General features: G+C 29.5%; 44 protein-coding genes, 2 pseudogenes and 1 riboswitch (1 of these 47 running past the window's edge). All 46 genes and pseudogenes read left to right on the forward strand.

Annotation, left to right across the window (positions count from 1 at the left end):
- Positions 1–226 precede the first annotated feature (226 nt).
- The gene (locus tag CLPUN_RS12260) at positions 227–1,564 is read left to right on the forward strand and encodes an FIST signal transduction protein (protein WP_077847569.1); all 1,338 of its coding nucleotides are present in this window, start codon (positions 227–229) and stop codon (positions 1,562–1,564) included.
- Between the two features lie 79 nt (positions 1,565–1,643).
- Entirely contained in the window at positions 1,644–3,578 is a 1,935-nt protein-coding gene (locus CLPUN_RS12265) for an ATP-binding protein (protein WP_077847570.1), read from the forward strand.
- Positions 3,579–4,347: 769 nt separating this feature from the next.
- Positions 4,348–5,052 carry an MIP/aquaporin family protein gene (locus tag CLPUN_RS12270; RefSeq protein WP_077847571.1) on the forward strand — a complete coding sequence of 235 codons (705 nt, stop codon included), beginning with the start codon at positions 4,348–4,350 and terminating at the stop codon, positions 5,050–5,052.
- A 190-nt stretch (positions 5,053–5,242) separates the two neighbouring features.
- Positions 5,243–5,800, forward strand: coding sequence for a glycerol-3-phosphate responsive antiterminator (locus CLPUN_RS12275; protein WP_077847613.1), 558 nt, complete (start codon positions 5,243–5,245; stop codon positions 5,798–5,800).
- Positions 5,801–6,113: 313 nt separating this feature from the next.
- Positions 6,114–7,613, forward strand: coding sequence for a glycerol kinase GlpK (gene glpK, locus CLPUN_RS12280; protein WP_077847572.1), 1,500 nt, complete (start codon positions 6,114–6,116; stop codon positions 7,611–7,613).
- A 368-nt stretch (positions 7,614–7,981) separates the two neighbouring features.
- Positions 7,982–9,409: an NAD(P)/FAD-dependent oxidoreductase gene (locus tag CLPUN_RS12285; RefSeq protein WP_077847573.1), complete on the forward strand. Its 1,428-nt coding sequence runs from the start codon at positions 7,982–7,984 to the stop codon at positions 9,407–9,409.
- 16 nt (positions 9,410–9,425) lie between these two features.
- Entirely contained in the window at positions 9,426–10,679 is a 1,254-nt protein-coding gene (locus CLPUN_RS12290) for an NAD(P)/FAD-dependent oxidoreductase (RefSeq protein ID WP_077847574.1), read from the forward strand.
- Position 10,680: 1 nt separating this feature from the next.
- On the forward strand, positions 10,681–11,034 hold the full coding sequence (locus CLPUN_RS12295; protein WP_077847575.1) for a DUF1667 domain-containing protein: 354 nt from the start codon (positions 10,681–10,683) through the stop codon (positions 11,032–11,034).
- 344 nt (positions 11,035–11,378) lie between these two features.
- Positions 11,379–11,558, forward strand: a complete 180-nt coding sequence (locus tag CLPUN_RS28340) for a hypothetical protein (protein WP_077847576.1) — start codon at positions 11,379–11,381, stop codon at positions 11,556–11,558.
- A gap of 223 nt (positions 11,559–11,781) precedes the next feature.
- Complete coding sequence (locus tag CLPUN_RS12305; protein ID WP_077847577.1) at positions 11,782–12,741, forward strand: tRNA dihydrouridine synthase; 960 nt, start codon at positions 11,782–11,784, stop codon at positions 12,739–12,741.
- Complete coding sequence (locus CLPUN_RS12310) at positions 12,672–16,772, forward strand: leucine-rich repeat domain-containing protein (RefSeq protein WP_242954121.1); 4,101 nt, start codon at positions 12,672–12,674, stop codon at positions 16,770–16,772. The genes CLPUN_RS12305 and CLPUN_RS12310 overlap by 70 nt, the downstream gene beginning before the upstream one ends.
- Before the next feature lie 63 nt (positions 16,773–16,835).
- Positions 16,836–17,912 carry an aldo/keto reductase gene (locus CLPUN_RS12315; protein WP_077847578.1) on the forward strand — a complete coding sequence of 359 codons (1,077 nt, stop codon included), beginning with the start codon at positions 16,836–16,838 and terminating at the stop codon, positions 17,910–17,912.
- Between the two features lie 499 nt (positions 17,913–18,411).
- Positions 18,412–18,825: a VOC family protein gene (locus CLPUN_RS12320; protein ID WP_479723536.1), complete on the forward strand. Its 414-nt coding sequence runs from the start codon at positions 18,412–18,414 to the stop codon at positions 18,823–18,825.
- Between the two features lie 319 nt (positions 18,826–19,144).
- Positions 19,145–19,222, forward strand: a complete 78-nt coding sequence (locus CLPUN_RS29630; protein WP_423237297.1) for a hypothetical protein — start codon at positions 19,145–19,147, stop codon at positions 19,220–19,222.
- 146 nt (positions 19,223–19,368) lie between these two features.
- Entirely contained in the window at positions 19,369–20,229 is an 861-nt protein-coding gene (locus CLPUN_RS12330; RefSeq protein WP_077847580.1) for an NADAR family protein, read from the forward strand.
- Between the two features lie 318 nt (positions 20,230–20,547).
- Positions 20,548–22,914 carry an ATP-binding cassette domain-containing protein gene (locus CLPUN_RS12335; RefSeq protein WP_077847581.1) on the forward strand — a complete coding sequence of 789 codons (2,367 nt, stop codon included), beginning with the start codon at positions 20,548–20,550 and terminating at the stop codon, positions 22,912–22,914.
- Positions 22,911–23,870: a serine hydrolase domain-containing protein gene (locus CLPUN_RS12340; RefSeq protein WP_077847582.1), complete on the forward strand. Its 960-nt coding sequence runs from the start codon at positions 22,911–22,913 to the stop codon at positions 23,868–23,870. Before CLPUN_RS12335 ends, CLPUN_RS12340 begins: the two co-directional genes overlap by 4 nt.
- Before the next feature lie 241 nt (positions 23,871–24,111).
- Entirely contained in the window at positions 24,112–25,266 is a 1,155-nt protein-coding gene (locus CLPUN_RS12345; protein ID WP_077847583.1) for a PucR family transcriptional regulator, read from the forward strand.
- A gap of 476 nt (positions 25,267–25,742) precedes the next feature.
- Positions 25,743–27,254 carry a methyl-accepting chemotaxis protein gene (locus CLPUN_RS12350; RefSeq protein ID WP_158078760.1) on the forward strand — a complete coding sequence of 504 codons (1,512 nt, stop codon included), beginning with the start codon at positions 25,743–25,745 and terminating at the stop codon, positions 27,252–27,254.
- A gap of 427 nt (positions 27,255–27,681) precedes the next feature.
- Positions 27,682–29,007: an aminotransferase class III-fold pyridoxal phosphate-dependent enzyme gene (locus CLPUN_RS12355; protein ID WP_077847585.1), complete on the forward strand. Its 1,326-nt coding sequence runs from the start codon at positions 27,682–27,684 to the stop codon at positions 29,005–29,007.
- Between the two features lie 14 nt (positions 29,008–29,021).
- Positions 29,022–30,173 carry an iron-containing alcohol dehydrogenase gene (locus tag CLPUN_RS12360; protein WP_077847586.1) on the forward strand — a complete coding sequence of 384 codons (1,152 nt, stop codon included), beginning with the start codon at positions 29,022–29,024 and terminating at the stop codon, positions 30,171–30,173.
- Between the two features lie 261 nt (positions 30,174–30,434).
- Positions 30,435–31,268, forward strand: coding sequence for an ABC transporter ATP-binding protein (locus CLPUN_RS12365; RefSeq protein WP_198944326.1), 834 nt, complete (start codon positions 30,435–30,437; stop codon positions 31,266–31,268).
- A gap of 2 nt (positions 31,269–31,270) precedes the next feature.
- Positions 31,271–32,047 (forward strand): ABC transporter permease, encoded by a 777-nt coding sequence (locus CLPUN_RS12370; RefSeq protein ID WP_077847587.1) that lies wholly within the window; start codon positions 31,271–31,273, stop codon positions 32,045–32,047.
- A gap of 18 nt (positions 32,048–32,065) precedes the next feature.
- Entirely contained in the window at positions 32,066–32,833 is a 768-nt protein-coding gene (locus CLPUN_RS12375; RefSeq protein ID WP_077847588.1) for an ABC transporter permease, read from the forward strand.
- 32 nt (positions 32,834–32,865) lie between these two features.
- A complete protein-coding gene (locus CLPUN_RS12380) occupies positions 32,866–33,933 on the forward strand; it encodes an ABC transporter substrate-binding protein (protein ID WP_077847589.1) in 1,068 nt (355 codons plus the stop codon).
- Between the two features lie 359 nt (positions 33,934–34,292).
- On the forward strand, positions 34,293–35,660 hold the full coding sequence (hydA, locus tag CLPUN_RS12385) for a dihydropyrimidinase (protein ID WP_077847590.1): 1,368 nt from the start codon (positions 34,293–34,295) through the stop codon (positions 35,658–35,660).
- Between the two features lie 22 nt (positions 35,661–35,682).
- Positions 35,683–37,185 carry an NAD-dependent dihydropyrimidine dehydrogenase subunit PreA gene (gene preA, locus CLPUN_RS12390; RefSeq protein WP_077847591.1) on the forward strand — a complete coding sequence of 501 codons (1,503 nt, stop codon included), beginning with the start codon at positions 35,683–35,685 and terminating at the stop codon, positions 37,183–37,185.
- A 68-nt stretch (positions 37,186–37,253) separates the two neighbouring features.
- Complete coding sequence (locus CLPUN_RS12395) at positions 37,254–38,477, forward strand: Zn-dependent hydrolase (RefSeq protein WP_077847592.1); 1,224 nt, start codon at positions 37,254–37,256, stop codon at positions 38,475–38,477.
- Positions 38,478–39,190: 713 nt separating this feature from the next.
- The gene (locus tag CLPUN_RS12400) at positions 39,191–41,248 is read left to right on the forward strand and encodes a glycoside hydrolase family 9 protein (RefSeq protein ID WP_077847593.1); all 2,058 of its coding nucleotides are present in this window, start codon (positions 39,191–39,193) and stop codon (positions 41,246–41,248) included.
- Between the two features lie 133 nt (positions 41,249–41,381).
- On the forward strand, positions 41,382–42,995 hold the full coding sequence (locus CLPUN_RS12405; protein WP_077847594.1) for a cell shape-determining protein: 1,614 nt from the start codon (positions 41,382–41,384) through the stop codon (positions 42,993–42,995).
- Between the two features lie 152 nt (positions 42,996–43,147).
- Entirely contained in the window at positions 43,148–43,303 is a 156-nt protein-coding gene (locus tag CLPUN_RS12410) for a zinc-ribbon domain-containing protein (protein WP_015392682.1), read from the forward strand.
- Between the two features lie 102 nt (positions 43,304–43,405).
- On the forward strand, positions 43,406–43,954 hold the full coding sequence (locus tag CLPUN_RS12415; RefSeq protein ID WP_077847595.1) for a phosphatase PAP2 family protein: 549 nt from the start codon (positions 43,406–43,408) through the stop codon (positions 43,952–43,954).
- Positions 43,955–44,010: 56 nt separating this feature from the next.
- Positions 44,011–44,631, forward strand: coding sequence for a DUF5052 family protein (locus tag CLPUN_RS12420; protein ID WP_077847596.1), 621 nt, complete (start codon positions 44,011–44,013; stop codon positions 44,629–44,631).
- A gap of 112 nt (positions 44,632–44,743) precedes the next feature.
- On the forward strand, positions 44,744–45,100 hold the full coding sequence (locus tag CLPUN_RS12425) for a hypothetical protein (protein ID WP_077847597.1): 357 nt from the start codon (positions 44,744–44,746) through the stop codon (positions 45,098–45,100).
- A 133-nt stretch (positions 45,101–45,233) separates the two neighbouring features.
- Entirely contained in the window at positions 45,234–45,770 is a 537-nt protein-coding gene (locus CLPUN_RS12430; protein ID WP_077847598.1) for a DUF6304 family protein, read from the forward strand.
- Positions 45,771–46,217: 447 nt separating this feature from the next.
- Positions 46,218–46,679: an Lrp/AsnC family transcriptional regulator gene (locus CLPUN_RS12435; protein ID WP_077847599.1), complete on the forward strand. Its 462-nt coding sequence runs from the start codon at positions 46,218–46,220 to the stop codon at positions 46,677–46,679.
- 203 nt (positions 46,680–46,882) lie between these two features.
- Positions 46,883–47,113 carry a hypothetical protein gene (locus CLPUN_RS12440; protein WP_077847600.1) on the forward strand — a complete coding sequence of 77 codons (231 nt, stop codon included), beginning with the start codon at positions 46,883–46,885 and terminating at the stop codon, positions 47,111–47,113.
- 236 nt (positions 47,114–47,349) lie between these two features.
- The gene (locus CLPUN_RS12445; RefSeq protein WP_077847601.1) at positions 47,350–47,643 is read left to right on the forward strand and encodes a hypothetical protein; all 294 of its coding nucleotides are present in this window, start codon (positions 47,350–47,352) and stop codon (positions 47,641–47,643) included.
- A 98-nt stretch (positions 47,644–47,741) separates the two neighbouring features.
- Positions 47,742–48,629 (forward strand): polysaccharide deacetylase family protein, encoded by an 888-nt coding sequence (locus CLPUN_RS12450; protein WP_242954122.1) that lies wholly within the window; start codon positions 47,742–47,744, stop codon positions 48,627–48,629.
- Between the two features lie 301 nt (positions 48,630–48,930).
- Positions 48,931–49,200, forward strand: a complete 270-nt coding sequence (locus tag CLPUN_RS12455; protein WP_077847603.1) for an ACT domain-containing protein — start codon at positions 48,931–48,933, stop codon at positions 49,198–49,200.
- A 13-nt stretch (positions 49,201–49,213) separates the two neighbouring features.
- The gene (locus tag CLPUN_RS12460; RefSeq protein ID WP_077847604.1) at positions 49,214–50,569 is read left to right on the forward strand and encodes a PFL family protein; all 1,356 of its coding nucleotides are present in this window, start codon (positions 49,214–49,216) and stop codon (positions 50,567–50,569) included.
- 927 nt (positions 50,570–51,496) lie between these two features.
- A pseudogene (locus tag CLPUN_RS12465) lies at positions 51,497–51,772 on the forward strand (YgiQ family radical SAM protein); the annotation flags it as partial.
- Between the two features lie 596 nt (positions 51,773–52,368).
- Positions 52,369–52,491 (forward strand): hypothetical protein, encoded by a 123-nt coding sequence (locus CLPUN_RS29185; RefSeq protein ID WP_278281645.1) that lies wholly within the window; start codon positions 52,369–52,371, stop codon positions 52,489–52,491.
- Positions 52,492–52,812: 321 nt separating this feature from the next.
- Positions 52,813–54,672: a group II intron reverse transcriptase/maturase gene (ltrA, locus tag CLPUN_RS12470; RefSeq protein WP_077847605.1), complete on the forward strand. Its 1,860-nt coding sequence runs from the start codon at positions 52,813–52,815 to the stop codon at positions 54,670–54,672.
- 88 nt (positions 54,673–54,760) lie between these two features.
- Positions 54,761–56,452 (forward strand): annotated as a pseudogene (locus tag CLPUN_RS12475) (YgiQ family radical SAM protein); the annotation flags it as partial.
- Positions 56,453–56,574: 122 nt separating this feature from the next.
- Positions 56,575–56,656, forward strand: a riboswitch (cyclic di-GMP riboswitch).
- 215 nt (positions 56,657–56,871) lie between these two features.
- A protein-coding gene (locus tag CLPUN_RS12480; RefSeq protein ID WP_242954123.1) for a glycosyltransferase crosses the window boundary here: on the forward strand, positions 56,872–57,671 show its 5' portion. It continues 1,501 nt past the right edge of the window; the window shows 800 of its 2,301 coding nt (coding positions 1–800); the start codon lies at positions 56,872–56,874; its stop codon lies beyond the right edge, outside the window.

The raw sequence follows: 57,671 nt of genomic DNA on the forward strand, positions 1-57,671 counted from the left end.
TATATATATATATTGTAAAAATTAAAAAAACCATCACTTTTGATATAGAAAAATATTAAAAGCAATGGTTTTTTTTGTTAATTTAGAAAAATAAAAAAATATTTGTGATAATAAGTAAAATATAGGAACAATATGTTATAATTGTTTTATAATTTTTGCATAAAAATCTAATGTTAGTAAAGGGGTGTTTTTTAAGTGGGTTGCATAAAGGAAAAAGGTGATTGTTTTGGCTGGCAAAATAAAACAAATAATTAATAATATTATTGAAGAACGATCAAAAGGTAATCCTGCTATTAGAGAAATGACTATAGCTAAATTAATACTAAAGGGACTTAATCCAAATAAGTTTGATGAAAATTCTCTAGATGATGCAGTAATTATTGAAAAACTTCTTAATATTGCTAAGTTACTAAATGTAAAAAGTCTCGATCACGAAGAACCGAATATAAAATCTGCATTTTCAATTAAATTCTTGGAAGAAGAAGCAGTTGCAGATATTAAAAGTCAGTTAAATCTGGCGAATATAAAATTAATAATATTTTTTTCATCTAATAATTATGATCAAGATAAACTTAGTCATCTTATGGAGAAATCTTTTTATAATTGTGTAGTAGTTGGTTGTTCCACTGCAGGAGAAATTGTGAGTGGAGAATTATTAAAAGATTCTATTGTAGCAATAGCTATTAATTCTAATATTATTTCTGATGTAAAGCTAGAAGTAATTGAAAATATGAGTGGAAATTTAAGTTTAGAAAAAGCTTTCACTTCTTTTGAAAAATATTATAATCAAAGTTTATATACAATGGATGCGACAAAATTTGTTGGGATAAGTTTAATTGATGGTATAAGTATGAAAGAAGAAAAGATAATGGATTTAATTGGAGATAGAACTAACATTTTTTTCGTTGGTGGGTCAGCAGGAGATGATCATAAATTTTTTAAAACTTATGTGTGTGCAAATGGAAAAGCATATACAGATTCAACAGCGTTATTAATTTTAAGAATAAGTGATAATGCTGAATTTAGTATAATTAAAACACAAAGCTTTACTACTCTGGATTATGCATTTATTGCAAATAAGGTCAATGAAGAAACGCGTGAGGTAATTGAATTTAATAATAGACCTGCTATTTTAGAATATGCGGAGGCCATAGGGATATCTTCAGTTGAAGACATATCAAAATACTTTAGAACTAATCCACTTGGATTGACTGTGGGAGAAGATGATATATTTATAAGAGCACCTCAACAAACAAAAGGAACTAGTATGCAATTTTATTGTAATATACTTGAAGGAATGGAAGTTAAATTGCTTAAATCAACAGATATTGTCGAAGATACTAAGAAGGCAATTGAAAATAAAATAAAAGAGATTGGAAGAATTGATGGTATTATAAATTTTGATTGTGTTGAACGAATTCTTGAATTAGAAGAAAAACAGCTTGAAAAGCAATATGCCGAAATATTTAGAGATATTCCAACAATAGGTTTTTCTACTTATGGAGAACAATTTATAGGTCATATGAATCAAACTTCTGCTATGTTGGTTTTTAGAGCAAAATAGCTAAATAAATGGTTAGAAAAATATATATAATTTATTATATTTATACAATTAAAATATTCTGAAATGGGGCTATAAGCAAATGCAAGATATACAACTTTTTTTTAATAAAGCGAATATACTTATTGTTAATGATCCTGATTCTAATGTTGAAATGTTAATAGGAATACTTAAGCTTAAATATTATAATATAAAGAATACTTTAAATTATAAATCAGTGATAGAATTTAAGAAAGAACAGTTACCAGACATAATTTTAATTTATACTAATATGGATAAGATGGAGGGCTTTAAAATTTGTACAAGTTTAAAAAATAATAAGAAATTTCAAGATATACCAATAATTTTAATTGGTTCTAGTAACGAAAATCTTGATAGGGAAAAAGTATTTATTTCAGGTGGCGCTGATTATTTAAATATTCCATTTAGTTCAAAAGAAATTATTTCTAAAGTTGAAACATATTTAAAGCTTAGATTTATGCAATTAGAACTACAAAGGATTGATGAAAATCACGAAGAATCTAGGAAGGAAAGATCAGAAAATCTAAAAGAGGAACTTGATTATATGAAGTTAGTCGAAATGAAATTAAGAAGAGAAAATGATGAATATAAAAAATCTTATGAAGAAATAATGAGAATTAATGAAGATTTAGCTCAAACAAACAAGCTATTAGAGGAAAGAGCAAATGATGGCCAGCAACAACTGCATGAAATAGCTTCAGAATTAAAAGAATTTAATGTAATGTTAGAGGATGAGATTGCTGAAAGAAATAAAACTGGAGAAGCCTTAAAAGAAAGTGAAAGACAATTTAGATATGCTATAGAAGAATCTCCACTGCCTATAATGCTATATGCAGAGAATGGAGAAATAAAAAAGATTAATAGAACGTGGACAGATATTACAGGATATACAATTGAAGAGATTCCAACTATTTCTGAATGGGCAGCGTTATCTGATGTGTTTATAGGAGATTTAGAAGGTACCAATATAGATAAATTGTTTAATTTAGAAAAAAGACAAAATGATGGGGAATATTATATAAAAACAAAAGAAAGTGATGCTAGGATTTGGAATTTCTATTCAGCATATATTGGGAAATCTCAAGATGGACATAAGCTATTAATGAGAGTAGCAATAGACATAACTGAAAAAAAACATATGGAAGAATTAGAGAAAAGTGTTGAGGAAGAAAGAAAAAAATTATATGAGATTAAAGAGTACGACAGGATTAAAACAGAATTTTTTTCAAATATTTCTCATGAACTTAGAACTCCTATAAATGTTATTTTTTCTGCATTGCAAATGCATGAACTTAAATTAAAAGATTGCTCATCAAAAGATAACACTGTAGACAAATATAAATATACAAATATAATGAAACAAAATTGCTATCGTCTTTTAAGACTTGTTAATAACATAATAGATATAACTAAAATCGATTCGGGTTATTTTGATATGAATGAAAATAATGTTGATATAGTAAATCTTGTAGAAAATATTACTTTATCGGTAGCAGACTATATTGAAAACAAAGGATTATCACTTATATTTGACACAGTTGTAGAAGAAAAAAATATTTCATGTGATCCAGAAAAAATAGAGAGAATTATTTTAAATATATTGTCAAATGCAGTTAAATTTACTTCCTCAGGTGGGGAAATTACAGTTAATATAGAGGATTGTATTGAAAATATCTGTATAAAAATAAAAGATACTGGACGGGGGATTCCAGAAGATAAGATAGATTCAATATTTAAGCGTTTTGTACAAGTTGATAAGTCTCTCACACGGGATTGTGAAGGAAGTGGAATAGGACTTTCTCTTGTAAAATGTTTAGTAGAGTTACATGATGGAACTATATCAGTAGAAAGTGATATTGGTCAGGGAACTGAATTTATAATACATATTCCATGCAGATTAACAGATGAAGTTAATAAAGAAGTTGCATGCTGTGATTCAATGGGAGAAAATTTAATTGAAAGAATTAATCTAGAATTCTCAGACATATATAAATAAGAGTGTGGATAGACTAATATAACAATAATTACAAAAGAAATATTTTCATATATTAAAAGTGATTGAAGATGCCAATATGAATTGATTTATTACAATATTCTAATAATTAAAATTTTTAAGTTCAATATTTAATACATATTTTAGATTAAATAAAATATTAACAATATAAAGGGATTAATGTTAATATTAAATAAAAAATATAAGAAGATGATAATTAAGTATTGAACATTAATTCATTATGTATTAAAGAAGTAAGAAAGTATGATTGGATTTCTTTTATTAATTTAAAATTGTTATATTATTAACTAAGCTTGACACTAAAAAATAAATATGTGATACTGAAATGGTAAGAAAACAATTACATTATGTATCTGAGAGAGATTTTAGAAATGTAGGCTATAGAGAGTTAGAGAATAGGCCACATAAAACTAAATTTACTTAGAAAACTTTATTAGTACTAAGTAAATTTATAACTTAGATTTTAAGCAATATAAAGGGTATATTATTGCTTAAAGTGTGAGGAGTTTTATGTGGCTATAATTATGGGCAAAAATCACTGGAAAAGATATTTATTAGAATTCTTAAGAAAAACTAGCTTCACTTAAATAACTCTCGAAATCATAAATATATAGTGTATAGTTTTCTAGATGGATAATAAAAGGATAAATTTAGGAGTGGTGTATATGAGAAAGAAAATGTACAATTTCTTTAAATTAAAAGAAAAACAAATTAATGAATCAATTTGTAAAAATGGGAAGGAGAAAATGTTATGACAATTTTTTTGGCGGAACTAGTAGGTACTTTATTACTTATTCTTTTAGGTGATGGTGTGGTTGCAAATGTTGTACTGAAAAATTCAAAGGGAAATGGAGCAGGATGGATGGTAATTACGACTGGGTGGGCTTTTGCAGTAGCAATTCCAGCGCTAATCTTCGGTAGTTATAGTGGAGCTCATTTTAATCCAGCATTAACGATTGCACTTGCAGTTATAGGAAAGGTAGCGTGGACTCAAGTTCCTATCTATTTCGCAGGACAATTTTTAGGAGCATTTTTAGGAGCATTTTTGGTATTCATTTTCAATTATGATCAATTTAAAGCTACTGATAATCAAAGAGACAAGCTTGCAGTATTTTGTACAGGGCCAGCTATAAGAAATAATTTGATGAATTTTATATGTGAGGTCATAGGAACATTTGTATTAGTTTTTGGAATTTTAGGAATGGGGGCTCAAAATTTAACCAATGGAATGGGCACATTGTTTGTAGGATTTTTAATTTGGGCAATTGGTTTAAGTTTAGGTGGAACAACAGGATATGCAATTAATCCAGCTAGAGATTTAGGACCAAGAATTGCACATGCACTATTACCTATACCTAATAAGGGAGATTCAGATTGGGGATATGCATGGATTCCAGTTGCTGCTCCAATAATAGGAGGAACTTTAGGCGCGGTATTTGCTACAATTTTGTTATAGTAAATAAAATTAAAATATTGTAAAATGATCAAATAAAACCTAATCGAAAAATATAAAAAAGAGTAATTGAATAATAAATTTAAGTTGATATTTTATTAGATACATATTGTTATGTTATCATTAAAGTTGACACTAGAAGATAAATATGTAATACTGAGTAAAAAAAGAAAACAATTACATGGGAGTAGAAATGAATATAAAAGAATTATTAGAAGAAAATCCAGTTATAGCAGCAGTAAAAAATGAAGAACAACTAGATGGAGCGATAAATTCATCTGCTCAAATTATATTTGTTTTATTTGGAGATGTTATGAATATCAAAAAAATAAGTGAAATCATAGCCGTTAAGAATAAGATAGGAATAATTCATATCGATTTAGTTGAAGGGCTTACCAATAAGGAAGTTGTTATAAAATACGTAAAGGAAGAGACAAACTTTGATGGAATAATTAGTACAAAGCCTCAAGTTGTAAAGCTTGCTAAAAAGTACGATTTAGTAGGAGTTCAAAGAGTTTTTATTTTTGATACACTTTCATTAAATACTGTTAAAAACCATATGATTTCAGAATGTGATGCAATAGAAGTATTACCAGGAATAATTCCTAAAGTACTTGGAATTATTTCAAAGTATTCAAATAAACCAGTAGTTGCCGGTGGGCTTATTGAAACTAAAGAAGAGGTAATGCAAGCATTAAGTTCAGGAGCAACATGTATATCTACAACTAAAAAAGAAATTTGGGAAATGTAGGCTATAGAGAATTAGAGAATAAAGCCACATAAAACTGAATTTACTTAGGAAGATTTTATTAGTACTAAGTAAATTTCAAACTTATACAATGCAATATATTAATTATATTATTGCTTGATGTATAGGTGGATGTTTTATGTGGCTATAATTTTTAACAAAATTATAGCCACACAATTGTAAATTTTATAATGAATTATTTTTTGTAAGTAATTTGTTAAAAGTATAAGTATTAATAATATTATTATCTTCTAGTGATAGATTAATGAAATAGAAGATTAAAATGGTATAAATTTAAGAAAGCAGGTGTCATAATATGAAAAGATATATAATAGCATTAGATCAAGGAACAACAAGCTCAAGGGCAATAATTTTTGATAAGGAACAAAATATATTAGGTATAAGTCAAAAGGAATTTACTCAAATTTATCCCAATGCAGGATGGGTTGAACATAATCCTTTAGAAATATGGGCAAGTCAATATGGAGTTTTACAAGAAGTAATGGCAAAAACTAATATAACTCAAGAAGAAATAGCTGCAATAGGAATTACAAATCAAAGAGAAACAACACTCGTTTGGGATAAAAATACTGGAGAACCAGTATATAATGCAATAGTATGGCAATGTAGAAGAACAGCAGCTATAGTAGAAGGTCTTAAAGAAGATACTGAATTTGGAAAATATGTGAAAGAGAATACAGGCTTACTATTAGATGCATATTTTTCAGCAACTAAGATAAAATGGATTTTAGATAATGTAGAAGGTGCAAGAGAAAGAGCAGAGAAAGGAGAATTACTATTTGGTACAGTAGATACTTGGTTAGTATGGAAACTTACAAATGGTAAGGTTCATGTAACTGATTATACAAATGCATCTAGAACAATGCTTTATAATATAAAAGAATTAAAATGGGATGAAAGAATTTTAGAAAAGCTTAATATTCCAAAGTCAATGTTACCAGAAGTTAAAAATTCATCAGAAGTATATGGATATACAAATCTTGGTGGTACAGGTGGAGTTAGAGTTCCAATAGCTGGTATGGCAGGAGATCAACAATGTGCATTATTTGGACAAACTTGCTTTGAAGCTGGTAGTGTTAAAAATACTTATGGAACAGGTTGCTTCTTACTTATGAATACAGGAGATAAGATGATTCAAAGTAAAAACGGATTATTAACTACTATTGCAGTTGGAATAGACAACAAAGTTCAATATGCATTGGAAGGCTCAGTATTTGTTGGTGGTGCTGTTATTCAATGGATTAGAGACGAACTTAAATTAGTTACTGAAGCAGCAGATACGGAATATTTTGCTCAAAAAGTAGAAGATAATGGTGGTGTATATGTTGTTCCAGCATTTACTGGGCTTGGAGCTCCATACTGGGATATGTATGCAAGAGGAGCTATCTTTGGTTTAACAAGAGGAGCTAATAGTAATCATATAATTAGAGCAGCACTTGAATCTATTGCATATCAATCAAAAGATCTTATAGATGCCATGGCAGAAGATTCGGGATGTAAACTCACAAGCATTAAAGTTGATGGCGGAGCTAGTAGAAATAATCTATTAATGCAATTCCAAGCAGATATTACAGGATCAGAAGTTGTAAGACCTATAATAACTGAAACAACAGCACTTGGAGCAGCATATTTAGCAGGACTAGCTGTAGGTTTCTGGGAGTCAAAAGAGGAAATTGCTAAAGTATGGGCTGTAAGTCAAGCTTATACACCAAATTTAGATGAAGATAAGAAGGAAAAATTATATAGAGGTTGGGAAAGAGCAGTAGAAAGAGCAAAAGGATGGGAAGAAGAATAAACTTTAAAAAATTTAATTAATATATATGTTCTAAAAAATTTTGTTCATTAAGATTTAATTTCTATATTAGAGTGATTGGATAAGACAACCAATTAAATTATGAACTTTCTTAATTAGAACTTATATAAAATAAAAATTAATTTAAAAATAAATACTGGACAAGTATAGGTTTACAAGATATAATATAAACATAAATTGAATATAAATGCTGAGAGAATATAGAGTCAAGCATAAAACTATGGTGAATTTTCACCTTGTTTTAGCTTGGCTTTTTTGGCGCATTAAAAGAATAATACGTTAATATGTTTTTTCAAAAAGGGAAATTTAATGGTTATTTTATGTGCTTTAGCAAATAAGGAGGATATAATATGTATGATGTAGCAATAATTGGAGCAGGGGTTATAGGGAGTTCTATTTTTAGAGAACTAACTAAGTATGATTTGAAAGTAGTTGTTTTAGAAAAGGAAAGAGATGTATCAATGGGCTCTAGTAAAGCCAATTCAGCAATAGTTCATGCTGGATATGATCCTAAAGAAGGTACTTTAGCAGCAAAATACAATGTACTTGGGAACCAAATGTTTGAAGAATTATGCAAGGAATTAAGTGTACCTTTTAAAAAAAATGGATCATTAATTCTAGCTTTTGATGAAGAAGACTTAAATACAGTAAAAGCTCTTTATGAAAATGGTACTAGACTTGGGGTGAAAGATTTAAAGATTTTAAATAAAGAGGAGGTTTTAGAATTAGAACCAAATCTTAGTGAAGAAATAAAAGGAGCATTACATGCACCAACTGGTGGTATAGTGGGACCATTTGAATATACTATTGCGTTAGCTGAAAATGGAATAGTAAATGGTGGAGAAATTAAATTAAAAAAAGAAGTTGTTTCAATAGAAAAAAATGATGTGTTTAAAATTACAACTAGTTATGGAGATGTTATAGAAGCTAAATTTGTTATAAATGCAGCTGGACTTTACGCAGATAAAATTCATAATTTAATTTGCAAAGAAAGCTTTAAGATAACTCCAAGAAGTGGAGAATATTTTGTAATGGATAAAAACCAAGGAAAGTTAGTTAGCCATACAATATTTCAATGTCCATCAAAACTAGGTAAAGGAGTTTTAGTTACACCAACTGTCCATGGAAATTTACTTGTTGGACCCGATGCTAGAGATATAGAAGATAAAGAGGAATTAGGAACTGTAGCACATGGTCTAGATGCAATACGTGAAGCATCAATGCGGACAACTAAGAAGATTAATTTTAGAGAAGGTATAAGAAATTTTGCTGGGCTTAGAGCTATTTCAGATACAGATGACTTTATAATAGAAGAAAATGATGAAGTTAAAGGTTTTATCGATGTAGCAGGAATGAAATCACCAGGATTATCTTCAGCTCCAGCAGTAGCAGTAGCCGTAGTAGATATATTATATAAAGCAGGATGCACATTAGAAAAGAAAGAAAATTTTATAGCTAAGAGAAATCAAATCCATTTTATGGAGTTGTCAGCTCAAGAAAAAGCTAAAGTTATAAAGGAAAACCCGCAGTATGGAAGAATGGTATGCAGATGCGAAAGTATAACAGAAGGTGAAATTGTAGATGCAATAAAGAGAAGTATTGGAGAAATTTCACTAGATGGAGTAAAAAGAAGATGCAGACCAGGAATGGGAAGATGCCAAGGTGGTTTCTGTGGACCAAAAGTTCAAGAAATAATTGCAAGGGAACATGGTATTCCACTTGAAAGTGTTGTTTTAGAAAAAGATAATTCTTATATTCTAGTAGGTAAATCAAAGTAGAAGGAGAAGGTTTGTTATGAATTATGAATTAATAGTAGTAGGTGGAGGCCCAGCAGGTCTTGCAGCAGCATATGAAGCATATAATAATGGCATAAAAAAGATATTAATTATAGAAAGAGATAAGGAACTAGGTGGAATATTAAATCAATGTATTCATAATGGTTTTGGACTTCATACCTTTAAAGAAGAACTTACAGGCCCTGAATATGCTAGTAGATTTATTGATATGATTGAAGATACTAATGTTGAAGTTAAACTTGATACTATGGTTTTAGAAGTAGGAAAAGACAAAACAGTTTATGCAATTAATACAGAAGAAGGTTATATGGAGCTTAAAGCTAAAGCTATAATTCTTGCTATGGGCTGTAGGGAAAGAACTAGAGGAGCTATTAACATACCAGGTGACAGACCAGCAGGAGTATTTAGTGCAGGGGCAGCTCAAAGATATATTAATGTGGAAGGATATATGCCAGGAAAAGAAGTTCTTATACTTGGTTCAGGAGACATTGGGCTTATAATGGCAAGAAGAATGACTCTTGAAGGAGCTAAAGTTAAAGCTGTTGTTGAACTTTGCCCATACTCAAATGGCTTAAATAGAAATATAGTTCAATGTTTAAATGATTATGATATTCCACTATATTTATCACATACAATAGTAAATATAATTGGAAAAGAAAGACTTGAAAAAGTTGTAATAGCTGAAGTAGATGAAAATAAGAGACCTATTAAAGGAACTGAAAAAGAATTTGAGGTAGATACTTTATTATTATCTGTTGGATTAATTCCTGAAAATGAATTATCAACTAATGCAGGAATTGAAAGTGATAAAAGAACTAATGGTTTAATTGTTACTGAAAGTATGGAAACCTCAGTAGATGGAATATTTGCATGTGGTAATGTAGTTCATGTGCATGATTTAGTTGACTTTGTAACTCAAGAATCAAAACATGCAGGACTTTCTGTAGCAAAGTATATTAAAGAAGAACTTAAGAAAGATAAATATGTAAATATTATAAATGGACAAAATGTTAATTATACAGTGCCACAAAGACTTAATGTAGAAGATGCTTCGGATAAGTTAACTATATTTATGAGAGTGAATAATATATATCATAATAAAGCATTAGTTGTAAAATCAGGTGAAGAAGTTATAGCTAAATTTAAGAGAGCTCATTTAGCACCATCTGAAATGGAAAAAGTGGTTTTAAGTAAGGTATTATTAGATAAAGTTAAAGGTGATATAACAATATCATTAGAGGATGGTGAATAAGATGGAAAAAGAATTAATTTGTATAATTTGTCCTAAAGGATGCCATTTAAAAGTAGATGTAGAAGCTAAAAGCGTAACTGGAAATGGGTGTCCTAGAGGGAGTGAATATGGAATAAATGAAGTTACAAATCCAGTGAGAGTAATAACGTCAACTGTTAAAGTTGAAAATGGAGAATTAGCTATAGTACCAGTAAAAACAAATAAGCCAATTCCAAAAGACCTTAATTTTAAATGTATGGAAGAAATTAATAAAGCAGTTGCAATAGCTCCAGTTAAAATTGGAGATGTTGTAATAGAAAATGTTTTGGGAACTGGTGTAGATGTTGTTGTTACTAGAAATTTAAAAGCAATTTAATTAGGAATTTTAAGATGGTGAACCATAAATATTGTAAAGAATTTATATTCTGAAACATATTTATGGTTCACTTTATTTATTGTGAAAAATATTACTGTATATATTCTGAAGAATATATACAGTAATAAAGTGTGAAGCATAACCAAGAACCTTCAGTGTGAAGTACAACCAGGAACTTCTCGTCTATAAAAAGCATTCACTGATAAAATGAGTTGGGAAAGGTGATTAATTTATTGAATAGAGACAGGTTTTAAGGAGAGATTTATGTGAGAATAGTGGAAGTGATACGGATAAATATAGGAGTATTTGTAAGAATTGTGGTATAATAAGGGCAAATTACTGATTTGATAGAGAAAAAAGAAGAAAATCATATACTACCTTGTTGTGACCACTTTATGTATATAGATGAAAAAACTAATAAGATCGTAGTATTAGGATGTCCAACCGGTATCGATTGGACTGTTATTCATAAAGGCAATAATGTTAAATTAATTACTGAAAGTGGAAAAAATAAATACACATAACAAATAAGTTGAAGACATATTTTACATTAAAAATACAAAGAGACTAACTATATGGTAGAATTGTTAAATAATTTATAATATCAAGTTATACAAAAATATAAAAATAATAGTGTTACAGTAGGTTATGTTATTATGCAAAATGATATTACTAAGCATACTACGTATGAACAACATAGAAAAGCAGTTATAAATTTATGAGAAGAGGAAATGGGGAAAGTACAATTTGGAAATAAAAGAATTAAGAGTAGGAAATATAATAATACCATGCAATGTTCTTTTGGCACCCCTTGCTGGATATACATGCTATCCCTTTAGAATGCTGTGTAGCGAGCTAGGAGCAGGGCTTTGTTATACAGAAATGGTGAACTGTAATGCGCTTAAATATAAGGATGAAGCAATGCAAAAACTTCTTTTTACAACAACTGATGAGAAGATAAAGGCAGCTCAGTTAGTTGGTTCTGATCCAAGGATTATGGAGAAAATGGCTAGAAGTGAATATCTTTCTGGATTTGATATTATTGATATAAATATGGGATGTCCGGTGCCAAATGTATTTAAAAGTGGGCAAGGAAGTGCACTTCTGGGAGACCTTAAGAGAGCTTCTTCTATTATTAAAGGCTGTAAAAAGAGTAGAAAAGTAATTACTGTTAAAACCCGTATTGGAATAAAGGAAGATACAATGATTGCAGGAGAATTTGCAAAAATGTGCGAAGATGCAGGAGCAGATATGATCACAGTCCATGGACGAAGTCGTAATATGATGTATTATGGTACTCCATATTATAATCAAATTGAGCAGGCAAAGTCAGTAGTTAAAATACCTGTAATTGCAAATGGTGGTATTTTTTCAGTAGAGGAAGCAGAAAAAATGATGAATCTTACAGGAGCAGATGGAATTATGATAGCAAGATATGCTCTTGAAAATCCATTTATATTCAGTGAACTTACACATAAAGAGATTAAGAAGGATAAATATACAGTAATATCGGAACAAATTGACTTAACATCGAAATATTATGATGAAATGTTTACAATTTTGTATATCAGAAGGTTAGTAGCTTACCTTATGAAAGGAAGCCAAGCAGCTAGACAATATAAAACTGAATTATATAAATGTGGAAATATAGAAGAACTAAAATTCATTGTGAAGAAAATATTAATGGAAGAAAGAGAGAATTATTAATGGAAGATGGATTTATTATTAATGAAGGAATTTTAGAAGCATATATACTTAGAGATATAGTGGTTAAGGTTCCAGATGAAGTTCATGTAATAGGAAAGGGAGCCTTTAAAGGATGTGCTTCTATTGAAGAAATCATTCTTCCAGAAGGGATAACAAGAATTATGGATAGTGCCTTTAAGGGCTGTAGAAAGTTAAGAAAAATAAATTTTCCTTCAAAACTTACGTATATAGGAGAATATGCGTTTCATCGATGCCATTCTTTAGAGCGTGTAGAGCTTCCAAATTCAGTGAAGAAGCTGAATAATTGTGCCTTCCTATATTGTGATAGCCTTGAATGTGTATCTATGCCTGGGGTAATACATTTAGAGAGGCATGTATTTTCCAATGATGAAAATTTAAAAACCATAGAGGTTTCAAAGGATTTAGATATATCTAGTATTTGTGATGTTTTTACAGGCTGCGGAAAAGTATCTAGAATATGCTTAACAGATAAAACTAGCTTTGACATTGAAAGTGGTATTGATATTATAGCTTCACATTCTAATGTACATCCTGTAGTTAAAGCTATTGTTACAGATATATATAGGATGATGGAAATTGATGACAGGGTTCTTACAAGATTTCTTATAAATGCAAAAGAAGTTGAGATACCTAAAGGAATAACAGAGATAGGAAAAAGTTGCTTTTTTGACAAGAAAGGTGTAGTTTTTGTTAAGTTTCCAGAAACATTAATTAATATTGAGAGCAGAGCATTTAGAAATTGTATAAGTTTAGAGGGGATAGAATTTACTAGCGACAATGTAACTATAAGTTCTGATGCGTTTAAAAACTGTACAACACTAAAATATATTAAATTATCTAATGGACAGACATATGAACTCAAAGGTATTCCAGACATATATGATGAGGATATGCCGGAAATAGTAAGAATAATCCACTCACAAATACTAAATAATTTTTTTATTAGTGGGACTACTTTGTTGCAGTATCGAGGGAGTGAAGAAAAGGTTGTTATACCAGAAGGTATAACTGTAATTGGAGAAAAAGCCTTTGCAAGTAATGAAGCAATTGGAAAAGTTATTTTACCACAATCTATAAAAGAAATTCGTGAAGAAGCCTTTTCAGATTGTCTACTTTTACAAACAATTAATCTTGATGAAGGAGTCGAATATATTGGTAAGTCAGCTTTTGAAAATTGTGTAAAGCTTATACGTGCAGATTTACCAAAATCACTTACTATAATAGAAAAATCAGCTTTTAACAGGTGTAAAAAATTAATCCAGGTATCTTTTGGAAGCAAGGTTAAGGAAATAAGAAAATTAGCTTTCTATGGATGTAATTCACTAAAAAATTTGAAGTTTCCAAGAGAACTTGAGAGTATAGGTGATATGGCGTTTTATAAGTGTCTTTCTTTAACTGAAGTACACTTGCCAGAATCTTTATGCAAAATGGGAAATAATGTGTTTACAAGCTCAGGTGTTAAATCAGCGGTAATAAATTGTGATTTAAAAGAGTGTGGAACAGATATTTTTTCAGAGTGCAGAAAATTAAGAAAATTAACTTTTAGTGAAGGAGTTAAGAGCATTTGGGATAAATTTGCATTTAGATGTCCATCACTTAAATATGTTGAATTTCCTGTTTTAATTGAATATATTGGCAGAAATGCCTTTGAAGATAGTATTTATATGAAAGAAATGACACAAAGTTCTGAAATAAGACATATATTTATGACTGGAGTTAAGCTTTCAGGAAATATTATAATTCCTGAGGGAGTAACTGTGATTGCAGGCGGAGCGTTTTATGGTAATACTAATCTTACATCTATAACACTTCCTAAATCTCTTAAACGAATTGGGTCAAGAAGTTTTTGTGGCTGCACTTCTCTTAAAAATATAGTAATTCCAAGCAGTATAACTGTATTGGAAGAAGGAGTTTTTGCATACTGTACATCTTTGGAAACTATTGAGTTTGAAGGTAAAATAACAAATGTATCACATAATGCATTTTATGGATGCAGCGCTTTAGTAAAGATTAATTTACTAGAGACAGATTATATAGGAGAAAATGCATTTAGTGGCTGTAAAAATCTTTATGAAATAGATGCAAAATGTGCTGACATACAAGCAGATGCTTTTAGGAATAGTGGATTTTTAGAAAAATTGAAAAATAATGATCAACTTGTCATAGTGTCAAATGCCGTTATTGATGGTACAGCTTGCGTTAAAGATGTTATTATTCCAGAAGGTGTAGTAAGTATTGCGCCATATGCCTTTGCAGGAAATAATAATATAAATAATATAGTATTTCCTAAAAGCCTTGAAACTATAGGTGAAGCTGCATTTGGAGGCTGCAAAAACATAAAAGAGGTTATTCTTTCAGAAGCCTTAAAATCTATTGGAAGAAAAGCCTTTGAAAAATGCATAGCTATTACAAAGGTTTCAGGTAATGTAGAAGAGATTAATGAAGGAGCGTTTTCATATTGTATTAACTTGAAAAATGTATCTCTTGAAAAAACAATATCTTTTGGAAAAGAGGCGTTTTGTGGATGTGAAAGTCTTGAAGCTTGTGAATGCATGGAACTTGAATATATAGGAGATAATTGCTTTGATGAATGCGAAGCCTTAAGAAAATTTGATTTTACTAGTGTTAAAGCTATAGGTGTTAGTGCTTTTAGCGATTGTAATTCCATTAAAAGGATATATCTTAATGTAGATACTAAGATTTCTGGTCACGCTTTTGAGAATTGTGGAAAGTTACAAGAAATAATCGTCTCTAATGAAGATCTTAAGCATGGAAGTTATGCCTTTGCAGGATGCACAGCACTTAAAGTAATAGGTATTGGTGAAAAGAGATATTTAATTAAAGATTATTCAGTTATTTTTCAAAAAAATATGCCAGATAGCGTAAAATCAATATACAACAGTGCAATGAGCTGCTTTAATATAGATGAAAACCTCTCTTTATTTGGATATGTAAATAAAGGTCGTTATGTACATATTCCCAAAGGAATACAAATAATTGAACGTGAAGTTTTTAAAGATGCTATGAATCTTGAAGAAATATACATACCTGAAAATGTTGAGTATATTGGAGAAAGAGCTTTTCATGGGACAATGTGGTTAGAAGAACAAAGCAAAGTTTCACCTTTTGTAATTGTAAATAACATACTAATTGATGCATCTGCATGCAAGGGCAGAGTAGTAATTCCTAAGTATGTTAAAATAGTTTCGGGATGGGCATTTGCAAATTGTTTTGCCCTTGAAGAAATTGTTTTTTCTTCTCAAAAAACAGCAATAGAAGAATATGCATTTAGAAATTGTATTAATTTAAAAAAGGTTACTACTGCAGATGGAAATGAGTATAGATTAACAAAAGTTTCGGATAGAAATGATGAATTGATTCCTAAAAATGTAAAACAAGTTTTTATGGATTGCTTGAACTGCTTTAAAACAGATGAAAACAATGTTCTTGTTGAATGCACAGGAAATATAAATAATTTAATATTAATAGATGGAATAACTGAAATTCATGATAAGGTGTTTAAAGACAGCAATTTATTAACAAATATAACTTTAACAAAAGATGTTAAGGCAATAGGTAAAAGCGCATTTGAGAATTGTAAATGGCTAACGTCTGTGAAAAATGCAGATAATGTGAAGTGGATAGAAAAATTTGCATTTTCAAGTTGTTATTCTTTGGAAAGTATAGAGATTTCAGATAGACTTGAATCTATAGGAATGAGAGCATTTGAAAACTGCTCATCCTTAAAAAGTATTGTAATACCAGAAGGTATAACTGAAATTCCTGAAAAGGCATTTTATAGATGCAAGAGTTTAGAGAAAATTTATCTTCCATCAACACTTAAGGTAATAGGAAAGGAAGCCTTTGCATTTTGTTATGAATTAACAGAGATATATTTTCCGGAAAAGCTTGAAATAATAGAATCAAAAGCCTTTTCATGGTGTTCAAAAATTGATAAAAAACATGTCCCAGAAAGTGTTTTAGTAAATGCTGATGCCTTTAGCTTTTGATGATTATGATACATAAAAAGAGTTTAAGTATTATACGTAAGGAAGCAGAAAAGGAGTTAAAGAATGAGATATAGAGATTTAGGCAGTACTGGATTGAAGGTGTCTGAAATAGCCTTTGGAACAATCCCTATACTTAGTGGGAATGCCCCAGTGCTACCAGATTACTTTAGTCCAGATGAAGAAACTGCAATACAAATAATGGAACATGCATATAAGCTTGGCTGTAATCTTTATGATACAGCAATTGTACCTGAATATGGAGATGCAGAGATAAAGCTAGGTAAATTTGCTGCTCACATTGGCAGGGAAAAAATTATAATTGCAGATAAGTCAAGGTTCTTTAATGGAAATGAGATGTATAAGGCTGTTAATGAATCTTGTGAAAATCTTGGTACTTATGCAGATATTTATTTTGTACATCAAGTTGATGAAAGCAATGAAGATATTACCTTTGAAAGATATGGTGCTGTAGATGCACTAAATGAACTGAAAGCAGAACGTAAAATTAAATTTGCAGGAGTTGCAACTCACTACTATGAAATACTATTAAGAGGTGCAAAGGATAAGAGAATTGATGTGCTTCAGGGAAGTGGAAATGTTTTTGAAAGAGGCATGCTTGATAGAATAGAAGCAGAACCTTTGTTTAGGCAAAAAGGATTTATTCTAAATAAAGTATATGCAGCGGGGATATTACCATCCTTTTTTCCAATTAAAACGCTTTTATCAGGTGCACTTTCATATCCAATATCAAGCGCATTAATAGGCATGGGAACTGTTGAACAAGTAAATCATGCAATGCTTAGTGAATCTTATAATTATGACAGACCAACCTTTTCACAAGTAATGTCACAACTAGAAAAGAGTTTTGCCCCTATTCATTGTGATAGATGTCAGAGATGTAGATGTATATATGGTACTGAAATACATGTGATTTTTAGACAGTACAATTACTATTTTCTTGGTAAAGACTATTGGGCGCTTAGAAAACTAGACCTTGGTATAAAAAAAAGTGCTGAGCAATGTAAAAAATGTACAGATATGTCATGTTTAAAAAAATGTCCAAAGGCAATAAATATTCCTGAAGTTATTCAGAGGATAAAGGAGCTAGTAGAAATTCACGTTAGAAATTCATTAATATAACTATAAAGTATAATATTACATTATTAATACAATAATCAAGTGGGAAGTATTTGAAAAATTTGATAATAATTTATCTAAGAAACTAATAATTTTAACTTCTCATTATTCATATAATTAGTAGTTGAATAAGTCCTGGTATTCATAAATTATAAATTAACTTATGAGATTATAAATAAAAATATAATGAACACTAGAATTATAATAATATCAATATAGGAGGTATATTAATTTAAATAAAAAAATATTGGTTATCTTCAAAGGGAAAACGTCAAGGAGAAAGACAGTCTATGATTTGACAGTTACTGATTCTTGAACGTGAAACTAATTTATGTAAAGCAGTACATGGGTTTTTCAATAAGATGCCTAAAATGAATTATAAAACAATTTCATTCATTATTAAACAAATCAGATGACTTTTATCTCAGATGATAATTGGCTAGGAAAATTTAGTCCTGTAGATAAAATTACTCAAAGTAATTTATGGTTAACATAGGGCCCTTTGACAGTAGAAGAATTTGAGAGAATTAAAGAAAGTGTGAGATTTGGCAAACAATTTTATCTAGTGACTAATAAGTCGCATATTAAGATAAAAGACGTTGTTATAAATAAGATGATAAAAAATTCAACTACCAATATGCGAATAAACGAAAGATCTTATATAGACAAGCTTGGATTTCAGACTGATGAAAAAGGTAATAATCCTAGTGTAGTATTTTTTAATACAACTGGAACAAAATTTGAACTCTTTCCTTTAGAGTTATTAGCAAAAGATATTAGCGAAGAAAATACTCCCAAAATCGCAAGTGGCTTTGCTGGAATCACATTAGCTTATAATGTAGAACATAAAGAAGATGTTGATAAGATTGTTGAATTAGCCAGAAAAGCTGGTGCTAAAATAGTAAAAGAACCGTAAGATGTATTTTGGGCGGATATCATGGATATTTTGCTGATTTAGATGGTTAGTTGCATGGGGTCCAAATTTTGAATATGACGATGATGGTTTACTTGTCTTTTAAGAAGTCAACTTAAATTTAAATTTGTAGTGAAGATTATTTATACAACTTAAATAATAAATGATTTAATAGAAGTTATTTTCATTCATAATATATTACTAAAGTATGAAAGATGAAATTATATGAAAAATAGATGTTCTTGTTATGGATATTTAACAATTTCTGAAAAAGAATCATGTGGATATACATCCAGTATGTTTTTGGGAGATAGATGGATTTTTGAAAGATAATAATCGGCACAGTTATGATAATCATAGGATTTCGATTAATAAGGCAAAAGCTAACTACAAAAAATAGGTGTGTGTGAAAGAAATAGTGCCACATGTTAGAAAACCTAAGCTGAAAGAAATAAATTTTTTATAACAGCAAATGAAATTCAAATAAAAACTAAATTATATGCCTTGCTAAGAATGAAGGTATACAAAATAAGGGGGAAGATTATTATGAAAAATAGGACTAATGATTCACTAATGGCGCCATTATGGCTGATGTATCCTAATATTCCATGTGGAAGCATTGGATGGAGAATGGGATATGGAGAAGGTTATGCTATAGATTTTTATTCTTGGTTTAATAAATTAGAAGAGGATGAAAAGAAAAAATATAGAGAAATGTTTCCAGAACCCAAAAGATGGGAAAGAGAAGATAACATTTATAGATATAATAATTATTGGACATATATTTGGCAAGAGGATGGTAAGCCAGAATATGATTTGAATAAAGTTATTTTAGATTATAGATCTGGAAAGGGGTTAGAATGCATTTATTTTTGGGGGCATCATCCTAAAAAAGATAGATCTATTACAAAGTCTTGCTTTAGTCAGTGGTGGCAGAGCAGCTTTAATGTTGGACATGTTAAATATTTGTTTATGGAACAATATATGATGGCAGAAAAAGCCAGACTTTTTGATGATAAAGAAATAGAAGAAAAGATTATGAGTAGTGATAATCCTAAAGAGATAAAGGCACTTGGACGTAAAGTAAAAAATTTTGATGATAAAATTTGGAATAAAATTAAATACTCAATTGTTATAAATGGAAATTATAATAAGTTTATGCAAAATGAAAATTTAAAAACATTTCTTCTTTCTACACAAGATAAAATATTAGTAGAAGCAAGCCCTTATGATAATGTGTGGGGCATACAGATGTCTGAAGATGATGTGGATATTAAAAATCCAGAATTGTGGCGTGGAGAAAATTTACTTGGATTTGCATTAATGGAGGTAAGAAATGAAATAAAAAGAATATGCAAAAATAGTAGCATGATTGATTTTATTTCATTACATAAAAAATATAATTAGCATAGTAGCTATTATGAATATTAGTATGTATGATTGGCAATCTTAAATACTATTTTCCATCATTCATATAATATTAAGACAAAATATAAAATAATCCAATTTCGGAATATTATAATCAAATTCTATTGGAAAGAGATCAAGGAGATTATGAAAATTGATGGAGCAATTAAAAGGTGGCATTGTTATTTAGTTAGTTATGGCTACAATGTTAAGAAAAAAGATACTATTAAAAATAAAGGAAAAAGAAAAGTTAGATAAGTGGCAAGACATTTTTATTCAAGTTAAATGATGATTCATTATATTATAAGGGGTAAAAATATGGAAGAGTTTATAAAAATTAATGGTGCTAAAATTCACAATTTAAAAAATATCGATGTTAAGATTCCTAAAAATAAGCTTACTGTTATTACAGGAGTTTCTGGAAGTGGTAAGTCTAGTCTTGCTTTTGATACGCTTTATGAAGAGGGGAAACGAAGATATTTGATGTTTTCTGGAACACAATTTATGGTTGATGCGATTCCAAGCTTTGATAGCATTACCGGAATGTCTCCAACAGTTGCAGTTGAACAAAGGATAATTCGTCAATCAAACCCACGAAGCACTGTGGGTACACGTACTAAAATAAGTAATATGCTTGCTGTGTGTTTTTCAACTTTTGGTAAACGTGATGTACCGTTTGATGATGGTATTCCACTTGCAATGGAAATGTTTCAAAAAAATTCACCAAAAGGAATGTGCGTTAAGTGTTTAGGAAAGGGGCAAATATTTAAGCTTGATGAAGAGAAACTTTTTAGTGATAAATCAAAAGCTATAGATGAACTAGTATTTGGCGTAGCTAAACGAGGAAGTACAAGGAGAATGATAGATGCTTTTTGCAAATATTATAATTTATCAATAAATCAAAAAGTTTGCACTTTAACTGAGGAACAATTTCAATCTTTGATTTATGGGGATGGAGGTAAAACAATATTTCCTGGATTTATACCTTGGATAATGCAAATAATAGGTGGAGAAAATGGTAGGCTAAGATACTTATTGATGGAAGATAACTGCTTAAGTCTAGAAAATTGTCCAAAGTGTAGTGGAACAGGACTTGGTGAACAAGCAATTCATACAACTGTTGGAGACAAAACTATTACAGAGCTTGAAAATATGTATATTAAAGATCTTGTTGAATTTTTACAGTTGCAAAAGAATAATTTATCAGGAGCAACTTTAATTAGTGAAATTATTACAAAGCTTGAGTGCATGGTTGATGTTGGGCTGCATCATCTATCACTTTCACGTCCTGTGCCAACTCTGTCAGGTGGAGAAATACAGCGTTTATTTCTTGCTTCATTTATAATTGCAGAAATAGACTCTATTATATTTATTTTTGATGAACCAACAATAGGATTGCATGAGGTTGAAAAAGAAAAGCTTATCAGTATTATTAAGAATTTGGTGAAATGCGGAAATACAGTAGTTGCAGTGGAGCATGATGAAAACTTTATGAAATCAGCAGATTATATTTTAGACTTAGGACCAGATGCAGGAATTTTGGGAGGCGAGAAAATATTTCAGGGTAGTTATAGCGAATTTATGTTATGTAAGAATTCAAAAACTGCTCCATATTTATCAGGTGCAAAAACTATATCTATTAAAACGAAATATAAACCTATTGATGCAAAAAAACTGCTTACAATAGAAAATGCTAAACTTCACAATCTACAAAATGTTTCATTAGATATTCCTTTGGGACTTATTATTGGAGTGGCAGGAGTTTCAGGTAGTGGAAAATCGAGTTTAATTTCAGATACTTTAGTTCCTAAATTAAAGGAGATTTTAAAAACAAAATTTTCTAAAGAGGAGGATCAAGAGGAGGAAGAAGATCATGAAGAATATAGTGATGTTGTAATTACTGGAATAGAACATATTAATAAGTGTATTGTTGTTGATCAAAAGTCTATTGGCAGAAGTAGAACTTCATGTCCTGCAACATATGTTGGAATTTTTGACCGAATTAGAAAATTACTTGCAAACACTCCAGAAGCTATAGAAAACGAGTATACTGCAGGTTTATTTAGTGTAAATTCCAAAGGAGGATGTCATGCTTGTAAAGGTGATGGTATTATTCATCATTATGTTGGTTTTGGTAATTTTATTGATCTTGATTGTGAACATTGTGGTGGAACTGGGTTTGTTGAAGAAGCAATGGAAATTAAACTTAATGGTAAAGATATTAAGGAAATTCTTGAAATGAGTGTTTTAGAAGCTGTAAATTTTTTTAAAGACATAGATAAAGCTATTTACAATATACTTGCAACCTTAAATAGAGTAGGTTTAGGTTACATAAAACTCGGACAAAAGACACCAACTATTTCTGGTGGTGAAGCACAACGGATAAAGCTTGCAAAGGAACTGGGAAAGAAACAAGTTAAGAGCAGTTTGTATATTTTAGATGAGCCAACAACTGGATTATCCATTGCTGATAGTGAAAAGCTTATTTTCTTAATGCAGGAACTTTGCGATAGTGGAAATACTATAATTGTCACGGAACATGATCCAATTGTACTTAGTAATTGCGATTATATAATAGAAATGGGACCAGGCGGGGGAAGCGATGGAGGATATGTTATTGCTACTGGAACTCCGCTGGAGCTTAAAGTTAATGAAAAATCAATTATAGGAAGGTATTTAATATGAGTTATGAGTGGCAGTTTTCTTCTCCAGAAGAGGAAGGAATAGATAGCAAGATGTTAAATGGTATTGATGATTATATAAAACAAAAAAGATATAAACTTATAAACAGTATTCTTGTTATAAAAAATGAAAAAATTATCTTCGAACATTATTATAATAAATTTAATGAAAACAGCAAAAATAATATTAAATCAATATGGAAGAGTATTTTATCAATTACGTTAGGAATTTGTCTCGATAAAGGGATAATAAAGAATATGGATGAACCTATTATGAATTATCTTCCTGAATTTGCTCAAAACAATCATATGTATCATAAATCAATAACTATTAGACACTTGCTAACAATGTCATCAGGAATATATTGGAATTCTGGGATACATTATCACTGTCCAATGATGATACAAATGATGAGGACAAATAGTTGGCTATACCATATATCAGATGTTGCAATGAGTGATTATCCAGGAAATAAATTTGTTTATAAAGAATGGGATGTAATTCTGCTTTCTGCTGTCATTGGTAAAGCTGCAAGGAGAACTGCTTATGAAATATGCAAGGAGTTTTTATATGAGCCACTTCGTATAGAAAGTAGACCTTGGCCATGCAGCCCAGACAATATATCGTACACAGTAATGAATGGGGAAAAAAACTCAGATTTATCTGCAAGAGATTTGGGAAAAATAGGTTTATTATTTTTAAATAAGGGCATGTTTAATGATCAAAGAATTATATCAGAAGGTTATATAAAACAAGCAATATCAGCTAGTAAAGCTAGCTTTGGATATGGCTATCTATGCTGGCTTTTTGATGGATGGTATTCTTGTCGTGGTTTTGGAGGACAAGAAGTAAATGTGTATCCTAATAATAAACTTATTACAGTAATTCAAGCAACAGCAACTTCATCTAGCAAATTATATGGAGATATTAGTAATGAAATATTAAAATCTTTAAACTAAATTTTTATATTTATACATATTGTTCTGATATTTAATGAGTTGGATACAAAAAATAGAATGAAATAAATAACATTAAAAAAATAAAGTAAAACTATCTTTTGAAGAATGTGTGCTTTATTTATAAAATGTTGTATAATTGTATCCATATTATACATATAAGATAAGGATAGGCTTTATTATAGATGAAAACTAAATAATTTCAAGAATTATTTAGTGAGTTTAAGTAATGGTGGTGGTAAATATGGCAGTTACAGTAGGAAAGTTATTTGGAAATGGAACAGTTTTGTATCAAATGAAATTACTTGCAGGCCAAAAAGGACTCAATAATCTTGTAGAATGGGTTCACATTATTGAAAATGATGAAGTAAGTCAATTTCTTCATGGAAATGAAGTTGTATTTACATCTGGTATTCTTAACAATTATGACGGCTGGTTACTTGAATATGCAAAAAAACTTTATGCAGCAGGAACAAGTGCTTTTGTAGTAAATATTGGACCATATACAAAATTAATTCCAAAGGAAGTAATGGAATACTGCAATGAAGTGAAAATGCCTTTATATACCATTCCATGGGAGACAAGAATGGTTGATGTAACAAGAGATATTTGTTATCGTATTATGCAAAAAGAACAAGTAGAAATAAGTATAGCAGCAACTATTAAAAATATTATATTTAAAGTTGGTGATTTAGAAACACAAATTTTACAAATGGAGAGATATGGATATTTAAGAGACAGTCAGTTTTGTTTTATTGTTATGTCCTTTGATAATGAAAAGGATCCTGACAAAGACTTTAATATGAAAAGATTAAAAATGTATTCGGAAAGAATAGCAAGGAGTATTAATGAATTATATATATCTTTTTCATATAATGAATACTTAGTTTTAGTTCTTGTTAATTATGGAAACTATGATGTTGATAACTTTGTAAATTCTTTCTTTAAGAATTGGAAACGGCATCCATGGAAAGTATATATAGGAATTAGTGAAAATAAAGAAGGAATTAAAGCGCAAGATGAAAATTTCAAAAAGGCATTAACTGCAATGAAAATGGCTAAAAGACAAGATAAGCAAGTAGTATTTTATACAAAACTCGATATTTATAAATTGCTTTTAAACTCAAAAGATGATGAGATTTTAAAGAATTATTACGAAGAGACGTTAGGTAAATTAGAGAAATATGATAAAGAAAATAATACAAATTTAATGGAATTTTTAGATATATATTTAAAAAATAGCGGAAATGTGCAGTTGGTAGCAGAAAAACAATATATTCATAGAAATACAGTAAATAATCAATTAAAAAAAATTGAAAAGATTACTAATCATAACCCTTTAAATTTAGAAGAAAAATTAAAATTTACTTTAGCGTTTTATATAAGAGAGATAATTTAAAATTTTCCATTTATGATGAATATGTGCATATGCACAATATAATATGGTCATATGCTTATTGAAAAGTATATAGATAAAGAGTTATAATTTCCCATATAAATATATAGGCAACGGAGCTTGTTAAATAGAACAAGTTCTTTTTTTATACCCTTAAATAGATATATATTCAGATTTAATTATTTAGTAAGATTAAATTTAATAATTTTTTCATATAAAGTATTTTTTACAATATATATTTATATCGTATATAAGCTGAATTTTATAATTTTTAATTAAATTCAGCTTGAAGGAGTAGAAAAAAGGAAAGGGTGATTAAATCAAATTTACAAAATTAAAGTGTTATTATAAATAATAAAATTAACAATTAATGTAAAAAGGTTGATAAATTCACAGCCTTTTTATATTAAAATACATTTAATTATTATAATTTCTAAGCTGATTAAAATTTAACTATATGAAATAGGATGGTGATAATAATGAAAATTGATATTTTAACCATAATAGAGTTTATTATAATAGTTATATTAATTATTATGCTTATAACTCAGAAAATAAAGAGTAAAAAAATTAAAGATAAATGCAATACTGCAATACAAAAAATAGTAGAGGGTAATTTTACATCTAGACTAACAGAAAACAAAGAAATTAATAATAGATTTATACCGATAACGAAAAAACTCTTATTTTGGGTATATAGTACATTAAAATCTTCAACAGAAATTTCAGAGCAAATAAACCATGTTTACAATTGTTCGAAGAAATCAATTAAAACTTCGGGAGAAATAAAAAACAAGTTTATTAAACTTGATAAAAAATCTAAAGACACGCTTCTTTATTTAGAAGAATTAAATAATCTTTCAAAAGAAAACTATGATTCCCAAAAAAATATCTATAATTTATCAAATAATGCATCTGAAACAGCAAGTCAAACAGATAATTTTATAAAGTCTGGAAGTAATACTGTAGAAATTGCTGTTAACATCCTTGATGACATGAATACGAACATAGAAAATTTAACAAAATATATAGATAATTTATCAAGTATAACAAATAATGTTGATGATATGGCGCAACTAATAAATAAACTTTCTGGAAATATAAATTTATTATCGTTAAATGCAGCAATTGAAGCTGCAAGAGCTGGTGAAGCTGGTAAAGGATTCTCGGTTGTAGCTTCAGAAATAGGAAAGCTCGCAGATGAAAGCTCTGAATATGCAAAAAATATTAAAAATAATATATCAGAAATTAATATTAGAACTAAGGAAGTAGGAGATGCTATGAGTCTTTTATCAGAAAAGAGAAAAGAAGCTTTTGATTCAACTGATTCTATAAAAAATTATTTCAATGAAATAAATAAAGAAATTACATATATAATTTCTTCTGTACATACAGTATCTAAAAAAATTGAAGAAGGTTTTGAGTTTAATAAAGAAATTAAAATAACCTCTGAAAATGTTGCAAAATTTTTTGATGAATTTAATAATGAACTTGAATTAATTAATAAGGATGTAGAAAATCAATATGAAATAGAAACTTCAAATACTTCAAGTTGTGATAATATGTTAAGTTCTATAAGGACTATGCTTGAATTTACTCAAGAATTTGAAAATATAATAGCTAATAAGCTTATAGAACAATGCAGTGTAATTTCAGAAAAAATATCAAGAGGTGAATTAAATATTAATAATATTAATGAATATTGCAGGGAGAATGGTATATCAGAAGTTTATATAACAGATGATGATGGAGTAACAGTAATCACAAACAATGTTTCAACTATGGGCTTTAGATTCCCGGAGGATGAGATGACTCAGGCACATGTATTTAGGAAAGTACTTAAGGATAGAAATACGATAATAAAACAAAATTTTCAAAAAAGGGACTTTGATGATAGATATTTTAAATATGTAGCTATTTCAAGACAGGATTCTATTGGAATAGTACAAGCAGGTTTAGATGTAGAAGATATACTATCCTTAAAAATATAATGCTGATTGTGCATCTGCACATGTAAGATTAGTCACTTGATTATTGTAAAAGATGATAATGCTAGTATATAATAAAAACAACTTAAAGAAACCGAATTTATATATAGATAAAGCAACGGAGCTTGTTCAATTGAATAAGTTCTGTTTTTTTATATTTATAGGAATTTGCAGTAAAAGTAAAGACTTAGGATAATCTTACAAATCAGAGATAAGCTAATGAAGGGAATTTAGTAATTGATTTATTAAATATAGTATTAAATTTGTGCAGCATGAATATTTAATAATATGCACTATATCTTGTTTTTTATTATCTTAATTGTGAATTGTGAAGAATTTTGAATTATCAAAGACATATTGTTAATTAAAAAGTTTGGTAAACATATTTTCTTCTAAAAATATAAATTAGAAATGAAGGAGTGTATGAAACATGAATGGAGAAGAAATTAAGGAAACGTTAAAGAAATACAATTTACAATCTTGGAGTAAACAAAGAAATATAAATCCAATTCCAGTTGAAAAAGGTGAAGGAATTTACTTTTGGGATTATGAGGGAAATAGATATTCGGATATGTCATCTCAGCTTGTTAATATGAATCTTGGATTTGGAAATAAAGAAATTGCAGATTCAATAAAGGGACAAGTAGATAAATATTGTTTTGTAGGTCCATCTTATGGAGCTGAATCTAGAGCAAAGCTGGCAAAAAAGATAATAGAATTAATGCCTGATAATATGGGAAAAGTATTTTTTACCAATGCTGGAGCAGAGTCAAATGAAAATGCAGTAAAAATGGCAAGAATGTTTACTGGAAAAACAAAAGTGTTTAGTCGTTATCGAAGTTATCATGGATCTTCATTTGGTGCAGGTAATTTAACAGGAGAGCCTAGAAGATATGCATTAGAACCAGGAATTCCAGGGTTTGTTAAATTCTTTGATCCTTATATCTATAGAGAACCAATAGAATTTGAATCTGAAGAAGCAGCAACAAAATATTATTTAGCTAAGCTTAGAGAACAAATTATATATGAAGGACCAGACAGCATCGCAGCAATTGTAATGGAGACAATCACTGGTTCCAATGGAATTATTATTCCTCCTAAGGGATACCTCCCAGGGGTTAGAGCATTATGTGATGAATTCAAAATTTTGATGATATGTGATGAAGTTATGACAGGTTGGGGGAGAACTGGTAAAATGTTTGGATTTGAGAATTTTGGAATAAAACCAGACATTGTAACTTTTGCAAAAGGTGTTACTTGTGGTTATGTTCAGCTTGGTGGAGCTGTAGTAAGTAAAGAAATTGCAGAGTATTTTGACGATAACTTATTATCTTGTGGTTTAACTTATAGCGGACATCCTTTAGCTTGTGCAGCAGGAGTTGCTTGTATTAATTACTATGAAAAAGAAAATATTTTAGAGAATGTAAATGAACTAGGTAAAGTACTTGGTGAGAAATTAGAGGAAATGAAAGATAACCATCCATGTATTGGAGATGTAAGATATATTGGTTTATTTTCAGCAGTAGAACTGGTAAAGAATAAAAAAACGAAGGAACCTTTAGTTCCATATGGTAAAGATCCTGAGGGTATAATGGTGAAAATTATAGGTGAATTAAAAGAAAGAAGATTTATGACTTATTCTCATGAAAATATGGTACTTATAGCACCACCATTAATTATTACAAAGGAACAATTAGAGGAAGAACTTGCTAAGCTAGATGAAGTACTTGAAATTGTTGATAAGCAATTTATCTAAATGAGGTGAAGAATATGGCATATGAATTTAGTCTACCAGGACACACAATTGTTGGTGATAATGCATTAAAAGATAGTGAAAAAATCATTAAAACCTTTGGTAAAAAAGCTTTTATTGTTTCTGGCAAAAATGTTACTAAAATGGGTATAGTTAAGATTTTGACAGATTGCTTAACAAGCTGGGGGATTGGTTTTGAAGTATTTAATGATATTATAGGTGAGCCAACAGATGTAATGATTGAAAATGGTGTACAAGCTTATAAAAATGCAAAATGTAATTTTTGCATTGCAATAGGTGGAGGAAGTCCTTTGGATAGTGGTAAGGCAATTGTAGCTATGACTAAATTAGAAGGTTCAATTAGTGATTATATGGGAAAAACAATAGAAGGTGATTTTCCACCGCTAGTGTTAATTCCAACCACAGCGGGAACAGGATCAGAAGCTACTAAATTTACTATTATTACAGATTCAAAGAAAAATATTAAAATGCTTCTAAAGGGGGAAGCATTACTGCCTAATTTAGCAGTTATTGATTCTGAATTTTCAATGACAGCATCTAAAAGTCTAACTGCGGCAACTGGTATGGATGCATTAACTCATGCAGTTGAGGCATATACATCAAAGAAGGCAAATTCACTAACTGATACTTTTGCAATATCTGCAATTAAAAGAATTTTTAAATTTTTACCGTTAGCATATAAAGATGGTAATGACAAAAAAGCAAGAGAAGAAATGGCTTTAGCTGCATATGAAGCAGGGGTTTGTATAAATAATTCTTCTGTAACAATAGTTCATGGAATGAGCAGACCAATTGGTGCTATGTTCCATGTACCGCACGGAATTTCAAATGCCATGCTTATAAAGGAATGTTTAAATTATGTGTTAACTGGAAGTTATGAACGTTTTGCTGCAATTGGAAGAGCAATTGGAGCTGCGGATTATAAAAAAAATGATAAAGAATCGGCAGAGGCCTTTTTAGAAAAACTAACAGTTTTATGTAATACTTGCGAGATTCCAAGTTTGAAAGAATATGGAATTAATAAAGAAGATTTTGATAAAGTAGTGGACAAGATGGCACAAGATGCCATGGATAGTGGTAGTCCATCAAATACTATAAAAGAAGTTACGAAACAAGATTTGTTAAATATATATAGCAAGTTGTGGTAGATATAAGACAAAAAGTATAGTTTTTATATTGTAAAATTACCGATTTACAAAAATAAATTATAATAAATATGAAAATTTGCAACGGCGCAAAAACAATATGTTTTACGCCGTTTTTTCATTCTTATAAAGATATTACAAAGGAAAAGTAAAAGTCCCAATTTTATATTTGATTGCTTTAACTTTTTCTATTGAACTATCATTTTAAATTATGAATTGTTTAAAGCAATGTCTATTGTTAATTGAAAAAGGAGGCTTAAATCGATGAATATGTTAAAAGAAATAGAGACAGAATTTCAAGAAAGAGATTTTTCAAAATCAAGAAATGAAAATATAGAAATAAAAATAGAAAATTTAAGTATGGTTTATCAAGATAAAAATGGAGGTCAACCAGTAACAGCACTTAAGGATGTTAATTTACAAATTAAAGAAGGAGAATTTATCTCATTATTAGGTCCATCAGGATGTGGAAAGACAACACTACTTAGAATCATAGCTGATTTACTTCAACATACATCTGGAAATGTAACAGTAAGGGGCCAAAGTCCTAGAGATATACGACTTCAAAAGAAGTATGGAATTGTATTTCAAAATCCTGTTTTATATGATTGGAGGACAGTTCGAAGAAATGTGTGTATGCCAATGGAACTACTCGGAATGAAAAAGCCAGAGCGTACTTCGCAAGTTACAAAAATGCTTGATTTAGTTGGACTTTCTGATTTTGGAAAGCATTATCCTTATGAACTAAGTGGAGGAATGCAGCAAAGAGTTGGAATTGCAAGGGCACTTGCAATTAATCCGGAGATTCTTCTTATGGATGAACCATTTTCTGCTTTAGATGAATTTACACGTGAAAAGCTTCATGAAGATCTTCTTAATATTTGGAACAAGACAAATAAAACAATAGTGTTTGTAACTCATAATATTTCTGAGGCAGTTTTTTTATCAGATAGAGTTGTAGTTCTATCACCACATCCTGGACGTGTTTCAGCAGTAATTGATATTAATATACCAAGGCCAAGAAATATGGAATCAAAACAAACACCGCAATTTTATGATTATATTACAAAGATTCGAAATAGTTTTGAGGGGGTTTGAGAATGCTAAGTAAGAAAGAAAAATATCAAGTTAATTTAGTTTGGGCTATTGGTATTATCCTAGTCTGGGAATTGGGAGCTTTCTTTTTAGATAAAGTTACTAATGATCCTATGGCTGCAGTAAAATTACCATATCTGCATAATATTATTATATCAATTTCACAGAATTTTATAGAATTAATAGGTGCTGCAGGACTTACTTTTTCAAGAGCTGTAATTGGATTCGCACTTGGAGCGGCAATAGGATTCACATTAGCACTTATTATGAGTTTATCAAAAATTGCAGAAAAGATAGCGCTTCCATATTTGATAATATCACAAATGATACCTGTTTTAGGATTAGCACCTATTATTTTTACTCTTGCAAGAGATATGAATATATCAAGAATAATAATTGCTGCGTATATAACATTTTTCCCGGTTTCCGTTAATATGTTAAGCGGATTAAATAGTGTTGAAAATGATAAGAAAGAATTGCTATATTCTTATGCTGCAAAGAAAAAGAGTATTTATTATAAGCTTATGATTCCATATTCTCTGCCTTATTTATTTGCAGGATTAAAAATAGCAGCACCAATGTCAATTACAGCATCAATCCTAGTAGATATGCTTGGTTCAAGTGGTGGAATTGGAGTAAAACTTTTATATTCTTTATATTCAGGAGCCAAAGATGTATTTTGGGGATCTGTCGTGACAAGTGCTTTTATGGGGATTTTAAGCTATGGAATAGTTATTGTATTTGAAAAAATTTGTATACCTTGGAGAAAACAAATTACATAAAAGGAGTGAGAATAATATATGACTGAAAAAGTTAAAAATGTGTTATGGCCAATGGGTTTTGGAATATTAGTAATCATTCTTTGGCAAGTAGGTGCCATTCATGATGCATTAGGCTTTAAACCCTTTCAATTACCTGTACCTTCACAAATTATAACTACGCTTCAAAATAATTTTTCTAAAGCTTTGTCTGATACTATGATTACTGTTTCAGGTGCTTTGATTGGACTTGTTTTAGGCTGCGGAATTGGATTTATGGTTGCTGTAATAGCAGTGGTATTTCCAAAGTGGGGTTATACAGGACTTAGTGTAATAGCTGCATTTAATGCAATTCCAATTGTTGCATTATCTCCTATTATGAATCGTTGGTTTGAAAGTGGTTTTGCACAAAAGGTTGGAGTTGTAGCAGTTGTATGCATGGCGGCTATGGCAATTAATGCTTATCGTGGCTTAAATGACTTAAAACCTTTCGCAAAGGATTTATTAGAATCTTATGCAGCGTCTAAGCGAGTTATATTTTTTAAGCTTCGTTTACCTAATTGTTTGCCTAATGTATTAACAGCATTAAAAATTAATGTTTCAGCATCAATAATGGCAGCTATGATAAGTGAATATTTTGCAGCATCTACAGCTGGTATTGGTTTTGGAATTAAAGATAATTTAAGAAAAGGAATGATGGCTATGGGTTGGTCTTATATTGTTATGGCTGCTTTAGTTGGGATAATTCTTTACTTAACTATTTTACTAATAGAACGTAGAACCATAAAATGGCATGCGTCACAAAGATAAAATATCTTTTATTTAATGAGGAGGAATTTAATATGAAAAAGAAATTATTAGCTTTAGGCTTAAGTGTAGTAATGATGGGGATGTTATTTGTAGGTTGTGGAACTAAGCCGGCAGAAACGGTAGGTGCAAAAGATACTAAAGAATCAGTAGATACTGCAAAAGGAAATAATGGAGAAACGCAAAAGGTAAATCTTCAATTAAAATGGCTTCCACAATCACAATTTATGGGGTATTATGTGGCAGCAGCAAAAGGCTATTATAAAGAAGAAGGAATTGATATAAACATTCTTCCAGGAGGAAGTGATATTATTCCAGAGCAAAATGTATATAACGGTGTGGCAGATATTGGTGTTACGTGGGTATCAAGCTTAATGACTTATCAAGCTCAAGGTTATGAGCTACAAGAAGTTGCTCAAATGTTCCAAAAATCTGGTTTATTATTAGTATCAAAAAAGGATGCAGGAATTAATTCACCAAAGGATTTAATAGGCAAAAAGGTTGGTAACTGGTTTGGTGGCAATGAATATGAAGTTCTTGCACTATTAGAAAAGTATAAATTAGATAAAAATAAAGATTTAAAACTTCTACAACAAGATTATACAATGGATCAATTAAAAGAAGGATCTATTGATGCAGCTTCAGCAATGACTTATAACGAGTTTGGCTTATTACTAGAAGGTGGTATTTCAAAAGACGATTTAAATACAATTAATATGAACGATGAAGGTGTTGCAATGATGGAAGACTGTTTATTTGTAAATTCTACATGGGCATCTAAAAATAAAGATTTAGTGGTTCGTTTCTTAAGAGCTTCAATTAAAGGTTGGAAGGATGCATGTAAAGATCCAGAAGCAGCCGGAAAAACAGTTTATGAGGTAGATAAATCAGTATCTTTAGAACATCAAGTTTACATGGCAAAAGAAGTTGCAAAACTTACAGCACCAGAAGGTTTTGATGCTTCAAAAATTGGACAAATTGATATGAATGCTATTAAGCAAACAGGAGATTTCTTAAAACTTTATAATAAAGATTTAGCAAAAACACCAGTAGTAGATGATACAACCTTCACAGCAAAATACTGGGAAGAAGCTATAAAGTAATATAGTTTATATAAACTATAGTCTTATATAAATTGAACTTTCTTATTTTATCAAATGAATATACTTATATAAAAAGAGAAGATAAGTATAAGATAAAAAACAATAAGTATAAATATAAAAATATTAATATGAAACTATAACATATATTATGATTCAGGTGCTTTAATAACATCTGAATCATAAATTATACAATTATCTCTTGGGAATATAGATGAAGTTAACTTTTTATTCTCACTTTTTCTTAGGAAGTTTTAAAAATTAATTATTAGAAATGTAGCATTAAAATTACAACATATATTAAAGGAGAAATTCCTTGATTTCAGCTATGAGAGAATTTATAAAATAGGAGGAAAATACTTATGGATTTAATTATAAAAAATGGAACAATTATAACGACATCAGAATCTTATGTGGCAGATATTGGAGTGAAAGATGGCAAAATTGTAGCCATTGGAACAAATTTAAAAGAAGAAGGAGCAAATGTTGTAGATGCTAATGGAAAGTTAGTATTACCAGGGGCTATTGATGCACATACTCATTTAGCAATGCCTTTTGGAGGAACAGTTTCAGCGGATAGTTATCTTGCAGGAACAAGAGCAGCTGCTTGTGGTGGAGTTACAACAGTTTTTGATTATCCAATGCAAAGAAAAGGAAAAGGAATAATTGAAACTGTTGAGGGGCGAAAAGAAATTTGTGATCGAGAGGCTTGCGTTGATTATGCATTCCACTGTTGTATTACTGATTTAAATAATGGTGCAATTTTAGATGAATTTAAAGATGCTGTTGAATATGGAGTTACAAGTTTTAAATGTTTCTTGGTATATAAAAAAGAAGGAATGATGGTAGATGACGCTACTTTAGTTAAGATATTGCTTAAAGCAAAGGAAACTGGAGCTATGACTAATATTCATGCAGAAAATCCTGATTTAATTGATTTGAATATTGAAAAATTCTTAAAAGAAGGGAAAACTTCTGCTTGGTATCATTATTTAAGCAGGCCAGAATACGTAGAAGCAGAAGCGGATAAAAGAGCAATTCACTGGGCTAAATCAATGGAAGCACCATTATATTTAGTTCATATGGCAGATAAAGAAGGGTTAGAAGCTGCTATTGAAGCCAAAAGAGAAGGTTATGACATATATATTGAAACATGTCCTCAATATTTAGAATTTACCTGTGATGTATATAAGAGAGAAGATGGAAGAAACTTTGTATGTTCACCTCCAATGAAAAATAAAGAAAGCCAAGATGCTCTTTGGAAAGCTATTAAAGCAGGAGAAATTGATACAATTGCCACAGATCACTGCCCATTTCAAAGTTATGAAAAAGATTGGGGAAAAGATGACTTTACAAAGATTCCTAATGGATGTGCAGGAGTAGAAAATTTATATCCTTATATGCTTTCAGCTGCAAATGAAGGAAAATTAAGCTTTAACAATGTAGTTGAATTATGTTCGACAAATCCAGCTAAAATATTTGGATGCACACAAAAAGGTTCTATAACAGTTGGAAAAGACGCAGATATTGTAATTTATGATCCAAGCAAAGATTTTACTATTTCAGTAGACAATATGCATTCAGACTATGACCATACTATTTGGGAAGGAAAGACATTATACGGATATCCAGTAAAGACCTTTGTACGTGGAAATTTAGTATATGATAATGGTGAATTTGTTGGAAAAATAGGACTTGGAGAATTTGTAAAACGAATAGGAAGAAAATAGACGATATTTAGGAGGAATGGAAATGTGTAGTTTATCTTATAAAGATATTTCAATTAATGAATATGTATCAGGATGCTTATTGTGTAATGATGCACCTTGCCGCAAAGCTTGCCCAAAGTCACTTGAAGCGGATAGCATTATTCGTTCTTTGAGATTTGAAAATAAGGCTGGAGCAGTAAATAAACTGCTAAGTCCCCTTCCGTGTATAACTTGTGATACAAAAGAATGCATGGAAGCATGTTTAAAAGGCAAGATTAATGAATCAGTACCAATTGATAAAATAATGAAAGCAATTTCAGCTGAACCTAAAGTTAAAGAGGTTGATGTTGATTTATCTATAGATTTCTGCGGACTCCACACAGAAAATCCATTTTTTCTTTCTTCATCTGTAGTTGGAAGTAATTATGAGATGGTAGCAAAATCATTTGACCTGGGATGGGCAGGTGTAGCATTTAAAACTATTGGTATGTTTGTGCCCAAAGAAGTTTCACCAAGGTTTACTGCACTTAGTAAAGAAAATTTACCTTTTATAGGGTTTAAAAACATTGAACAAATTTCAGATCATACTTTAAAAGAAAACATTCAATTTTTAAAGCAATTAAAAAAAGATTATCCAAGTAAAATAATTGTAGCGTCAATTATGGGACAAAATGAAGAGGAGTGGACTAAACTTGCACAGTTAATGACTAACGCAGGAGCAGATATTATCGAATGTAACTTTTCTTGTCCACATATGTCTGGAAACGGATTAGGCTCTGATGTTGGTCAAAGCCCCAAATTAGTAGCTTTATATACTAAAGCAACAAGAAAAGGCACACATTTACCTATTCTTGCAAAGATGACACCTAACATTGGGAATATGGAAATATCAGCAATAGCTGCAATGGAAGCAGGAGCAACAGGTATTGCTGCAATTAATACAATTAAAAGTATTATGAATTTAAATTTAGCTAGTTTTAAATCAGAACCAAATGTAGAAGGTAAGACAAGTGTTGGAGGTTATTCGGGAAAAGCAGTAAAACCAATAGCGTTACGTTTTATTCATGATATGAAAAATTGTAAGGAGTTAAAAGATGCGCCAATTAGCGGAATGGGAGGGATTGAAACTTGGAGAGATGCAGCTGAATTTTTAGCATTAGGCTGTGAAAATCTACAAGTAACTACAGCAGTAATGCAATATGGATATAGGATTATTGAAGATTTAATAGATGGAATGAAATTATATTTAAGTTCACAAGGATATAAAAATATAGCTGAAGTTGTCGGAAAAGCACTTCCGAGTATTATTCCCGCAGATAAACTTAACAGAGATAGTATTTGCTATCCTAGATTTGATAGAAAAAAATGTGTAGGTTGTGGACGATGTTACTTATCTTGCTTTGATGGAGGTCATCAAGCAATAAAAATAGATGAAGCCACCAATAAACCTATTCTTAAGGTTGATAAATGCGTAGGTTGCCAATTATGCAGCGTTGTTTGTCCAGCAAAAGCAATAACACCAGGAAAAAGGATCAATAAAAAATAATTCAAATAAACAACAGAGAATTTTATAAAAAATTTTAAATATGAAAGAATTTTAAGGAGGAATTTGATATGTTAACTTGTAACAAAGAAAGACTTCAAGATAAAATAACAACTTTTAGTAAGTTTGGAGATACAGGAAAAGGTGGAATTACAAGATTATCTTTGTCACCTGCAGCACTAGATGCAAGGGAGGAATTCTGCAAAAGATGTAAAGCTCTTGGAATGGAAATAAAAACAGATGATATGGCTAATATTTATGCTACTATTTCTGGAGATGATAATTTGCCAGGAATTATGATGGGATCACATGCAGATTCAGTTAAACAAGGTGGAAATTATGATGGGATTCTAGGAGTTCTTACTGCTTTAGAAGCAGCTGAAACTATAGTTACAGAAAAGATACCTCATAAACATCCTATCACTGTAGTTATATGGACTAATGAAGAAGGTGCACGCTTTGAGCCTGCAATGATGTCATCAGGTGTCATAACAGGAAAATTTGATAAAGATGTAATGCTAGCTTCTAAAGATACAGAAGGAGTTACTTTTAAAGAAGCATTAGAAGCTAGTGGATATATGGGTGAAACTCAAAATAGAATAACTCCAGAAAAGTATAAGGCGTTAGTAGAATTGCATATAGAACAAGGACCTGTTTTGGAGTATGAAAAAATTGATATTGGTGTTGTTGAAGGTGTTTGTGGAATGATTAATTATGAATTTACATTTATGGGACAAGCAGATCATGCAGGAACAACACCAATGAAATATAGAAAGGATGCGTTATATGCAGCTACAAAGGCAATTCAATATCTCCATGATGAACTTGATAAACTTGATAACAAATTAGTATACACAACAGGAAAGATTTCAGCTCATCCCAATATTCATACTGTTATTCCCGATCTTGTTAAATTCACATTAGATGCAAGACATCAAGATCCGGAAGTAATTAATCAAGTTCTCGAAATAATCAAAGCTATTCCTAAAGTAGTTGAAAAATGTGAAGCAAGCTATGAAAAAGCATGGTCACGTAATACAGTTCATTTTCATTCTGAATTTGTGGATTATGTTGAAAAGAATGCAAAGGAATTTGGATATTCAACTAAAAGAATGTATAGTGGTCCTGGACATGATGCTCAATTTATTACAGAGTTAATTCCAACCACAATGATTTTTGTTCCAAGTGAAAATGGTCATAGTCATTGTGAAAAAGAGTTTACACCTCTTGAAAACTGTTGGAAGGGAACAAATGTATTATTACAAACAATTTTAGATATAGACAAAAACAATTAGCAATTGTATGTATGTTGCAATTATAAATTTTATGTAAGAATTGTTTTTACAACATATATTAAATGAAGAAAAAATATATGTATTTAGTATAAAATCAAGTAAGAATAAAAATTTTTAAACTTAATTGTAAATTAACATATAAATTTTACATTTTAAATATTAATAAGAAAAAGTTAAGATTATTTAGTTAAACTATGCTATTACTTATTTTTATTAAGAGTTTTAAGCAAATGTTGAATATAAATCATATATCTGTTAATATACTAATATATTAATTAGATGGAGATAATGGGGTCTCAAGAAATATGCGGCGACCTTATTATCTCTTCTTTTATTTATTTTGATATGTAATTAAAAAAGCAAATTATATTAAGCCCCCAAAAGGAATATATCTAAGATGTGAAGATTTACTGATGCCATTGTATTTCTACTCATCCCACATAATGTAGTTTCCACACATTAATCGCTATATTATTTTAGAATATTGCCTTTTAATAATATATGAGAACCTCTGTATTTGAATAGCTTCATAAATACAGAGGTTTCTTTTTATATTTTCAAGATAAATATTGTTAAATATAAAATTTTAAGCGTAAGATATATAAATTAAAAAAAATAGAATAAATAAGGAATAAAATTGCAATTTTAAGAAGAAACCAACTAAAAATTTAAAGAAAATAGTATAATTTATCTAAAAAGAGATGGGGGATTTTATGAATTTTAATAAAATAAAAAAGGTATTAGCACTTTTAACAGTAGCATCTATGTTTTCTACTGGAGGATTTGCGATGCCTGTTAATGCAGAAACTACAGATAACTATGCTAAAGCGCTTCAATTATCACTATATTTTTATGATGCAAATCAATGTGGAAATGTAAGTGGAACTAATAGACTTACTTATAGAGGGGATTGCCATTTAGCAGATGAGAAGGTTCCACTCATACCTAAAAGTGGTGGAAAGGGAACAAATTTATCTGCGTCATTTATAGCTGCTAATAAAAATGTATTAGATCCAGATGAAAATGGAAGTGTTGACTTAAGTGGAGGTTATCATGATTGTGGAGATCATGTGAAATTTGGGATGACACAAGGATATTCAGGCTCAACTTTAGGTTGGGGATATTACGAATTTAAAAATTCATATGCTAAAATTGGAGAACAAGATCATATAGAAAACATATTGAGATGGTTTAATGATTATTTCATGAGATGTACTTTTAGAGATGCAAATGGAAACGTTGTAGCTTTTGCTTATCAAGTGGGAGATGGAAATACAGATCATGGTTACTGGGGAGCACCAGAATTGCAAGCTACTGATAGACCAGCTTGGTTTGCAACAGCTGAAACACCTGCAAGTGATCAATGTGCAGAAGCAGCAGCTTCTCTTGCAGTTAATTATATGAACTTTAAGGATAGTGATTTAGTATACGCTAACAAATGTTTAGACACTGCCAAAGCATTATACAAATTTGCAAAAAATAACAGAGGCATAGGATTTTCAGGAGGATTCTATAATTCAGGATATGATGAAGATGATCTTTCTTGGGCAGCAGCATGGCTTAATCGTGCAACTGGAGATAAGTCATATTTAAACGATGTAATAGCTACAGATAGTAGTGGCAATTATACAGGATATTTGAAAAAGACTGTAAACAATAAATCATGGAATTATCGCAATAGCTGGGTTCATTGTTGGGATAATGTTTGGGCCGGAGTATACGGAATTCTTGCACCTATAACAAATGATTCAACATATTGGAATGAATTTAGATGGAATGCAGAATATTGGTCAGGAGTTACTCACCAAGATAATAGTGGAGGTTACTTAAATAAAACATCAGGTGGATATAGTTTTCTAAATCAATGGGGATCTGCAAGATATAACACAGCAGCACAGTTATGCGCTCTTATTTATAATAAATATAAACCTAATGCAGGAATAACTGATTGGTCTAAAAAACAAATGAATTATCTTTTAGGTAATAATCCACTAAATAGAAGTTATGAAGTTGGATATTCTGAAAAATCTGTTAAGTATCCTCATCATAGAGCTTCTCATGGATCAACAACAAATAAGCTAGAAAATCCAGTCGAATCAAAACACACTTTATGGGGAGCTTTAGTTGGGGGACCAGATGGCAGTGATAATCATATAGATTCAAGAGGCGAATATGTATCAAATGAAGTAGGCATTGATTATAATGCGGGTTTTGTTGGAGCTCTTGCAGGGCTTTATGAAATATATGGTGAAGGTCAACAACCACTATCAGATATTCCAGAAGTTATAAAAGTAAAAGGTGATACTCAAGCACCAACAGCTCCAAGTAATTTATCTTGCGACAGAAAAACCGCTAATTCTGTTACTCTTCTATGGACTTCGGCAACTGATAATGTAGGAGTAACTAGCTATGATATATATAATGGTTCAACATTAGTAGGAACAAGTCAAACATCAAGTTATACCGTAACAGGATTAAATGCAAATACAACTTATAGCTTTACTATAAAAGCTAAAGATGCTGCTAATAATATATCGTTAGCTAGTAGTCCGTTAAGTGTAACAACTAGTTCTGATGATAAATTATTGCTAGGTGATGTAAATGGTGACGGTGAAATTGATATGCTAGACTATATGGAATTGCAAAAATATATATCATTTGGTCAAGCAAACAACATAAATAAACAAAATTCAGATATAAATGGAGATACAAGAATTAATACAGCAGATCTTTTTGCGCTAAGAAAAATTATTTTGAATGATAGTTTATAAAGCTCTATAAATAACTTTTTAGAAACTTAAAAAACTTCTTTCTGGAAAAATTTAGAAAATAAATTTTTATTAAGAAGAAGTTTTTTTATGCTATAATCTAAGATAAAGAAAATGATTGTGATGGAGGAGAAAGGTGAATAATAAAATAAATTTAATTAGATTATTAAAAATATTATTGAGTGTATATTTAGTAATAGGACTACTCTTAGTATTAAACAGTTCTTTAATTTTAGATTTAAGTCTCAATATATTGACTATTGTTGGAATTTTTGTAGTATGTACCTTTGGATATGGATTTCTAATAAAAAATAAAAGATATATAATATCAGCAGTAATAGTGGCTATAGGTTATATTATAGTATTAATCGGATCTAGTCCATTAATGAACTATAATGCGCACAGAAATTTAATAGGAACTGTAGAAGAAGTAGATTTTTCAAGTCAAATAGAATATATAGATATTAATCAACTTCCTACAATAGATAAGGAACTTGCAAACAAATTAGCAGATAAAAAATTGGGTGAAGTCACTAGCCTTGGAAGCCAAGTTACAGTTGGAGAATTAGATTTACAAAATGTAAATGGACAACTGTATTATGTAGGACCACTTGAACATTCATCTTTTCTTAAATGGTTTACAAATAGAGAAGGAACAATAGGATATATTAAGGTAAGTGCCACAAATCAAAATGATGTAGAGCTAGTTACTAAGCTTGATGGAAAAGATATTAAGCTTAAATATTTAAATTCAGCTTATATTCTTAGTGAATTAAATAGAGCGGCGTATTTTAGAGATATGAAAGCAGGCCATACAGATTTCACTTTTGAATTAGATGATAGTGGAAGGCCATACTGGATAATTACAAGATATGATAATGGTGTTGGAATCACTGAATCAAAAGCTATTGGAGCGTTAATAATGGATGCTCAAACAGGTGAATCAAATGTGTATGATATAAATAATATACCAGGCTGGGTAGATAGAATACAACCAATTAACTACATTAATAGATATGTTAATAAATGGGGAGAATTAGTTCATGGAGTTTTAAATTTTACAGATAAAGACAAGTTAAAATCAACTGGTGATATGAATATAATTTATAATAAGGAAAAATGCTATTATTACACAGGTATAACTTCAGTTGGGAGTGATGAATCTCTTGTGGGATTTACCTTAACAAATACTAGAACTGGAGAAACTAAGATGTATAAAACTGCTGGTGCAACAGAAGAAGCAAGTATGAGGTCAGCAGAAGGCAAAGTTCAACAATATGGATATACTGCAACCTTCCCGTATTTAATAAATATACAAAATGAACCAACGTATTTTATGACACTAAAGGATTCTAATGGATTAGTTAAGCAATATTCTATGGTAAATGTTAAAAATTATAATACTGTAGGTGTAGGGGATTCTTTGCAGGCTACTTTAAATAAATATCTCGAAGGCTTAACTAATACTAATATTTCGCTTGAAGGTGGAAATCAAGATGAAGTAATAAAGGGTGAGGTTGAAAGAATAGGTGTAATCATTAAAGAAGGAACAAGTATATATGATATTAAACTTAAAAATAACGATAATATTTTCTCGGTTTCAACTGAAGCAGCTAGGGAGGTTGCTCTAACTAAAGCTGGAGATATAGTAGAAATGAAATATATTAAAGTTGGAAACGGAAAATATATATTAACCAATTCCTTCACTAATGTATCGTTTACAGAAATAGAAGAAAAAAAGAACCAATAATAAATTTTCATATTGTAATTTAAAATAGGATATGATATACTGAGAATGTTCCTAAGGGGATAAAAAAATATATCAAAGATTTAATTAGATTAAAATTTCTCCTTATGAGAAAGTATTAGTTAAGTAAGTCTTTAAATTTGGAGGAATTGAAAATGGAAGATAAAACATTAGTATGTAAAGATTGCGGAAAAGAATTCATATTCACAGTTGGAGAACAAGAATTCTACAAAGAAAAAGGATTTGAAAACGAACCAGTAAGATGTGCTGATTGTAGAAGAGCTAGAAAGCAACAAAATAACAGAAGATAGTTTCTGTTTGAAAAAATGAGCTATAAGAGTTTACTCTTATAGCTCATTATTATTTTATAAAATATACATATAGGTTACTAAGATAAGGAGATATAAAATATTATGTATATGATTCAAAATTTAGATAATAGTATTTTACAATTTATACAAATAAATATGAGAAGTCCATTAGGAGATAAAATTATGATTTCATTAACAAGCTTAGGTGATGGAGCAACAATATGGATGATGATTGGACTAGCATTTTTCATAAGCAAAAAATATAGAAAATATTCATTTATGATTATAGTTGCACTAATTTTGTGTTATGTGATAGGTAATTTAGGGCTAAAGCTTTTGGTTGCTAGAGCTCGTCCTTTTGATGTTATACCTTTATTAGAAGGTTTGCTAATTAAATCACCAACAGACTTTTCATTTCCATCAGGACATACAATGTGTTCATTTGCAGCTAGTGTAGTAATATTTTATATGAATAAAAGAATTGGAATTTTTGCATTAATTTTAAGTTCTTTTATTGGATTTTCAAGATTATATTTATATGTACATTATCCATCTGATGTTTTGGGAGGGATGATTATTGGAATTATAATTGGAATTTCAACTATAATCATATTTAAAAAGATTAAGAAACAAAGGGGAAAAACGTTTTGAAATAAAGGAATTTTAACAGTTTTGTAGAAATATAATTTTTGTAGGGGAGATAAAATATGAAGAGAAAATTTAAATTAGCAATTTTAGCTGGAACAGTATCTATATTAATTTTTTCTGGAATTGGCTGTGCAAAATTAAATGATTGGATAGGAAAAATAAAAGGAGATTTAGTAGGACAACATTTTACAATAAGTACATATGATGATTATGGAAATAAAACATTAACTATTGATGGAAAGAAAGTTTCTGTTGGATTACTTCAAAATAGTGAAAATTTTGATAAAAAGACTGAAGCTTTTAAATCAGAAGTTTTAGAAGTTACTATTAATGGAAATCAAATGTTTCAAGTAGGAAATACAACGATATTTGCAGAAGATGGAGTTGATATGGTAAAAGATTATCAGATTCCAGAAAATATAGAGGTTAATAAAGGTGGAGGATTAGTTTCAATTGACAGATTTGTTAATAAGATTAAAAATGATATAGGTAAAAAAAAGACGATAATTGTAAGTTCTCAAATGGGAATACCTATAGGTGTATATCAAGGGAATGATGTTTTTGTAACTATTCCAGAAGATTTGCCTAAAATGACAAGGTTAAATATAGATGGAAAAGCATTATATATACATAGAGCTAATTATACAATATTAGATAGTAATATGATTAAAAATAATTAAATTATATGATTGCTAATTATTTTGTTACATTAAAAACCTTTGTAGGAACTAAGAATATGTAATTTATTTATTAGGATATATATGTAAATAAAGGAGTACAGGTGATAAAGATATGAGTTGGAATTGCGCAGTATGGCATTCTAATTGTGTTAAAAGTAAAGAAGAGGCAGAGAAATTATACTTAAAGCTTTGTGAAGGTGATACATCATTAATAGGTCCAACACAAAGAACGCAGGAATTTTATGAAGAATTAACAGCTAAGCATCCAGAAATAGATGATATTAACGAGGATGAAGTTGGAGATTTAGATTTATGTCCTTGGAGTGTGACTTTTGACAAATCAGAAGGACATATTATTATGTCATGTGAATTTAGCAAGGCAGAATATATAAATACTTTAATAAAAGAATTTGCAAAAAAATATGGGTTATCTTTTTATGAGCCACAAAATAATACTTTTGTTTTATAAGTTTAAATTTGGAAAATAAAAAAATCATGCTTCTAATTTATGGGAAAGTATAATATAATAATAAGGTGGTTTTGAGAAGTCTTATAGGGGTATAAGAGAAAAAGTTTAAATTGAGGGGGATATAGAATATTATATGGTCAAATTAAAATATTCTGCTTTATATACTGATAATTTAGGGTGTGAGCAGGCAACAGTGTATTTTTCTAAAGAAGAATTTCAGCTTAAAGTAAGAGGGTGCACCTTTAAAAATGACAGCTTGAATTTTGATTTTTATGGTAAAAACTCAGAAAAATTTAATAGTCTTTTTTATTTAAAGGATGATGAATTAATAGATTATGTTTTAGATATAAAAATTCCTGTAACATTATTTTGTGATAATGAAGAACGCATAGAAAAATTATTATTGCGTGTTGAAAGACGTAAAAATTATTACAATAATTCACTTTCATTTTTTATAAGAGATGTATTTTATAAAGTTGAAGGATATGATTTGCGAGAATTATTAATTAAAATGCAAAAAGAATTACCACAAGAATATTACATGAAAGATTGTTTTTCATACATGTTTGAAGGTCACCATTTGAATTTGTTTAAGGTTGAAAGTAAAAAAATTAAGAAACTCCAAAGGGTTCCAATAACTTATATTAGTGACGATTACTGCTTAAGTTAGCTTGCGGTTTAATATATTTTTAATTTATATTTCAAGCTTAATTAGCTATAGATTATGTTGAATAATGCTAATTGCAGAAATTAAAATAGATAGCACATATTACGTATGCTATCTATTTTGGTTAATTAGAACAACTTATTATGGTTATGTTCATTAATAGTGTATGTCAAAAAAATAAAATATATGCACATAATAAAAAATATACAGACATTTTTATTAAGAAAAGAAAACTCTTGTATATTTTGAAGAAGGAATATAAAATATAACTATAAGAAAATGATTTTCGTTTAAATGATGTTAATTTAATAAAATAACGCAAAGAGGCGTATCGGTAACCAAGTATTATTTGATATGCCTTTTTATTATATATTTTTAATAATTAAGTATATAGAGAAACAATTTAAAATGAATTGTTATAAGTATTTTTAAGGAATAGAGGGATTACATATGGATAAAATTGATTATAAAATAATTGAACTTTTACAAAAAAATGCGCGTTATCCGCTTAAGCATTTGGCAGAGGAAGTTTTTTTATCAACACCAGCAGTATCAGCTCGTATTGAAAAATTAGAAAAAGCAAAAGTCATCACAGGATATTCAGCACATGTAGATCCATTGAAATTAGGCTATAATATCAAAGCATTTATTAACTTAGAAATGTCACCAAAACAAAAAACAGAGTTTTATCCTTTTATAGCTGAATGCCCTAATGTGCTTGAATGTAACTGTGTAACAGGTAAATATTCTATGTTAATAAAGGTTGCTTATCATACAACTTTAGAATTAGATGCATTTATAGGGGAACTTCAAAAGTTTGGCAACACAGAAACTCAAATAGTTTTTTCTACAGCTGTTGAGCATAGAGGAATAGATGTATCTTCAGAAATTAAAAAAGAACAAATTAAGTAAAAATACATAATTAATAAAAAGCTGTCTTAAATGTTAAATTTGCATTTTAAGGTAGCTTTTTTATATATAAAGAATAAAAAGTAGAATAACTTGAAATCTTATATCATAAAATTATATGAGGATAAATAAAAATAAAATCGTTATTAAAAAAGCAGCGTCTAAAGAATAGTTACATTATTAAATAATTATTGGGAGGAAATATTGTGAATGAATACGAACAAAGATTAAACGAAAATAAGAACATAATATTGAGAAACATACAACAGGGAAAAAGGGCAGGAGTTAATAAAGTTTCAGCTGTTTTCGCAGTTAGTAGGAGAGATGAAATTAGAAGAAACATGGTCACAGATCTGGCTACTTGGTTAATTACGGATGGGTACAAGGTATCGCTAAAAGAAGGCGAATTAGAGATTCTAACTATAGAGTGGGAATAGTAATACAAAACATACTTAAGGCTTATATGTTAAAGACTTAAGATATCTTTTGAATTTAAACAGTACTTAAAATGTACTAAAATACAAGTCATTACAAGAATAACCCCCTTTTTTAGTAAATTTAACTTTACTAGGAAGGGGTTATATTTATTACTGATTTATAGTTATAATTACTTTTTAGGGTTGAAATAATCTATTTATATTATATAATTTTAATTAAGCAGGAGGTGAAAGATATGAAGGTTGAGTTTTGTCTAATAGATAGTGGTGATATTGTATTTACAAAAGAATCAAAAGATTTGAAAGATGTAATTAACGTAATTACTAAGGTTGGAACGGAAATAAATTTATTTTTCAGCAAAGATGATTTCATTCATGGGTATGTACAAAGCGTAATGTATCAAGTTAATGCTGAAAGTAATGATGAAAGTCTAATTATATATTTTTCAAATGACTATGCAAAATCTAAGAGCAAAGAGAGAATATCAGCTGAACATTTAAGTACTACCCAAATAAGTGCAAAAAATTAATTATTGATTAATAATATAATTTTAAAGCAGTAAGTATAAAAATCTGACTTGCTGCTTTAAATTTATATTTGAATTATATGAATAGGCAGGAAAAATATATGAAAACAATAAAGAAGAATAAAACAGGGAATACAAACAGAACGAATATTGGACCGTTATTAATTAAATTGGTGTTATGCATGGCGGTAGTTATTACTGCTGCTTATTCTGTTATGGGGAATGTAAAATCCTCTTCAGAAGCAGTCTCTACCGAAGTAACAACTTCAGAAACTGGTACAAATCCAGTTAATGAAGGTACTACTACAAGAAATGATAAAATAAAGATACCAGTAATTTGTTATCATTCTATAAATAAAGATCCATCGGGAAAAAGTCCAATTATTATTTCTCCAGAAAAGTTTAGACAACATCTCCAAGCTATAAAGGATAATGGATATACAACATTAACAATGGCTCAATTTAATGATTACATATTGGGGGACAAGCCAATTCCCGAAAAGAGTGTTTTATTAACCTTTGATGATGGATATATGGATAATTACACTAATGCATTTCCTATATTAAAGGAATTTAATATGAATGCTACTATTTTTATTATATCAAGTTATATGGATGGTGATGTATATATGGCACCCAATAATATAAAAGAAATGAGTGATTATGGAATTGACATAGAATCTCATACAGTTTCACATTTAAGGCTTTCAGAATTGTCTTATGAGCAACAGTTTAATGAACTTAAAAATTCTAAACAAGCTATCGAAAATATAACAGGTAAGCCTGTTATTTCAATTGCTTATCCAGAAGGAAAATATAATGAAGATACTACTAAGGCTGTTTTAGAAACTGGATATGCTATGGGCTTTACAATTGATAGAGGTTATGTTGGAATAGGTGACAATACGACTCTATTAAGCAGATTGTGTGTAGATTACACATATAAACCTTATAATATAGAAAAGATATTAAAGAAGACTGCGAAATAAATTGTGATAGCGTAAAATAGACCAATAGATATATTCTTAATAGATAAATTACAAAAACTTAATGTTGTAAATAGCTTTAATACAGAAAATTAATTAGAATTTATATGAATGATCATTTTAATTAATACGAACAAAAGGGGAAAAATATTGCAAAATGTTCTGATAAAATTGACAAAATATAATATAAATTATAGAATAAATATATTGATGATGTAGTTTTTTAGTATTATGCAATTCTATCCGAATTGGATAATATTTTTAATAGGACATCTAAAATAACTTATGAATGGAGTAGATAAGCATGAAAGCAATATTAACAGTAATTGGGCAAGATAAAGTTGGTATTATAGCAGGAGTTAGTCAAAAAATGTTGGAATATAGCATTAATATATTAGATGTTAATCAAACTATAATGCAAGGTTTTTTCACTATGATAATGGTATTAGACTGCAAAGATATGAAGGGAAGTTTTGAAGAAGTTCGTGCAGGACTTACAGCAGAAGGTGAAAGACTTGGGGTAGAAGTTAAGATACAAAGAGAAGAAATATTTAAGTCAATGCATTCACTATAATTAGGAGGGGCTTATGAATACTAATAATATACTTGAAACCATTAAGATGATAGAAGAAGAAAAGTTAGATGTAAGAACGATAACAATGGGGATATCATTACTTGATTGTATAGATCCAGATGGTGATAAAGCTAGAATTAAAATATATGATAAGATTACAAAATCAGCAGAGCACTTAGTAGAAGTTGGGAGACAAATAGAAACAGAATTTGGAATTCCAATAGTTAATAAGAGAGTTTCAATAACTCCAATGTCAATAATTGCAGGAGCTACTAATGAAACCAGTTATGTAGAATTCGCAAGAACTTTGGATAGAGCTGCTCAAACGTTGGGAATAGACTTTTTAGGTGGATTTTCTGCATTAGTCCAAAAAGGATGTACTAAAGGTGATAAGATTTTGATTCAGTCAATTCCAGAAGCATTGGCTGTAACAAAAAAAGTCTGTGCATCAGTTAATGTTGGATGTACTAAATCAGGAATAAATATGAATGCTGTAAAAGATATGGCGGAAGTTGTAAAAAGAACTGCAGAGCTTACTAAAGATCAAAAGGGATTTGGATGTGCAAAATTAGTTATATTTGCAAATGCAGTCGAAGATAATCCATTTATGGCAGGAGCTTTTCATGGTGTTGGAGAAGCTGAAAGAATCATAAATGTTGGAGTGAGTGGACCTGGAGTAGTTAAAAGAGCTCTTGAAAAGGTAAGAGGAGAATCTTTTGATGTTGTCGCTGAAACTATTAAACAAACTGCATTTAAGGTTACTAGAATGGGAGAATTGGTTGCAAAAGAAGCATCAAGAAGATTAGATGTACCTTTCGGTATAGTTGATTTATCTCTAGCACCAACGCCAGCTGTTGGAGATTCTGTTGCAGAAATTTTAGAAGAAATAGGTTTAGAACAAGTTGGAACTCATGGTACTATCGCAGCATTAGCAATGCTTAATGATGCAGTTAAAAAAGGTGGGGTTATGGCATGTAGTCATGTTGGAGGCTTAAGTGGAGCTTTCATACCAGTATCAGAAGATGCAGGAATGATAGATGCAGTTATTAGCGGATCATTAAACTTAGAAAAATTAGAGGGTATGACATGTGTATGTTCAGTTGGACTTGATATGATTGCAATTCCAGGTGATACACCAGCTTCAACAATTGCAGGGATGATTGCAGATGAAGCGGCTATAGGAGTAATTAATAATAAGACTACAGCTGTTAGAATAATACCAGCACCAGGATGCCAAGTTGGTGATATGGTTGAATTTGGTGGTCTTTTAGGTACTGCACCTGTAATGAGGGTTAATGGAAAATCATCAGAATTATTTGCAAACAGAGGTGGAAGAATTCCAGCACCTATACATTCATTTAAGAATTAAATTAAACTACATACTAAGAAATAAAAAAATACCAGAGAAGCATTAATGTTCTTGGTATTTTGGTACTATATAAGTGTAAGTATTAACCAAGAAATATGGTTAGTATTTGCACTTGTTTTTATTATTGGTAATTTCAATCTATCTTTATATATTTTTGAATTTGAGTTTTTCATTTATCAATTCTATATTTATGTTCATTTTCTTTGAGAAAGTCATTTGAGAATTTTATTAATAGTTTGCATTAATGTTTCGTTTTTGCACAATAAATTCTTGGTATTCATCAAGATGAACTGCTGCAAAACTAACTAGGTTACTTTTGCAACAGCTCATTTTATATGAAAAATATATTTTATCATTCATTTATTCTATATATTGTTAGTGCAAATATAGATAAAGACTTCATCTTTAGTATTTTGTGATAAAAATAATTTTAGAAATAAAAGTATTAGTCAATAAATTTTAGAAGAAAAATAATAGAGGCCACCAATTAAAACCATTATTAAATCCATTATTAAATCCACAACAATTGTTACAACATCTATTGCAGCAACATCTATTGCAACAACATCTACAACATCTACTCATAATTTATTTCTCCTTTATATCTTTAATCATTTGTTATAGTAATAATATATTCAACATAATTAAAAAAGGTACACAAAAAGTTAGAAATTAAAAATTAAATTTTTCTTATTAAATAGTCCATATTCTTTTAAAGTAAATTGCTTAAAACTTAGATTTATAAAAATGTTTGTTAAAATTATAATTGAGGAATAAAGCAAATAACTTCTTTCATAATATAAATATTGGCAATTAATTTCTTTCAGAGATAAATAATAGAAATCCACTTATTCAGGTACAGAATTAAGCTGCTTTGTGTTATAATAGCGAAAGGGATAAAAGACACATAAGATAGTAGGTGGAAAGATGGTAAATGAAAAGAAATTTTTACCAATAAGTAAAAAAGATATGAGAGAAAGAGGCTGGGATGAGTGTGATCTTATAGTAGTCACAGCTGATGCATATATAGATCATCATAGTTTTGGAACAGCAATTATTTCAAGAGTCCTTGAAGCACAAGGATATAAGGTTGGAATAATAGCTCAACCAGATTGGAAAACACTTTACGATTTTCAAAAATTGGGGAAACCTAAATATGGATTTTTGGTTAATGCAGGAAATATGGATTCTATGGTTAATCATGTGCGACACGTTTCTAGTTTAAATTAATAAAGGCTAGACAATAGATATCAATTATCTATTAGAACTAATTTCTCGATTAGTCGAATGATAGAGTAACGTCTTGAAAGGCTAACCTTGATACTCCGAATAGCGTTTATATTATAAGATATAAAGGTTATACGCTCGGTGAAGTCAGTTGAGAGAACACCCTAAGTATGAGGGATCCCTAACATACAGGAAATGCGAACCAGAGATGGTCGAGTGTTTGATAGGCTGGAGGTCTATAAAAATATCTATGGTTAGAATGTCACTAAAAGTGACTGACAAAGTTTCGAATGTACGGTTCTATAAACCAGTATTGTAGAAATGCAATAGCACTTATTTGAGTGGCTTTAGAGGGTGAGTAAAAATATGATTTATGAAAATCCTTATATTCTCATGGGGAGTATTGTTAAAGCAGGACTAAAGAAACGACCTAAGGATATATGTAAGAGATAGAGAAATTGGAACGTGGAAAGCTAATGACATGGAGGCTCTTATAAGCCTATGAAATGGTTGCTAGGAAAATGAAAATGTGGTAAAATACCCCTATCTTTACAGATAGGAGGTACAATAAAATGGATAGATTTAATAGAGAGATTACCCAACGTAGAATCAATAAGAATACTGTTGAAATCACTGAAGTAATCAGAAAAAATGGCTCTATAATAAGAAAAAATGTAACAAAAATTAGAGCTTAATTTAAAACATAATATGTTAGAGGTGATTCCTAATAATTACCTCTAATGTATCTATATATTATATATCCATTTTATTAAAATGTTATGCAATTTAAATTTTATTCACATAAATTAAAATTCATATAACTAGTATTTACGTTAGTGAGAGTAGTGCCACAGTACCGATGAAGCAATGATAATAAATTGTGGAGGGATAGGCACAAGTCAATTATTTAAAAATATTTAAATTTATTATTTCATAAAAATTTGGGATTCGAGTAGGACTAAGAGAGATTATATTCCATTTATAATATTATGAATAAGGAGTAATCGCCCTAAACAATGTATAATACGGAAAGAAAAGAAATTCTTAAAAAGCAATTTAATAAGACATTAAAGAAAGATAATTTACGTTATAATGAATATTATGACATGCAAAAGACTTTTGATAATCTTTATAAGCAAAGTCAGAACAATAGTAAATTCACAAGGTTATATAATATTATAAGTAGTGATAGAAATATATTATTGGCATATCGAACCATTAAAAGAAATCACGGTAGTAAAACACCTGGAACCAATAGACACAATATTAAATATATAGAGGATAAACCTACTAGAGATTATATAATCTATATAAAAAGTAGATTAGAAAATTATAATCCTCAAACGGTTCGAAGGGTAGAAATACCAAAATCGAATGGTAAAACGAGACCCTTGGGTATTCCCTGTATAGAAGATAGAATAATTCAGCAATGTATTAAACAGGTTTTAGAACCTATATGTGAAGCAAAGTTTCACCCTAATAATTATGGGTTTAGACCTAACCGCAGTACAGAACATGCGATGGCTTATCTAGTTAAAAAGATAAATCAAGACCATATGTATTATGTGGTAGATATCGACATTAAAGGTTTCTTTGATAATGTAAATCACAGTAAGCTATTAAAGCAGATGTGGACATTAGGTATAAGAGATAAGAAACTATTATGCATAATAAGTAAGATGTTGAAAGCTGAAATAGAAAATATCGGAATACCAAATAAGGGAGTACCTCAAGGTGGAATTTTATCACCTCTATTATCGAATATTGTTCTTAATGAACTAGATTGGTGGATAAGTAATCAATGGGAAACATTTCCTACAGATTATAAATATGGTCAAAATTGCCATAAATATAGAGCTATGAAGAAAACTAACTTAAAAGAAATATATGTCGTGCGTTATGCTGATGATTTTAAAATCATTTGTAGGACACACGATTCTGCTAAAAGAATTTATATCGCTACACAAAAATGGCTAAAAGAAAGATTAAATCTTGACATTAGTCCCGATAAATCTCGAATAACAGATATGAGAAAATCAGCATCTGAATTTTTAGGATTTAAAGTAAAAGCTATATTAAAAGGTAACAAATATGTAGCCTATACTAGTGTATCTGACAAAGCCCAAAAGAATATCAGAAATAATATAAAAGAGCAACTAATTAAAATTAAACGATGTCCTATACATAAGGAAGTTTATATTTATAACAAAATAGTTGCCGGTGTGCAGAACTACTATAAAATAGCTAGTAATGTATACATAGATTTTAGATCGATAGAATATAATCTTTCGTTTTGTCTTAAACAAAAATTGAAATCAGTTAAAATGAATAATGGATACAAACCAGTTGAATACATCAAACGGTATCAAAAATATGAAGGTAAAGAAATTTACGTAGATAAATTAATTTTATATCCTATTAGAGAAATACGAACAAGATTCCCCATAGGATTTAATCAGATATTATCAAACTACACTAAAGAAGGTAGATTTATAATACATTCTAACGTAGGTTACTTAGACGAAAATGTCTTAGGATATTTAGCTAGACATCCTATAGCAAAGGAAAGTGTAGAATATAATGATAATAGAATCTCACTTTACTCAGCACAGAAGGGAAAATGTAAAATTACAGGATTACCTTTAAACGAGTTTAATATGAAGGTTCACCACATTATATCAAAAGATAATGGTGGTGATGATGGATATAAAAATTTAATTTTAATCACAACTTTGATTGATAAATTGATACATGGGAATAGTTTAAAACTGATTGAATATTATTTAGAACAAATTAAACTGACTGGAAATCAATTAAGAAAACTAAATCAATACCGTAAAAAGATTGGAAATGAAATAATAGAAATTGATAAATAATTGATGGAACGCCGTATGTAATGAAAGTTACACGTACGGTGTGGAGCAGGGGAAAAGTTGGAGATGATATCAAAAACTTACCTATTGCTATTATACCGTAAGCAAGAGGCTACGTGAAAAAGATCTTTATTCACCAGGTGGAGAAATGGGTCTTAGACCAGATAGAGCAACTATTGTTTATTGTAATAAAATAAGAGAAGCCTACAAGGATATTAATATTGTAATTGGTGGAATAGAAGCAAGTCTTAGAAGATTTGCACACTATGATTATTGGAGTGACAAAGTAAGAAAATCAATGCTTATTGATAGTACGGCAGATTTATTGATATATGGCATGGGAGAAAAGCAAATTGTGGCAGTTGCAGAAAGCTTAAAAAATGGAGTTGATGCAAAGTATATAACTTATGTAAGAGGTACTTGTTATGTAACAGAAAGTCTACAAGATGTACAGGATTATGTTGAAATTCCATCATATAAAGAAGTCTGTACAAATAAGCGCAAATATGCAGAAGCAAGCAAAATTGAATATGAAGAACAAGATTCAGTAAGAGGTCATATTATTGTACAAAAACACGGAAATAAGTATTTAGTTCAAAATAAACCTGAAGCACCTTTAAATAGAGAAGAGTTAGATGAAGTTTATGGACTTACATATATGAAGAATTTTCATCCCATATATGAAGGTAAAGGTGGAATTGCTGCAATTGAAGAAGTTAAATTTAGCACAGTAAGCTCAAGAGGTTGCTTTGGAGATTGTAAATTTTGTGCTATAACCTTTCATCAAGGAAGAGTTGTTCAAAGCAGAAGTAAAAAATCAATATTACATGAAGTTGAGGAAATTACGCAATTGCCTGATTTTAAAGGATATATACATGATGTTGGAGGGCCTACTGCAAACTTTAGAAAGCCAGCATGCAGTAAACAATTAGCGTTTGGCGCTTGCAAAGGAAAAGAATGTTTATCACCAAATGTTTGTGAAAATATGGATGTAGATCATGGTGAATATTTAGATTTACTTAGAGCTATAAGAAAAGTTCCGAAGGTGAAAAAAGCGTTTGTTCGTTCTGGGCTTAGATATGATTATATTATGGCTGATAAAGATGATACTTTTTTTAAAGAATTAGTGGAGCATCATGTAAGCGGTAAATTAAAAGTGGCGCCAGAACACGTTTCAAAAGATGTTTTAAAATACATGGGTAAACCAGCAGGGGAAACTTATGATAAATTTGTAGCTAAATTTGAGAAACTAACAAAGAAAATAGGAAAAAAACAATATATAATTCCATATTTAATGTCTTCTCATCCAGGAAGTACATTAAATTGTGCTATTGAGCTTGCAGAATATTTAAGAGATATAAATTATCAACCAGAGCAAGTGCAGGATTTTTATCCAACACCAGGAACTTTAGCGACTACAATGTATTATACAGGACTTGATCCTATGACAATGAAAGAAGTTTATGTACCTAAAACTAAACATGAAAAAGCTATGCAGAGGGCACTTCTTCAATTTAAAAATCCAAAGTATTACACATTGGTATATGAGGCGTTAACTCAAGGTGGAAGAATAGATTTGATTGGAAATGGACCTAAATGCCTTATAAGGAATAAGAGTCATGCAAATAATAATTCAGATGGAAAAAGTTCAATTAAATTGGGAAACAATAAAAAAAATGCTCGCAAAGTCAATAAAGATAAATCTGTAAATGAAAAAAACAAATTTCAAAGTGGTAAGAAGAAAAATGTAAGAACAAAACACAAAAATAAAGGAAGACTATAAAATTTGACTGATTTGTATAAATAAAATTATAATATAGAAATATTTATACAAATAAAGTCGAGAAAAGAGATTTATTGACTTTATTTGTATATAATGATACAATAATTGACATATAACTGAGTATAATCGGGAAGCTATGAAGAATTTTCTTTATTTGGGCACTTAGAGAATTTGGAGCTAGTAGTGCAACCGGCCAACAATTAATAGAAATATTAATTGTTGGTTTTTTTATATATAATTGAGGATTTTCATAATTTAAACTAAAAAAATTTAATATGATATATGGTATATTTATACTAAATCTATATACCATATATTAATAAAATTTAATAAATAGGTTGATTGTGGAATTTATTAAATCATTAGAAATTAAAAAATGAATTTTTGAGAAAGTGGTGAGAATCATAAATTTAAAAATATTGAAAAATAAACTTTTGATTATAGGAACAATATTATCATCATCTATTTATTTAGTATGGAGAATTTTTTTTACAATACCTTTTGAAAGTGGAATTATAGGACTTATATGTGGTATTTTTTTATTATTGGTAGAGATTGTAGGAATGATGGAAGCGGCAATACATTATTATAGTATGTCAAATATTGATTATCCAACAAAACCAGATGTGAGTGAAAGTTTATTTCCAGATGTAGATGTATTCATCGCAACTTATAATGAACCAGTAGAATTACTTTATAAGACGGTTACCGGGTGTATTAATATGGAATATCCAGATAAAAGTAAAGTACATATTTATATTTGCGACGATTCCAATCGACCTGAAATGAAAGAGCTTGCTGATTTTATGAAAATTAATTATGTTACAAGAACGGAAAGAAAAGATGCTAAAGCTGGAAATTTAAATAATGCATTAGCACATTCAAGTTCGCCATTAGTTGTAACATTTGATGCAGACATGATTCCGATGCATGATTTCTTAAAAACTTGTGTACCTTATTTTTTGACAAAAGAAAAAATTGGATTTGTTCAAACGCCTCAGAGTTTTTATAATCCAGATTTATTTCAATATTTCTTATTTTCAGAGGGAAGGATTCCTAATGAACAAGATTATTTCTACCGCGATATTCAAGTTTCGAGAAATAAAACTAATTCAGTAATATATGGTGGCTCTAATACTATGATTTTAAGAAAAGCCTTAGAGGAAATTGGCGGATTTTATACAAAAGTAATAACTGAGGATTTTGCAACTGGATTACT

The organism is Clostridium puniceum, assembly GCF_002006345.1.
GTDB lineage: Bacteria > Bacillota > Clostridia > Clostridiales > Clostridiaceae > Clostridium > Clostridium puniceum.

Coding starts and splice junctions, on each gene's coding strand:
- CLPUN_RS12445 (WP_077847601.1), top strand. CDS start 47,350: ATGAAGGTTGAGTTTTGTCTAATAGATAGTGGTGATATTGTATTTACA.
- CLPUN_RS12345 (WP_077847583.1), top strand. CDS start 24,112: ATGGCAGTTACAGTAGGAAAGTTATTTGGAAATGGAACAGTTTTGTAT.
- CLPUN_RS12450 (WP_242954122.1), top strand. CDS start 47,742: ATGAAAACAATAAAGAAGAATAAAACAGGGAATACAAACAGAACGAAT.
- CLPUN_RS12395 (WP_077847592.1), top strand. CDS start 37,254: ATGTTAACTTGTAACAAAGAAAGACTTCAAGATAAAATAACAACTTTT.
- CLPUN_RS12330 (WP_077847580.1), top strand. CDS start 19,369: ATGAAAAATAGGACTAATGATTCACTAATGGCGCCATTATGGCTGATG.
- CLPUN_RS12365 (WP_198944326.1), top strand. CDS start 30,435: ATGAATATGTTAAAAGAAATAGAGACAGAATTTCAAGAAAGAGATTTT.
- CLPUN_RS12290 (WP_077847574.1), top strand. CDS start 9,426: ATGAATTATGAATTAATAGTAGTAGGTGGAGGCCCAGCAGGTCTTGCA.
- CLPUN_RS12350 (WP_158078760.1), top strand. CDS start 25,743: ATGAAAATTGATATTTTAACCATAATAGAGTTTATTATAATAGTTATA.
- CLPUN_RS12355 (WP_077847585.1), top strand. CDS start 27,682: ATGAATGGAGAAGAAATTAAGGAAACGTTAAAGAAATACAATTTACAA.
- preA (WP_077847591.1), top strand. CDS start 35,683: ATGTGTAGTTTATCTTATAAAGATATTTCAATTAATGAATATGTATCA.
- CLPUN_RS12415 (WP_077847595.1), top strand. CDS start 43,406: ATGTATATGATTCAAAATTTAGATAATAGTATTTTACAATTTATACAA.
- CLPUN_RS12370 (WP_077847587.1), top strand. CDS start 31,271: ATGCTAAGTAAGAAAGAAAAATATCAAGTTAATTTAGTTTGGGCTATT.
- CLPUN_RS12340 (WP_077847582.1), top strand. CDS start 22,911: ATGAGTTATGAGTGGCAGTTTTCTTCTCCAGAAGAGGAAGGAATAGAT.
- CLPUN_RS12360 (WP_077847586.1), top strand. CDS start 29,022: ATGGCATATGAATTTAGTCTACCAGGACACACAATTGTTGGTGATAAT.
- CLPUN_RS12420 (WP_077847596.1), top strand. CDS start 44,011: ATGAAGAGAAAATTTAAATTAGCAATTTTAGCTGGAACAGTATCTATA.
- ltrA (WP_077847605.1), top strand. CDS start 52,813: ATGTATAATACGGAAAGAAAAGAAATTCTTAAAAAGCAATTTAATAAG.
- CLPUN_RS12375 (WP_077847588.1), top strand. CDS start 32,066: ATGACTGAAAAAGTTAAAAATGTGTTATGGCCAATGGGTTTTGGAATA.
- CLPUN_RS12310 (WP_242954121.1), top strand. CDS start 12,672: ATGTGGAAATATAGAAGAACTAAAATTCATTGTGAAGAAAATATTAAT.
- CLPUN_RS12460 (WP_077847604.1), top strand. CDS start 49,214: ATGAATACTAATAATATACTTGAAACCATTAAGATGATAGAAGAAGAA.
- hydA (WP_077847590.1), top strand. CDS start 34,293: ATGGATTTAATTATAAAAAATGGAACAATTATAACGACATCAGAATCT.
- CLPUN_RS12455 (WP_077847603.1), top strand. CDS start 48,931: ATGAAAGCAATATTAACAGTAATTGGGCAAGATAAAGTTGGTATTATA.
- CLPUN_RS12315 (WP_077847578.1), top strand. CDS start 16,836: ATGAGATATAGAGATTTAGGCAGTACTGGATTGAAGGTGTCTGAAATA.
- CLPUN_RS12295 (WP_077847575.1), top strand. CDS start 10,681: ATGGAAAAAGAATTAATTTGTATAATTTGTCCTAAAGGATGCCATTTA.
- CLPUN_RS12425 (WP_077847597.1), top strand. CDS start 44,744: ATGAGTTGGAATTGCGCAGTATGGCATTCTAATTGTGTTAAAAGTAAA.
- CLPUN_RS12430 (WP_077847598.1), top strand. CDS start 45,234: ATGGTCAAATTAAAATATTCTGCTTTATATACTGATAATTTAGGGTGT.
- CLPUN_RS12275 (WP_077847613.1), top strand. CDS start 5,243: ATGAATATAAAAGAATTATTAGAAGAAAATCCAGTTATAGCAGCAGTA.
- CLPUN_RS12400 (WP_077847593.1), top strand. CDS start 39,191: ATGAATTTTAATAAAATAAAAAAGGTATTAGCACTTTTAACAGTAGCA.
- CLPUN_RS12380 (WP_077847589.1), top strand. CDS start 32,866: ATGAAAAAGAAATTATTAGCTTTAGGCTTAAGTGTAGTAATGATGGGG.
- glpK (WP_077847572.1), top strand. CDS start 6,114: ATGAAAAGATATATAATAGCATTAGATCAAGGAACAACAAGCTCAAGG.
- CLPUN_RS12265 (WP_077847570.1), top strand. CDS start 1,644: ATGCAAGATATACAACTTTTTTTTAATAAAGCGAATATACTTATTGTT.
- CLPUN_RS12435 (WP_077847599.1), top strand. CDS start 46,218: ATGGATAAAATTGATTATAAAATAATTGAACTTTTACAAAAAAATGCG.
- CLPUN_RS12270 (WP_077847571.1), top strand. CDS start 4,348: ATGACAATTTTTTTGGCGGAACTAGTAGGTACTTTATTACTTATTCTT.
- CLPUN_RS12335 (WP_077847581.1), top strand. CDS start 20,548: ATGGAAGAGTTTATAAAAATTAATGGTGCTAAAATTCACAATTTAAAA.
- CLPUN_RS12285 (WP_077847573.1), top strand. CDS start 7,982: ATGTATGATGTAGCAATAATTGGAGCAGGGGTTATAGGGAGTTCTATT.
- CLPUN_RS29185 (WP_278281645.1), top strand. CDS start 52,369: ATGGATAGATTTAATAGAGAGATTACCCAACGTAGAATCAATAAGAAT.
- CLPUN_RS12410 (WP_015392682.1), top strand. CDS start 43,148: ATGGAAGATAAAACATTAGTATGTAAAGATTGCGGAAAAGAATTCATA.